The organism is Methylobacterium sp. PvP105 (assembly GCF_017876975.1).
GTDB classification, from domain to species: domain Bacteria; phylum Pseudomonadota; class Alphaproteobacteria; order Rhizobiales; family Beijerinckiaceae; genus Methylobacterium; species Methylobacterium radiotolerans.
This window is the reverse complement of sequence record NZ_JAGIPA010000001.1, coordinates 3370589-3420577: the sequence shown is the minus strand read 5'-3', so window position 1 is coordinate 3420577 and position 49989 is coordinate 3370589. Positions and strand designations below refer to the sequence as shown.

At 70.5% G+C, this 49989-nt stretch carries 80 protein-coding genes (2 of these 80 only partly in view); 32 read left to right on the top strand and 48 right to left on the bottom strand.

The window, feature by feature from the left end; all coding sequences use genetic code 11:
- The 3 genes in view from J3A75_RS16740 to J3A75_RS16730 are tightly spaced (each overlapping or abutting the next) and all read right to left on the bottom strand, a layout consistent with a single transcriptional unit that may run on beyond the window.
- Nucleotides 1–811, bottom strand: partial view of an ABC transporter ATP-binding protein gene (locus J3A75_RS16740; protein WP_024830082.1) — the 5' portion only. The gene continues 80 nt to the left of window position 1, outside the view; the window shows 811 of its 891 coding nt (coding positions 1–811); its start codon is at nt 809–811; its stop codon lies off the left edge, out of view.
- Nucleotides 811–2205 (bottom strand): high-affinity branched-chain amino acid ABC transporter permease LivM, encoded by a 1395-nt coding sequence (livM, locus tag J3A75_RS16735; RefSeq protein ID WP_070999485.1) that lies wholly within the window; start codon nt 2203–2205, stop codon nt 811–813. Before livM ends, J3A75_RS16740 begins: the two co-directional genes overlap by 1 nt.
- Entirely contained in the window at nt 2205–3122 is a 918-nt protein-coding gene (locus J3A75_RS16730) for a branched-chain amino acid ABC transporter permease (RefSeq protein WP_012319217.1), read from the bottom strand. Before J3A75_RS16730 ends, livM begins: the two co-directional genes overlap by 1 nt.
- A 242-nt stretch (nt 3123–3364) precedes the next feature.
- Here J3A75_RS16730 and J3A75_RS16725 point away from each other — a divergent pair, with 242 nt between their 5' ends.
- The 5 genes from J3A75_RS16725 (at nt 3365) to J3A75_RS16705 (ending at nt 8205) form a co-directional block, all read left to right on the top strand.
- Entirely contained in the window at nt 3365–4645 is a 1281-nt protein-coding gene (locus tag J3A75_RS16725) for a dicarboxylate/amino acid:cation symporter (RefSeq protein WP_012319216.1), read from the top strand.
- A gap of 124 nt (nt 4646–4769) precedes the next feature.
- Nucleotides 4770–5675 carry an amino acid ABC transporter substrate-binding protein gene (locus J3A75_RS16720; RefSeq protein WP_024830083.1) on the top strand — a complete coding sequence of 302 codons (906 nt, stop codon included), beginning with the start codon at nt 4770–4772 and terminating at the stop codon, nt 5673–5675.
- 94 nt (nt 5676–5769) lie between these two features.
- Nucleotides 5770–6444 (top strand): DUF1007 family protein, encoded by a 675-nt coding sequence (locus J3A75_RS16715; RefSeq protein WP_012319214.1) that lies wholly within the window; start codon nt 5770–5772, stop codon nt 6442–6444.
- The gene (locus J3A75_RS16710; protein WP_012319213.1) at nt 6435–7427 is read left to right on the top strand and encodes a nickel/cobalt transporter; all 993 of its coding nucleotides are present in this window, start codon (nt 6435–6437) and stop codon (nt 7425–7427) included. Before J3A75_RS16715 ends, J3A75_RS16710 begins: the two co-directional genes overlap by 10 nt.
- A gap of 61 nt (nt 7428–7488) precedes the next feature.
- Nucleotides 7489–8205, top strand: coding sequence for a hypothetical protein (locus J3A75_RS16705; protein WP_024830085.1), 717 nt, complete (start codon nt 7489–7491; stop codon nt 8203–8205).
- Here J3A75_RS16705 and J3A75_RS16700 read toward each other — a convergent pair whose 3' ends face one another.
- A complete protein-coding gene (locus tag J3A75_RS16700) occupies nt 8206–8793 on the bottom strand; it encodes a histidine phosphatase family protein (RefSeq protein WP_012319211.1) in 588 nt (195 codons plus the stop codon).
- A gap of 44 nt (nt 8794–8837) precedes the next feature.
- On the bottom strand, nt 8838–9233 hold the full coding sequence (locus J3A75_RS16695) for a VOC family protein (protein ID WP_012319210.1): 396 nt from the start codon (nt 9231–9233) through the stop codon (nt 8838–8840).
- A 415-nt stretch (nt 9234–9648) separates the two neighbouring features.
- Here J3A75_RS16695 and J3A75_RS16690 point away from each other — a divergent pair, with 415 nt between their 5' ends.
- Nucleotides 9649–11349, top strand: a complete 1701-nt coding sequence (locus tag J3A75_RS16690) for a methyl-accepting chemotaxis protein (protein WP_012319209.1) — start codon at nt 9649–9651, stop codon at nt 11347–11349.
- Nucleotides 11350–11351: 2 nt separating this feature from the next.
- Here J3A75_RS16690 and recF read toward each other — a convergent pair whose 3' ends face one another.
- Both recF and dnaN read right to left on the bottom strand, forming a co-directional pair.
- Nucleotides 11352–12506 carry a DNA replication/repair protein RecF gene (recF, locus tag J3A75_RS16685; protein WP_209650520.1) on the bottom strand — a complete coding sequence of 385 codons (1155 nt, stop codon included), beginning with the start codon at nt 12504–12506 and terminating at the stop codon, nt 11352–11354.
- A gap of 220 nt (nt 12507–12726) precedes the next feature.
- Nucleotides 12727–13848 (bottom strand): DNA polymerase III subunit beta, encoded by a 1122-nt coding sequence (gene dnaN, locus J3A75_RS16680; protein WP_012319207.1) that lies wholly within the window; start codon nt 13846–13848, stop codon nt 12727–12729.
- Nucleotides 13849–14072: 224 nt separating this feature from the next.
- Between dnaN and J3A75_RS16675 the strand changes: the two genes are divergently transcribed.
- Nucleotides 14073–15401: an MFS transporter gene (locus tag J3A75_RS16675; protein WP_012319206.1), complete on the top strand. Its 1329-nt coding sequence runs from the start codon at nt 14073–14075 to the stop codon at nt 15399–15401.
- A 22-nt stretch (nt 15402–15423) separates the two neighbouring features.
- Here the strand turns inward: J3A75_RS16675 and J3A75_RS16670 are convergent, their stop codons facing one another.
- From J3A75_RS16670 to J3A75_RS16485, 38 genes are all read right to left on the bottom strand, one after another.
- Nucleotides 15424–15660: a hypothetical protein gene (locus J3A75_RS16670; RefSeq protein ID WP_012319205.1), complete on the bottom strand. Its 237-nt coding sequence runs from the start codon at nt 15658–15660 to the stop codon at nt 15424–15426.
- 116 nt (nt 15661–15776) lie between these two features.
- Nucleotides 15777–17003 (bottom strand): hypothetical protein, encoded by a 1227-nt coding sequence (locus J3A75_RS16665; protein WP_312892571.1) that lies wholly within the window; start codon nt 17001–17003, stop codon nt 15777–15779.
- 185 nt (nt 17004–17188) lie between these two features.
- A complete protein-coding gene (locus J3A75_RS16660) occupies nt 17189–17698 on the bottom strand; it encodes a hypothetical protein (protein WP_209650518.1) in 510 nt (169 codons plus the stop codon).
- Between the two features lie 12 nt (nt 17699–17710).
- Nucleotides 17711–18913: an integrase gene (locus J3A75_RS16655; protein ID WP_209650517.1), complete on the bottom strand. Its 1203-nt coding sequence runs from the start codon at nt 18911–18913 to the stop codon at nt 17711–17713.
- Nucleotides 18880–19212, bottom strand: a complete 333-nt coding sequence (locus J3A75_RS16650) for a hypothetical protein (protein ID WP_209650516.1) — start codon at nt 19210–19212, stop codon at nt 18880–18882. Before J3A75_RS16650 ends, J3A75_RS16655 begins: the two co-directional genes overlap by 34 nt.
- Nucleotides 19200–19589 carry a hypothetical protein gene (locus J3A75_RS16645; protein WP_209650515.1) on the bottom strand — a complete coding sequence of 130 codons (390 nt, stop codon included), beginning with the start codon at nt 19587–19589 and terminating at the stop codon, nt 19200–19202. Before J3A75_RS16645 ends, J3A75_RS16650 begins: the two co-directional genes overlap by 13 nt.
- Complete coding sequence (locus tag J3A75_RS16640) at nt 19586–19858, bottom strand: hypothetical protein (protein WP_209650514.1); 273 nt, start codon at nt 19856–19858, stop codon at nt 19586–19588. Before J3A75_RS16640 ends, J3A75_RS16645 begins: the two co-directional genes overlap by 4 nt.
- A gap of 3 nt (nt 19859–19861) precedes the next feature.
- A complete protein-coding gene (locus J3A75_RS16635; RefSeq protein WP_209650513.1) occupies nt 19862–20092 on the bottom strand; it encodes a hypothetical protein in 231 nt (76 codons plus the stop codon).
- Complete coding sequence (locus J3A75_RS16630; RefSeq protein ID WP_209650512.1) at nt 20089–20463, bottom strand: hypothetical protein; 375 nt, start codon at nt 20461–20463, stop codon at nt 20089–20091. The genes J3A75_RS16635 and J3A75_RS16630 overlap by 4 nt, the downstream gene beginning before the upstream one ends.
- Nucleotides 20460–20912, bottom strand: a complete 453-nt coding sequence (locus J3A75_RS16625; RefSeq protein WP_209650511.1) for a hypothetical protein — start codon at nt 20910–20912, stop codon at nt 20460–20462. The genes J3A75_RS16630 and J3A75_RS16625 overlap by 4 nt, the downstream gene beginning before the upstream one ends.
- A complete protein-coding gene (locus J3A75_RS16620; RefSeq protein ID WP_209650510.1) occupies nt 20912–21187 on the bottom strand; it encodes a DUF2312 domain-containing protein in 276 nt (91 codons plus the stop codon). The genes J3A75_RS16625 and J3A75_RS16620 overlap by 1 nt, the downstream gene beginning before the upstream one ends.
- Nucleotides 21184–21573: a hypothetical protein gene (locus J3A75_RS16615; RefSeq protein ID WP_209650509.1), complete on the bottom strand. Its 390-nt coding sequence runs from the start codon at nt 21571–21573 to the stop codon at nt 21184–21186. Before J3A75_RS16615 ends, J3A75_RS16620 begins: the two co-directional genes overlap by 4 nt.
- A 7-nt stretch (nt 21574–21580) precedes the next feature.
- Entirely contained in the window at nt 21581–21910 is a 330-nt protein-coding gene (locus tag J3A75_RS16610) for a hypothetical protein (RefSeq protein ID WP_209650508.1), read from the bottom strand.
- Nucleotides 21907–22272, bottom strand: coding sequence for a hypothetical protein (locus J3A75_RS16605; RefSeq protein WP_209650507.1), 366 nt, complete (start codon nt 22270–22272; stop codon nt 21907–21909). Before J3A75_RS16605 ends, J3A75_RS16610 begins: the two co-directional genes overlap by 4 nt.
- Nucleotides 22269–22928 (bottom strand): hypothetical protein, encoded by a 660-nt coding sequence (locus J3A75_RS16600; RefSeq protein ID WP_209650506.1) that lies wholly within the window; start codon nt 22926–22928, stop codon nt 22269–22271. The genes J3A75_RS16605 and J3A75_RS16600 overlap by 4 nt, the downstream gene beginning before the upstream one ends.
- Nucleotides 22925–24070, bottom strand: a complete 1146-nt coding sequence (locus J3A75_RS16595) for a DUF5131 family protein (protein ID WP_209650505.1) — start codon at nt 24068–24070, stop codon at nt 22925–22927. The genes J3A75_RS16600 and J3A75_RS16595 overlap by 4 nt, the downstream gene beginning before the upstream one ends.
- Nucleotides 24067–24336, bottom strand: coding sequence for a hypothetical protein (locus J3A75_RS16590; RefSeq protein WP_209650504.1), 270 nt, complete (start codon nt 24334–24336; stop codon nt 24067–24069). Before J3A75_RS16590 ends, J3A75_RS16595 begins: the two co-directional genes overlap by 4 nt.
- Entirely contained in the window at nt 24329–24748 is a 420-nt protein-coding gene (locus J3A75_RS16585; RefSeq protein WP_209650503.1) for a hypothetical protein, read from the bottom strand. Before J3A75_RS16585 ends, J3A75_RS16590 begins: the two co-directional genes overlap by 8 nt.
- Complete coding sequence (locus tag J3A75_RS16580; protein WP_209650502.1) at nt 24748–25068, bottom strand: hypothetical protein; 321 nt, start codon at nt 25066–25068, stop codon at nt 24748–24750. Before J3A75_RS16580 ends, J3A75_RS16585 begins: the two co-directional genes overlap by 1 nt.
- Nucleotides 25065–25433 carry a hypothetical protein gene (locus J3A75_RS16575; RefSeq protein ID WP_209650501.1) on the bottom strand — a complete coding sequence of 123 codons (369 nt, stop codon included), beginning with the start codon at nt 25431–25433 and terminating at the stop codon, nt 25065–25067. Before J3A75_RS16575 ends, J3A75_RS16580 begins: the two co-directional genes overlap by 4 nt.
- Nucleotides 25430–25789, bottom strand: a complete 360-nt coding sequence (locus J3A75_RS16570) for a hypothetical protein (RefSeq protein ID WP_209650500.1) — start codon at nt 25787–25789, stop codon at nt 25430–25432. Before J3A75_RS16570 ends, J3A75_RS16575 begins: the two co-directional genes overlap by 4 nt.
- Nucleotides 25786–26007 carry a hypothetical protein gene (locus tag J3A75_RS16565; RefSeq protein WP_209650499.1) on the bottom strand — a complete coding sequence of 74 codons (222 nt, stop codon included), beginning with the start codon at nt 26005–26007 and terminating at the stop codon, nt 25786–25788. The genes J3A75_RS16570 and J3A75_RS16565 overlap by 4 nt, the downstream gene beginning before the upstream one ends.
- A complete protein-coding gene (locus tag J3A75_RS16560) occupies nt 26004–26849 on the bottom strand; it encodes a hypothetical protein (protein WP_209650498.1) in 846 nt (281 codons plus the stop codon). The genes J3A75_RS16565 and J3A75_RS16560 overlap by 4 nt, the downstream gene beginning before the upstream one ends.
- Entirely contained in the window at nt 26846–28150 is a 1305-nt protein-coding gene (locus J3A75_RS16555) for an ATP-binding protein (RefSeq protein WP_209650497.1), read from the bottom strand. Before J3A75_RS16555 ends, J3A75_RS16560 begins: the two co-directional genes overlap by 4 nt.
- The gene (locus J3A75_RS16550; RefSeq protein ID WP_209650496.1) at nt 28147–28338 is read right to left on the bottom strand and encodes a hypothetical protein; all 192 of its coding nucleotides are present in this window, start codon (nt 28336–28338) and stop codon (nt 28147–28149) included. Before J3A75_RS16550 ends, J3A75_RS16555 begins: the two co-directional genes overlap by 4 nt.
- Nucleotides 28335–28841 carry a CerR family C-terminal domain-containing protein gene (locus J3A75_RS16545; protein ID WP_209650495.1) on the bottom strand — a complete coding sequence of 169 codons (507 nt, stop codon included), beginning with the start codon at nt 28839–28841 and terminating at the stop codon, nt 28335–28337. The genes J3A75_RS16550 and J3A75_RS16545 overlap by 4 nt, the downstream gene beginning before the upstream one ends.
- On the bottom strand, nt 28838–29161 hold the full coding sequence (locus tag J3A75_RS16540) for a helix-turn-helix domain-containing protein (protein ID WP_209650494.1): 324 nt from the start codon (nt 29159–29161) through the stop codon (nt 28838–28840). The genes J3A75_RS16545 and J3A75_RS16540 overlap by 4 nt, the downstream gene beginning before the upstream one ends.
- A complete protein-coding gene (locus J3A75_RS16535) occupies nt 29161–29445 on the bottom strand; it encodes a hypothetical protein (protein WP_209650493.1) in 285 nt (94 codons plus the stop codon). Before J3A75_RS16535 ends, J3A75_RS16540 begins: the two co-directional genes overlap by 1 nt.
- A complete protein-coding gene (locus tag J3A75_RS16530) occupies nt 29445–29837 on the bottom strand; it encodes a hypothetical protein (RefSeq protein ID WP_209650492.1) in 393 nt (130 codons plus the stop codon). Before J3A75_RS16530 ends, J3A75_RS16535 begins: the two co-directional genes overlap by 1 nt.
- Nucleotides 29834–30070 (bottom strand): hypothetical protein, encoded by a 237-nt coding sequence (locus J3A75_RS16525; protein ID WP_209650491.1) that lies wholly within the window; start codon nt 30068–30070, stop codon nt 29834–29836. The genes J3A75_RS16530 and J3A75_RS16525 overlap by 4 nt, the downstream gene beginning before the upstream one ends.
- A complete protein-coding gene (locus J3A75_RS16520; protein WP_209650490.1) occupies nt 30070–30447 on the bottom strand; it encodes a hypothetical protein in 378 nt (125 codons plus the stop codon). The genes J3A75_RS16525 and J3A75_RS16520 overlap by 1 nt, the downstream gene beginning before the upstream one ends.
- The gene (locus J3A75_RS16515; protein ID WP_209650489.1) at nt 30444–30734 is read right to left on the bottom strand and encodes a hypothetical protein; all 291 of its coding nucleotides are present in this window, start codon (nt 30732–30734) and stop codon (nt 30444–30446) included. The genes J3A75_RS16520 and J3A75_RS16515 overlap by 4 nt, the downstream gene beginning before the upstream one ends.
- Nucleotides 30731–31264, bottom strand: coding sequence for a hypothetical protein (locus J3A75_RS16510; RefSeq protein WP_209650488.1), 534 nt, complete (start codon nt 31262–31264; stop codon nt 30731–30733). Before J3A75_RS16510 ends, J3A75_RS16515 begins: the two co-directional genes overlap by 4 nt.
- A complete protein-coding gene (locus J3A75_RS16505; RefSeq protein WP_209650487.1) occupies nt 31261–31467 on the bottom strand; it encodes a hypothetical protein in 207 nt (68 codons plus the stop codon). The genes J3A75_RS16510 and J3A75_RS16505 overlap by 4 nt, the downstream gene beginning before the upstream one ends.
- Nucleotides 31468–31549: 82 nt before the next feature.
- Nucleotides 31550–32032, bottom strand: a complete 483-nt coding sequence (locus J3A75_RS16500; protein ID WP_209650486.1) for a hypothetical protein — start codon at nt 32030–32032, stop codon at nt 31550–31552.
- A 1-nt stretch (nt 32033) separates the two neighbouring features.
- The gene (locus J3A75_RS16495; RefSeq protein ID WP_209650485.1) at nt 32034–32306 is read right to left on the bottom strand and encodes a hypothetical protein; all 273 of its coding nucleotides are present in this window, start codon (nt 32304–32306) and stop codon (nt 32034–32036) included.
- A 1-nt stretch (nt 32307) separates the two neighbouring features.
- Nucleotides 32308–32649, bottom strand: a complete 342-nt coding sequence (locus J3A75_RS16490; RefSeq protein WP_209650484.1) for a hypothetical protein — start codon at nt 32647–32649, stop codon at nt 32308–32310.
- Complete coding sequence (locus J3A75_RS16485) at nt 32649–33065, bottom strand: HNH endonuclease (protein ID WP_209650483.1); 417 nt, start codon at nt 33063–33065, stop codon at nt 32649–32651. Before J3A75_RS16485 ends, J3A75_RS16490 begins: the two co-directional genes overlap by 1 nt.
- Nucleotides 33066–33257: 192 nt before the next feature.
- On the opposite strand from J3A75_RS16485, the gene J3A75_RS16480 reads away from it, so the two are divergent.
- Nucleotides 33258–33524, top strand: a complete 267-nt coding sequence (locus J3A75_RS16480) for a hypothetical protein (RefSeq protein ID WP_209650482.1) — start codon at nt 33258–33260, stop codon at nt 33522–33524.
- 15 nt (nt 33525–33539) lie between these two features.
- On the opposite strand, the gene J3A75_RS16475 is transcribed toward J3A75_RS16480, so the two are convergent.
- Nucleotides 33540–34070 carry a hypothetical protein gene (locus tag J3A75_RS16475; protein ID WP_209650481.1) on the bottom strand — a complete coding sequence of 177 codons (531 nt, stop codon included), beginning with the start codon at nt 34068–34070 and terminating at the stop codon, nt 33540–33542.
- Nucleotides 34067–34846: an XRE family transcriptional regulator gene (locus J3A75_RS16470; protein WP_281068187.1), complete on the bottom strand. Its 780-nt coding sequence runs from the start codon at nt 34844–34846 to the stop codon at nt 34067–34069. The genes J3A75_RS16475 and J3A75_RS16470 overlap by 4 nt, the downstream gene beginning before the upstream one ends.
- A 97-nt stretch (nt 34847–34943) precedes the next feature.
- Between J3A75_RS16470 and J3A75_RS16465 the strand changes: the two genes are divergently transcribed.
- Nucleotides 34944–35189 carry a helix-turn-helix domain-containing protein gene (locus J3A75_RS16465; RefSeq protein ID WP_209650479.1) on the top strand — a complete coding sequence of 82 codons (246 nt, stop codon included), beginning with the start codon at nt 34944–34946 and terminating at the stop codon, nt 35187–35189.
- Nucleotides 35189–35659, top strand: a complete 471-nt coding sequence (locus J3A75_RS16460; RefSeq protein WP_209650478.1) for a hypothetical protein — start codon at nt 35189–35191, stop codon at nt 35657–35659. Before J3A75_RS16465 ends, J3A75_RS16460 begins: the two co-directional genes overlap by 1 nt.
- Here the strand turns inward: J3A75_RS16460 and J3A75_RS16455 are convergent.
- Complete coding sequence (locus J3A75_RS16455; RefSeq protein ID WP_209650477.1) at nt 35656–35889, bottom strand: hypothetical protein; 234 nt, start codon at nt 35887–35889, stop codon at nt 35656–35658. The two genes, J3A75_RS16460 and J3A75_RS16455, sit on opposite strands and share 4 nt — an antisense overlap.
- 114 nt (nt 35890–36003) lie before the next feature.
- Here J3A75_RS16455 and J3A75_RS16450 point away from each other — a divergent pair, with 114 nt between their 5' ends.
- The 22 genes from J3A75_RS16450 to J3A75_RS16345 all read left to right on the top strand — a co-directional run.
- Nucleotides 36004–36717 (top strand): hypothetical protein, encoded by a 714-nt coding sequence (locus tag J3A75_RS16450; protein WP_209650339.1) that lies wholly within the window; start codon nt 36004–36006, stop codon nt 36715–36717.
- Nucleotides 36718–37194: a hypothetical protein gene (locus J3A75_RS16445; RefSeq protein ID WP_209650340.1), complete on the top strand. Its 477-nt coding sequence runs from the start codon at nt 36718–36720 to the stop codon at nt 37192–37194. It abuts the gene before it with no gap.
- Nucleotides 37195–37827 (top strand): hypothetical protein, encoded by a 633-nt coding sequence (locus J3A75_RS16440; protein ID WP_209650341.1) that lies wholly within the window; start codon nt 37195–37197, stop codon nt 37825–37827.
- 1 nt (nt 37828) lies between these two features.
- Entirely contained in the window at nt 37829–38086 is a 258-nt protein-coding gene (locus J3A75_RS16435; protein WP_209650342.1) for a hypothetical protein, read from the top strand.
- 75 nt (nt 38087–38161) lie between these two features.
- A complete protein-coding gene (locus tag J3A75_RS16430) occupies nt 38162–38353 on the top strand; it encodes a hypothetical protein (protein WP_209650476.1) in 192 nt (63 codons plus the stop codon).
- Between the two features lie 453 nt (nt 38354–38806).
- On the top strand, nt 38807–39250 hold the full coding sequence (locus J3A75_RS16425) for a hypothetical protein (protein WP_209650475.1): 444 nt from the start codon (nt 38807–38809) through the stop codon (nt 39248–39250).
- On the top strand, nt 39247–39456 hold the full coding sequence (locus tag J3A75_RS16420) for a hypothetical protein (RefSeq protein ID WP_209650474.1): 210 nt from the start codon (nt 39247–39249) through the stop codon (nt 39454–39456). Before J3A75_RS16425 ends, J3A75_RS16420 begins: the two co-directional genes overlap by 4 nt.
- Nucleotides 39457–39465: 9 nt before the next feature.
- Complete coding sequence (locus J3A75_RS16415; protein ID WP_209650473.1) at nt 39466–40353, top strand: TAXI family TRAP transporter solute-binding subunit; 888 nt, start codon at nt 39466–39468, stop codon at nt 40351–40353.
- A 4-nt stretch (nt 40354–40357) separates the two neighbouring features.
- Entirely contained in the window at nt 40358–40558 is a 201-nt protein-coding gene (locus J3A75_RS16410) for a hypothetical protein (RefSeq protein ID WP_209650348.1), read from the top strand.
- Entirely contained in the window at nt 40558–40785 is a 228-nt protein-coding gene (locus J3A75_RS16405) for a hypothetical protein (RefSeq protein WP_209650349.1), read from the top strand. Before J3A75_RS16410 ends, J3A75_RS16405 begins: the two co-directional genes overlap by 1 nt.
- Before the next feature lie 95 nt (nt 40786–40880).
- A complete protein-coding gene (locus J3A75_RS36575; protein ID WP_312892925.1) occupies nt 40881–42086 on the top strand; it encodes an MT-A70 family methyltransferase in 1206 nt (401 codons plus the stop codon).
- On the top strand, nt 42083–42247 hold the full coding sequence (locus tag J3A75_RS16395) for a hypothetical protein (RefSeq protein ID WP_209650472.1): 165 nt from the start codon (nt 42083–42085) through the stop codon (nt 42245–42247). The genes J3A75_RS36575 and J3A75_RS16395 overlap by 4 nt, the downstream gene beginning before the upstream one ends.
- Nucleotides 42244–42738 carry a hypothetical protein gene (locus J3A75_RS16390; RefSeq protein WP_209650471.1) on the top strand — a complete coding sequence of 165 codons (495 nt, stop codon included), beginning with the start codon at nt 42244–42246 and terminating at the stop codon, nt 42736–42738. Before J3A75_RS16395 ends, J3A75_RS16390 begins: the two co-directional genes overlap by 4 nt.
- A gap of 123 nt (nt 42739–42861) precedes the next feature.
- A complete protein-coding gene (locus J3A75_RS16385; RefSeq protein WP_209650470.1) occupies nt 42862–43254 on the top strand; it encodes a hypothetical protein in 393 nt (130 codons plus the stop codon).
- Nucleotides 43255–43603: 349 nt separating this feature from the next.
- Nucleotides 43604–44683 carry a helix-turn-helix domain-containing protein gene (locus tag J3A75_RS16380; protein WP_209650469.1) on the top strand — a complete coding sequence of 360 codons (1080 nt, stop codon included), beginning with the start codon at nt 43604–43606 and terminating at the stop codon, nt 44681–44683.
- Nucleotides 44625–45338 (top strand): hypothetical protein, encoded by a 714-nt coding sequence (locus J3A75_RS16375; protein WP_209650468.1) that lies wholly within the window; start codon nt 44625–44627, stop codon nt 45336–45338. The genes J3A75_RS16380 and J3A75_RS16375 overlap by 59 nt, the downstream gene beginning before the upstream one ends.
- 56 nt (nt 45339–45394) lie before the next feature.
- Nucleotides 45395–45829 carry a MucR family transcriptional regulator gene (locus J3A75_RS16370; protein WP_209650467.1) on the top strand — a complete coding sequence of 145 codons (435 nt, stop codon included), beginning with the start codon at nt 45395–45397 and terminating at the stop codon, nt 45827–45829.
- 4 nt (nt 45830–45833) lie between these two features.
- Nucleotides 45834–47315 carry an AAA family ATPase gene (locus tag J3A75_RS36570; RefSeq protein ID WP_209650466.1) on the top strand — a complete coding sequence of 494 codons (1482 nt, stop codon included), beginning with the start codon at nt 45834–45836 and terminating at the stop codon, nt 47313–47315.
- Nucleotides 47316–47483: 168 nt separating this feature from the next.
- Nucleotides 47484–47906 (top strand): hypothetical protein, encoded by a 423-nt coding sequence (locus J3A75_RS16360; RefSeq protein WP_209650465.1) that lies wholly within the window; start codon nt 47484–47486, stop codon nt 47904–47906.
- A gap of 351 nt (nt 47907–48257) precedes the next feature.
- Nucleotides 48258–48449, top strand: coding sequence for a Lar family restriction alleviation protein (locus J3A75_RS37375; RefSeq protein WP_209650464.1), 192 nt, complete (start codon nt 48258–48260; stop codon nt 48447–48449).
- A gap of 240 nt (nt 48450–48689) precedes the next feature.
- A complete protein-coding gene (locus tag J3A75_RS16350; protein WP_209650463.1) occupies nt 48690–49010 on the top strand; it encodes a hypothetical protein in 321 nt (106 codons plus the stop codon).
- Between the two features lie 83 nt (nt 49011–49093).
- Nucleotides 49094–49989 carry the 5' portion of a hypothetical protein gene (locus J3A75_RS16345; RefSeq protein ID WP_209650462.1) on the top strand. Its footprint extends 88 nt past the window's final position, so 896 of the gene's 984 nt are visible here — the first part of the coding sequence; its start codon is at nt 49094–49096; the stop codon falls past the right edge of the window.

The window sequence follows — 49989 nt, the reverse complement described above, 5'->3', positions numbered from 1 at the left end:
CGTCCTCGACGCCGAGATAGGCGGCGATCACCTTCGGGTCGGCCCGCACCTCGGCCGGGGAGCCGTCGGCGATCTTCACGCCGTAATCGAGCACGACCACGTGGTCGGAGATCTCCATCACCACCGACATGTCGTGCTCGATCAGCAGCACCGAGGTGTCGTGCGCGTCGCGGATGTGGCGCAGGAGGCCGTTCAGCTCGGCCGATTCCCGGGGGTTGAGGCCGGCTGCCGGCTCGTCGAGGCAGAGCAGGACCGGGTCGGTGCACATCGCCCGGGCGATCTCCAGGCGCCGCTGGGCGCCGTAGGGCAGGGCGCCCGCAGGATCGTCCGCCCGCGCCATCAGGTCGATGCGCTCGAGCCAGGCCTTCGCCCGCTCGATCGCGGCGTCCTGCGCGTCCCGGTAGGTCCTGAGACCGAGAAGCCCCAGGATCGTGTAGCCCGACGCGCGCATCAGCGGCGCGTGCTGGGCGACCAGCAGGTTCTCCAGGACGGTCATGCCCTGGAACAGGCGGATGTTCTGGAAGGTCCGGGCGACCCGCGCGGTGCGGTTGACCTTGTGGTTGGGAAGCCGCTCCAGCAGATGCGACGTGCCGTCGGCGTGCGCCAGCGTCAGCATGCCCTCGGTCGGCTTGTAGAAGCCGGTGATGCAGTTGAACACCGTGGTCTTGCCGGCCCCGTTCGGGCCGATCAGCGCGGTGATGTCGCCGCGGCGTGCCTCGAAGGACAGGTCGGAGACGGCGGTGAGGCCGCCGAACCGCATGGTCAGGTGCTCGACCGTGAGCACCGGCGGGGGGAGAGGTGACGTCGCCATCAGCCGTGCCCCTCGCTGACGTGGGCGCCCGAGACCGCGCGCCGCTGGCCCAGCGACACCGACGGCATGCGCTCGGAGATCAGGCCGCGGGGTCGCCAGACCATCATGGCGACCATGGCCAGCCCGAACAGGAGCAGGCGGTACTCGCTGGGGTCGAAGCCCTCGCCGAACACGGCCTTCAGGAAGCCGAGGTTGCGCAGCATCTCCGGGCCGCCGACCATCGCCACCGCGGCTATGGCGACGCCGACCTGGCTGCCCATGCCGCCCAGCACCACGATCGCCAGGATGATGGCGCTCTCGAGGAAGTTGAAGCTCTCCGGGCTGATGAAGCCCTGGCGCACGGCGAAGAACGAGCCCGCGAAGCCCCCGAAGGCCGCGCCCAGCGCGAAGGCCGTGAGCTTCGTGGCCGTCGTGTCGATGCCCAGCGACCGGCAGGCGATCTCGTCCTCGCGCAGGGCCTCCCAGGCCCGCCCGATCGGCAGGCGGCGCAGGCGCAGGGTGACGAAGTTGGTGATCAGGGCCAGCGCCAGAATCAGGTAGTACAGGAAGACGAGGCGGTGCATCGAGTCGTACGGGATGCCGAAGGTCGCCGCGAACCCGCCCTCGCCCGCCGTGAACGGGATGCCGAAGAAGGTCGCCCGCGGGATCGACGAGATGCCCGCGCCGCCGCCGGTGACGTCGGTCCAGTTGATCAGGACGAGGCGGATGATCTCGCCGAAGGCCAGGGTGACGATGGCGAGGTAGTCGCCGCGCAGGCGCAGCACCGGGAAGCCGAGGATCATCCCCCACAGGCCCGCGAACAGGCCCGCCAGCGGCAGGCAGACCCAGAACGACAGGCCGAAGGTGGTCGAGAGCAGCGCGTAGGAGTAGGCCCCCACCGCGTAGAAGGCGACGTAGCCGAGGTCGAGGAGGCCCGCGAGGCCGACCACGATGTTCAGGCCCCAGCCGAGCATCACGTAGGTGAGGATCAGGATGCCGAGGTCGATCCAGTAGCGGGCCGAGGACAGGCCGCCGGTCGCCAGCGCGGAGATCATCGGCAGGGTCAGCGCGACGAAGATGAACAGCCAGAGACCGACCTTCGAGGTCTTCTGCCCGACGTCGGGCTCGCCGTGCACCGCCTCGGTGGCTTGGGCCGGGGCGGGGGTCAGCGCCCGCCGCGCGTCGCGGCGGAGCAGCACGAGGCGCTGGACGAGGCGCAGCACGAAGATCGCCGCGCAGAGCGCCGCCACCAGCCCCCAGCGCGGCACCAGCACCAGCTCGGTCCCGGGCCCGGGATCGGTGCGGAAGGCGATGATCGGGACGCAGAGGCCGAAGGTGACGAGGGCGTAGAGGGCGGCGTCGCGCAGGATGCCGGCCATCGCGGAGCCGGGGAGAGCGTTCTGCGAGGCGGCCATCAGACTTTCTCGACCTCGGGCCGGCCCAGGATGCCCGACGGCATGAAGATCAGGACGATCGCCAGGATCGAGAAGGCGGCGACGTCCTTGTACTCGATGGAGAAATAGGCCGACCAGAAGGTCTCGATCAGGCCGATGATCAGGCCGCCGAGCACCGCCCCGGGCAGGGAGCCGATGCCGCCGAGCACCGCCGCCGTGAAGGCCTTCACGCCGGGCACGAACCCGTCCGAGAAGGACACGACGCCGTAGTACATGAGGTAGAGGACGCCCGCGACGGCCGCGAGCGCCGCGCCGAGCACGAAGGTCAGCGAGATCGTGCGGTCGACGTCGATGCCGAGCAGCGCCGCCATCTTGCGGTCCTGCTCGCAGGCGCGCTGCGCCCGGCCGAAGGGCGTGCGCTGCACGAGGTACCAGAAGCCGGTGAGCAGCACGGCGGTCACCGCCATGATCAGCACCTGCTTCCAGGCCAGGAACACCGCGTAGCCGTCGCGCTCGAACAGGGTGATGCCGCCCGACAGCATCGGCGGGGTCGGCTTGTTGCGCGCGCCCTGCACGACCTGCACGAAGTTCGACAGGAAGATCGAGACGCCGATCGCCGAGATCAGGGGCGCCAGCCGGAACGAGCCGCGCAGCGGCCGGTAGGCCACCCGCTCGATCGCCCAGCCCCACAGGGCGGTGAGCGCCATGGCGACCACCAGCACCACCAGGAAGGCCAGCGCGATGGAGCTGACCCCGAGCCAGACCGTCAGCAGCAGGAAGGTGATGAGCGCGATGAAGCAGGAGACCATGAAGACGTCGCCGTGGGCGAAGTTCACCATGCCGATGATGCCGAACACCATCGTGTAGCCGATCGCGATCAGGCCGTAGATCGAGCCGAGCGTCAGCCCGTTGATGAGCTGCTGTACGAAGACGTCCATGAACTCTCGCGCGCAGGTTGCTTGGGCCGCCTACGGAGAGCGCAGGCAGCTTGGCGGGGCAAGTCTCGTACCGCAGCCGTAGCACACCGGCCACAGGTTTCATCGCCGCCCGAGCGTCGCGTGAAAACAGTCGACCACGCCAGTAACGCCCCCTGGCCGGGCTTGCGTGTGGCGCAGTTCCTGCGACACGTTAACGAATTGAAATGCTCGATCATCCCGGGCCCGTGCGAGGAGCAGTACCGATGGCAGGGTCGCGACTCACGACGATGATCTTCGTCGGCATGCTCCTCGGAATCGCCGTCGGCTACGCCTGCAGCATCACCTGGCCCGACCCGCAGACCGCCAAGGAGATCGCCGGCTACATCGCGCTGGTCTCCGACGTGTTCCTGCGGCTGATCAAGATGATCATCGCGCCGCTGGTCTTCTCCACGCTGGTGGTCGGCATCGCGCATCTCGGGGACACGGCGTCGGTCGGCCGGGTCGGCGGCAAGGCGCTGCTCTGGTTCGTCGGCGCCTCGTTCTGCTCGCTGATGCTCGGCCTCATCATGGTCAACCTGATGCAGCCCGGCCACAACCTGAACCTGCCGCTGCCAGATGCCGGGGCCGGCACCGGGCTCAAGGCGGCCTCGCTCTCGCTCAAGGAGTTCGTGACGCACCTCGTGCCGAAGAGCGCCGTCGAGGCGATGGCCAACAACGAGATCCTGCAGATCGTGGTCTTCTCGATCTTCTTCGGCGTGGGCCTCGCCGCCCTCGGCGAGAAGGGGCGCCTGCTCGCGCAGGGTATCGAGGGCGTCGCCGACGTGATGCTCAAGGTGACGGGCTACGTGATGATGTTCGCCCCCGTGGCGGTGTTCGCCGCCATCGCGGCGACCATCACCACGCAGGGCATCGGCGTGCTGATCACCTACGGCAAGTTCCTCGTGGAGTTCTACATCGGCCTCGGCGTGCTCTGGGTGCTGCTGATGGGGGTCGGCTTCCTGATGCTCGGGGCCGGCGGCATCGCGCGGCTGTTCAACCTGATCAAGGAGCCCTTCGTCCTGGCCTTCTCGACCGCGTCGAGCGAGGCGGCCTACCCGAAGATGCTGACGAACCTGGAGAAGTTCGGGGTGCCGAACCGCATCACGTCGTTCGTTCTGCCGATGGGCTACTCGTTCAACCTCGACGGCTCGATGATGTACTGCACCTTCGCGGTGATGTTCATCGCGCAGGCCTACAACATCCCGCTGAGCTGGGGCCAGCAGCTCACGATGCTGCTCCTGCTGATGGTGACCTCGAAGGGCATGGCCGGCGTGCCGCGCGCCTCGCTGGTGGTGATCTCGGCGACGCTGTCGCACTTCAACATCCCGGAGGCCGGGCTGCTGCTGATCATCGGGATCGACCAGTTCCTCGACATGGGCCGGTCGGCCACCAACGTGCTGGGCAACAGCGTCGCCACCGTGGCGGTCGCCAAGTGGGAGGGCCAGCTCAGCACCACCGACCAGCGCCTCGACCATGTCGGCACGGTGGCCTCGCCCGCGGAGTAGGGGCCGGTCCCGGGAAATCTGCGCGCGCCGGGATGGCGGGCGCAAGAAGGCCGCTCTCATGAGCGCTCTCACGGGTGCCCGGAATCGCGGCGTGGCTTGTGCGGTGCCCTTCGGAGGCCGAGTGATGACGATGCGACTCGTCGCGGTTGTGGTGCTGGCGCTGGCGGCGACGCCTGCCTCCGCCGTCGAGGTGCTCACCGGGACACTCAGGAGCGTCGCCGAGCGCGGGGAGATCGTCCTCGGCTACCGGGAGAGCTCGGTGCCGTTCTCCTTCGTGGAGGGCAAGCAGCCGGACGGCAGCCCCCGCCCGATCGGCTACGCCATCGACCTCTGCGGCGAGATCGCCGACGACGTCCAGGCGGCGATCGGCCGGCCCGTGAAGATCCGCTACGCGCCGGTCACCGCCGAGACGCGCATCGAGGCGGTGACCTCCGGCAAGATCGACCTCGAGTGCGGCTCGACCACCGCCAATGCCGAGCGCCGCAAGCAGGTCGCCTTCTCGCCCGTGGACTACATCAGCGCGACGCAACTGCTGGTGAGGCGCGGATCGGGCATCGCCTCCTACCGGGATCTCGGCGGGAGGACCGTCGTGGTGACGGCCGGCACCACCAACGAGAAGGCCGTGCGCGACCAGCTCGCCCGCCTGAAGATCAACGCGCAGGTGGTGACCGCCCCAGACCATGCCGCCTCCTACGCGATGGTGAAGGCCGGCAAGGCCGACGCCTTCGCCACCGACGACGTGCTGCTCTACGGGCTGATCGCGACGGACGCGAAGGACGGGGCGGACTACACGGTCCTGCCCGACAAGCTCTCCTACGAGCCCTACGGCATCATGTTCCGCAAGGACGACCCGGAACTCGCCGGCCTCGTGCAGCAGACCTTCACCCGGCTCGCCGAAACCCGGGCGCTGCGCTGGACCTACGAGCGCTGGTTCCTCAAGCGGCTGCCCAACGGCGAGCGCCTCGACATCCCGATGTCGAACGACCTGCGGGTGAGCTTCCAGCTGATGGGCCTCGACGGGGGCGAGTGACCGGCGCGGGGTCGGTACGGCGCCTCGCTTTCGCCCAACCGGCGCGCGAGGAGATCCGGCCTGACCGCCTCCCTCCGCGAGCGTGCCTCCGCCCATGCCGATCGCCGCGCACTGTCCGAAACCGCCCGCCCTTCTGCTGGCCGCCGCCCTCGGCTGCGCCGCCTCGGCCGCCGCCGCCCACCCGCATGTCTGGGTGACCGCCAAGGCCCAGCTCGTCTACGAGGGCGGCAAGCTCGTCGGCGTCCGCGACACGTGGAGCTTCGACCCCGAGTACACGGCCTTCGTCACGCAGGGCCTCGACACCGACAAAGACGGCAAGCTCAGCCCGGAGGAACTCGCCGGGCTCGCCGCCGAGAACACCGCCAACCTCGCCGAGTTCGGCTACTTCACGAAGCTGAAGGTCGGCGGCAAGGACCAGGCCTTCGGCGATCCGAAGGAGCCGGCGGCGCATATGGACGACCGGGCGCTGGTCATGACCTTCCTGCTGCCCCTCAAGACTCCGGTCCAGCAGGGGCGGGGGGTCGCCGCGCTGGAGGTCTACGACCCGACCTACTTCGTCGCCTTCTCGTTCGCCGAGGGCGCCGACGCCGCGACCCTCGCGGGGGCGCCCCAGGGCTGCGCCGCCACGGTCACCCGGCCGAAGACCGAGCAGCCGAAGACGGCCGATGCCGGGTCGCCGGGCATGACCGAGGCCTTCTTCGAGGCGCTCACCGCCGCCTCGACCTACGGGGTGCAGTTCGCCAGCCGGGTCCTCGTGGCATGTCCGTAGGCGTCGGGATCGTCGCCCCCGCCGGGGCGGGGCGGCTGGGGCTGAGGCTCGGCCTCATGGCCGCGGCCATCGCGCTGGCCGCGTTGCTGGCGGCCGCGATCGCGTGGCTCGTCGCGCCCGGCCTCGCCGCGCCGCCGCCGCGCTCGCCCTTCGGCATCGGCTTCCGGGAGGCCGCCCCGGCCGCCACGGGGCTCGGCGGCGTGATCCTGGCGCTCCAGGCGAGCTTCTCCCGCAGCCTCAACGCCGCGGTGAGCGCGCTGCGGGGCGGCGGCAGCTGGACCCCGCTCATCGGTCTCGCCTTCGCGTACGGCGTGTTCCACGCCGCCGGCCCGGGCCACGGCAAGGCGGTGATCGCGGGCTACATCCTGGCGGGGGAGCGGGCGCTCCGGCGCGGCGCCGCGCTGAGCGTCCTCGCCGCGCTGCTCCAGGCCTGCGTGGCCGGGGCGATCGTCGGGCTCGGCACGCTGGCCCTCAACGCCACGGCGGCGAGCATCACCCGGGCCGGCACCCTGATCGAGACCGTGAGCTTCGCCCTCGTCGCGCTGATCGGGCTGGTCCTGACGTGGCGCAAGGCCGGCCGCCTCGCCAATCTCGGCGCGGGCTGCGGACCGGGCTGCAACCACCTGCCCGGTCCGCAGGCCCTCGACACCCTCGACACGTGGCGCGAGCGCGCCGGGGTGGTGCTGGCGGCGGGCACGCGCCCCTGCGCGGGGGCGGTGCTGGTCCTGGTCTTCGCGGTGTCGCAGGGCGTGCCCGGGGCGGGCGTGCTGGCGGTCCTGGCGATGGCCCTCGGCACGGCGGTGACCACGACCGCGCTGGCCTGCCTCGCGGTCTTCGCCAAGCGGATGGCGCTGCGCCTCGCGGGCGGACGGGGGCAGGCCGGGCTGCTGGCGCTCGGCGGCCTCGAGCTCGTCGCCGCCGCCTTCGTGCTGGTCCTGGGCACCGCGATGCTCTCCGGCCTCGCGCCGGGCCTCGGCGGATGAAGGGCCTCGCCTTCCGGGGCGCGGCGTGCCACGCTGCGCGACCGAGACGGAGAGCGCGCCGATGCATCCCGACTTCGCGACGATCCTGAACTGGCGTCTGCTCGCCGGATCGCATCCCTTCCCCGGCCCCGACGGCGGGACCTGCATCAACGAGGCGGCGATCGTGGCCGCGGGGCTGCCCTACCGGGCGATACGCTCCAGCGCCGACTGCCCGCCCTGCTTCTCGCGGCCGGCCGCGGCCTACGCCCTCGGGCTCAACGACGCCATGCCGGACGAGGCGCGGCCCCAGCTGATGGCCTTCGTCCTGCGCCTGTCGGGCAGCGCCGACACCCCGGAGATCGAGGCCGCCCGCACCCGGCGGCTGGCGCTGGAGAGCGTCCGCCGCATCCTGGCGCCGCTCTGCGCCGTCGCCGGCCTGGCGGCGGACGCGGAAGCCTGCGCGGGCGCGCCGGACTGGCCCGCGGCCCTGGCGGCGGCGAACGCGGCCGCGTGGCGGGCCGGCGCCCGCGCGCAGGCGGCCGCCCAGGCGCGGCGCTGGCGCGAGGGCGCCCTCACCGCCGCGGCGTCCCGCACCGCGACGGCCGCGCAACGGGCGGGCGAGGACGCGCGCTGCGCCGCGGAGGTGGCCGAGGGCGCGGCGCCCTTCGTGGCCGGGACCTGGGGCGAGGCCTGCGCGATCCTCGCGGACGTCCTCGCCATCGGCCGGCAGGCGCCCGAGATCGCCCTCGCCGGCGCCCGTCAGCGCTTGGACGCGGCGCGCGCCGGGGTGCCGGCCTGATCAGGCCGCCGCGGGCGCGGCGTCGAGATCCAGCTCGATCGACCCGCAATTCTCCAGGAACGTGCCGGTCAGGTGGTAGAAGAACGTGCCGTGGCCGACCACCGCGATGGTGGTCTCCGGCCGGGCCCGCAGCCAGTCGCGGAACGCCGCGACCCGGGCGTCGAACAGGGGGCGCGGCTCCACCGGGTAGCCGCCGACCTCGCAGCCCGGCTCCGCGTGCCACCAGACCTCGGGCAGGTGCCCGACATCGAGGTGCGGGAACTCCGCGGCGATCTCCGAGGCGGCCCGGCCGACGTCGCAGCTGCTCTCCTGGCACTCGCGGTGCAGCACCTCGACGAGCACGTGCGGCCGGCTCGGATGCTCGCCGAACAGGATCGCGGCGGTCTCGATGGCGCGGGTCAGGGGCGAGACCACCACGAGATCGAAGGGGATCGCCCGGAGGCGCTCCCGCGCGGCCCGGGCCTGGGCTTGGCCGAGCTCGGTCAGGCGCGCGTCGGGCAGGCCGGGATCGCCGCGCCCGAGCTTGTGCGCGGCGTTGAAGGTCGACTGCCCGTGGCGGATGCAGACGATGCGGGTCGTATCGGGCATGGCTCGCGGCGATGTGTCGGGATGGAGGGCGCGCGTCGGATCGGTCACGCGAAGCGGCCGCCGCGCTGGATGACCTCGATCTTGTAACCGTCCGGGTCGGTGGCGAAGAAGAACCGCGCGAGCACGTCGTCCCCGTGCTTGAGGGTCTTGACGTCGGTGGCGGTGAAGCCCTCGCGCCGGTGCCGGGCGTGCTCGGCCTCCACGTCGTCGACCACGAAGGCGATGTGCCCGTAGCCGTCGCCGAGATCGTAGGGCTTGTCGCGGCCCTTGTTCACCGTGAGCTCCAGCTCGAACGGCGAGGCCGGGTCCCGCATGTAGACGAGGGTGAAGTCCGGGAAGTCGAACCGGTCGGAGACCTCGAGGCCGAAGGCCCGGGCGTAGTAGTCGCGCGCGCGCTCCTCCTCGAGGACGCGGATCATGGCGTGGACGGGCTTGGACATGCGCTCGGGATTCCGTGGGCACGCGGGCGGCGTGCAGGGCCTTCTATGTGGAGCCCGACGCATCCGCCGGAAAGGTGGGCCGCGACCACGGGCCTCGCAGCCCCCCGCAGCCCAGCCCCTGCACCCGCAATCGTCCCGGTGCATATCCGAGGAGGGCAACCGCGCGAATGGCGCCGGTATTTTCGATGACAAGTATCCTGAGTTGGCGTGCAATCTTAGTTGTTTTAATGGTTCTAATGTCGGTATTCGAACTAAATCATTGCTTTAAGGTGAAATCAATATCACATTCGGCCACAATAAAATGTACATTGCGCACGTCTCTTGACACGAAAAGTCGATTAGCATCTTCTTTACACGTGTTGATCAGGGTCATGCATCAACTAATCTACGCGAGTCAGCTTTCCTGATCTGGGGCATGAACGCCGTGCTACGCCTATCCAATATCAATGTGCTGCCCAAGCTGTTGGGCGTCATCGCTTTAATCGGTGCGATCGTCGGCGGCTGCGTCTGGTACGCCCAGTCACGAATGACCACGATCGACGACGGCTACAGCCGCTTCATCAATAACGAGGCGGCCGCCGTCGGAGAGGCGCGCCGGCTCAATCGCCTGGTCATCGAACTCAACTACTTCGTCTACCGGATCATCGCGGAGACCGAGGCGGGACAGATGCAGGCGGCCGACAGGGGCTTCGAAGCGGCCGTCCCGCAGGTGAACGCGCTGCTTCCCGTCCTTCGCGCGCACGCACCGGCCTTCGTGGCGAAGATCGACGAGCAGAGCGCCCGCATCGAACGCTATCTCCGTGACGTGAGCGAGGTGCGCCGGCTGGGCATCGCCAACCAGAACGACCAGGCGATCGCGCTCGTCCACTCGGCGATCGACCCGATCTTCTCGAGCCTCCTCGCCGACGGCAACGCCCTGGCCGAAGACATCAGGCTCTACATGGAGAAGGGTTCGGACGACCTGACCGAACAGACCGACGCGACCCGTCGGACCCTGCTGGTCGTGAGCGGCCTCGGGATGCTGGCGGGCCTGATCGCGGCGACCTTCATCGCGACGATCGGGATCGCGCGCCCGCTCGACCGCTTGGTCAAGGTCCTGCAGCGCATGGCGCAGGGCGAGATCGACGCCCAGATCAAGGAAGCCGCGCGCCGGGACGAGATCGGCGCCGTCGGCAAGGCGGTCGAGGGCATCAAGGCCATGGTCGCCCGCAAGGCCGCCGAGGAGGCCGAGGTCAAGCGCCTGGCCGACGCGGCCGCGGCCGCCGAGCGGAAACGCACCATGATCGAGCTCGCCGACGGCTTCGAGCGCGCCGTCGGAAGCATCGTCGGGATGGTGTCCTCCTCGGCGACGGAGCTGCAGACGACCGCCCAGGCCATGACGTCGAGCGCCACCGAGACCGCCAGCCAGTCCACCACCGTGGCGGCCGCCGCCGAGCAGGCCTCCGCCAACGTCCAGACAGTCGCGGCCGCCGCCGAGGAGCTGGGCTCCTCCGTGCAGGAGATCGGCCGGCAGGTGCTCGGCTCGGCCAACCTCGCCCAGACGGCGGTCGGCGAGGCCGACGAGACCCACCACCTGGTCCAGGCGCTGACCCAGGCGGCCGCCCGCATCGGCGAGGTGATCGGGCTGATCTCCAACATCGCCGCTCAGACCAACCTCCTGGCGCTGAACGCCACCATCGAGGCGGCGCGCGCCGGCGAGGCGGGCCGCGGCTTCGCGGTGGTGGCCACCGAGGTCAAGGAGCTGGCGGGGCAGACCGCGCGCGCCACCGAGGAGATCAGCCAGCAGATCGCCCAGATCCAGGGCGTGACCGGCCAGGCGGTCTCCGCCATCGACGCAATCGCCGGGCGGATCCGGGAGATCAACGGTGTGGCCACCACCATCGCGGCAGCGGTGGAGCAGCAGGGGGCTGCGACCCAGGAGATCGTCCGCAACGTCGCCCAGGCGGCCACCGGAACGGATCAGGTGACGAGCAACATCGTGGGCGTGGCCCAGGCCTCCGAGGCGACGGGTGCCGCCGCCACGCAGGTGCTCGGCGCAGCCAGCGCGCTATCGCGCCAGTCGGAGCAGCTCGGCACCGAGGTGTCCCGCTTCCTCGCGACCGTTCGGGCCGCCTGAGGTCAGGCGCCGATCCGCAGGACCTCCGTCCGGGTGCCGGCCTGCGCGAAGGCGCCGGGGTCGGCGCCCGTCATCCAGACCTGCCCGGGGAGCGCCTCCAGGGCCTCGAACAGGCCGGCCCGGCGGCGGGGATCGAGGTGGGCCGCCACCTCGTCGAGGAGAATCAGCGGGGCGATGCCGCTCATGGCGCGAACCAGCCGCGCGTGGGCGAGGACGAGCCCGATCAGCAGCGCCTTCTGCTCACCCGTGGACGCCGTGCCGGCGGGCACGTCCTTGGGGCCGTGGCGGACCACGAGGTCGCTGCTCTGCGGGCCGATCAGGGTGCGCCCGGCGGCCCGGTCCCGGTTTCGGCCGTTGCGGAGCGCCATGCGGTAGCGGTCCTCGGCCTCGATGGCGGGCCAGACCGCCACGAGATCGTCGAGGTCGCCCTCCAGGCGGATGGCGGCCCAGGGAAAGGGCTGCGCGTCGTCCCGGGTCTCGGCGATCAGCCGGTCGAGGCGCTCGGCGGTCTCGCGCCGGGCAAGCGCCACGGCGACGCCCAGCTCGGCGACCTCCCGCTCCACGGCGTCGAGCCAGCGTTCGTCGTCGGGCCGCTCCTCCAGGAGGCGGTTGCGCGAGCGCAGGGCCCGCTCCATCGCGGAGACCCGGGCGCCGTGGGCGGCGTCGACCGCCAGCACGAGCCGGTCGAGGAACCGCCGCCGGTCGCCGGCCGCGCCGCGGAACAGCCCGTCGAGGTCGGGGGTCAGCCAGACGACCCGCAGGAACTCGCTGAACGCCACCGGCGAGGCGGCGGTGGCGCCGTCGATCCGGCAGAGCCGGCTCGCCCGCCCGTCGGGTCCCGGTGGCTCCAGCCCGGTTCCGAGGCGGTGCTCGGCGCCCTCGCGGTCGAGGGTGAGCGAGACCGCGAAGCCCCCCGGGCCGCCGCTGCGCGCCATGGCGGCGAACTCCGCCCGGCGCAGGCCGCGGCCCGGCACGAACAGCGACAGCGCCTCGAGCAGGTTGGTCTTGCCCGCGCCGTTCTCCCCGACCAGCGCGACGAAGCGGGCCCGGGGCGTCAGTTCGAGGTCCGCGTGGTTGCGGAAGTCGCGGGCGATCAGTCGGGTGACGCGCAGAGAGGACCCGTCGGGCTCGCCCCGCGGATCGGAGACGTCGCTCATCGGTGGACCGAGGGGTCAACCGAGGGGCCGAGACGCGCCGCGCTCAACCGTCCTTTGCTGTCTGACATCCCATCCAACCACCGCATCCTGAAAGCCCGCCTCAGCGGGCCCCGCAGGAGGGCTCCAGAAACCACATCACCACGTGGAGGCCTCCTGCGAGGCCTCCGCTACGCCCCCGGTCCCCGAGGATGAGGGCGGGGCAGGGATCCGCGCGGCCGCCTCACACCCGCATCGGCATCAGCACGTACAGCGCCGGCGCGCCCTCGCGGTCCTGGATCAGGGTCGGCGAGCCGGGATCCGCGAGCTTGAACAGGGCGGTGTCGCCCTCGAGCTGCGCGGTGATGTCGAGGAGGTAGCGAGCGTTGAAGCCGATATCGAGGCCGGCCGCCTCGTAGTCGACGTCGAGCTCCTCGGTGGCACTGCCCGAATCCGGGTTGTTCACCGAGAGCGCGAGGCGCCCCTCGGCCAGCCCGAGCTTCACCGCGCGCCCGCGCTCCGACGAGATCGTCGAGACCCGGTCCACCGCCTTCGCGAAGGCGTCGCGCTCGACGGTCAGCCGCTTGTCGTTGTTGGCCGGGATCACCCGCTGGTAATCCGGGAAGGTGCCGTCGATCAGCTTGGAGATCAGCGTCAGGCCGCCGGCGAAGCGCAGGCGGATCTTGGCGGGCGACAGGTCGACCGCGACGGTCTCGCCGCCGTCGTCGAGGAGCTTCTGGATCTCGGCGACCGCCTTGCGGGGCACGATCACGCCCGGCATGCCGACGCTGCCCTGCGGGGCGGGGATCTCAACGCGGGCGAGCCGGTGGCCGTCCGTGGCCACCGCCCGCATCGCCGGACCGTTCTCGGTCTCCAGCGTGTGCAGGTAGATGCCGTTGAGATAGTACCGGGTCTCCTCGGTGGAGATCGCGAACTGCGTCTTCTCGATCAGCCGCTTCAGGTCGGCGGCGGCGATCTCGAACCCGTGCGGCATCTCGCCGGCGGCGAGGTCCGGGAAGTCGCCCTCCGGCAGGGCGCCCAGGGCGAAGCGCGAGCGGCCGGACCGGATCGTCATCTGGCCGGACTCGCCGCCGGTCTCCAGGGAGACCTGCGCGCCGTCGGGGAGCTTGCGCACGATGTCGTAGATCACGTGCGCCGGCACCGTGGTGGCGCCCGCGTCGGCCACGTCGGCCGGCACGCTCTCGGTCACCTCGATGTCGAGATCCGTCGCCCGCAGCTGGAGCCCCGATCCCTCCGCGCGCAGGAGCACGTTCGACAGGATCGGGATCGTGTTGCGGCGCTCGACGACCCGGTGCACGTGGCCGAGCGACCTGAGCAGGGCCGCGCGCTCGACAGTGACTCTCATCGCAATACTCAAGTGCTAGGGACGGCGCCGCGGCCGGCGACCGTCACGGAATATGGCCGTTCAGCTTGGCGAAGGGGACAGGGGAACGCAAGGCCGCCGTCGGTGCACCGCACAGCGACCTCCGCGTCCAGGTCGGAGGCCCATGTCCGAACCGGGGTATCGGCACGGGGCGGCCCGTGCGAAAGCGCCGCAACCGACCCGGATCCCGCCTCACCGTCCCGATCATGTTGCAGACCATCGACAGCGCGGGCAAGACCGCACACCCCTCGCAGGCCGCCCCGAGCGCGACCCCGAGCGCCCGCCGGATCCTCGCGGCGAGCTTCGTCGGGACGGCGATCGAGTTCTTCGACTTCTACATCTACGCCACCGCCACCGCCCTGGTGATCGGCCCGGTCTTCTTCCCCGCCGGCGCGCCCGGCGTGCAGCAGCTCAGCGCCTTCGCGACCTTCGCCATCGCGTTCATCGCGCGACCCGTCGGCGCGGCCCTGTTCGGGCATTTCGGCGACCGGGTCGGCCGCAAGGCGACCCTGGTGGCGTCCCTGCTGATCATGGGCATCTCCACGGTGCTGATCGGCTGCCTGCCGACCTACGCGTCGGTCGGCTGGTGGGCGCCGGCGGCGCTGTGCCTCCTGCGCTGCGGGCAGGGGATCGGGTTCGGAGGCGAGTGGGGCGGCGCGGCCCTGCTGGCGGTCGAGAACGCGCCGCCGGGCCGGCGCGCGTGGTACGGCATCTTCCCGCAGCTCGGGGCGCCGGTCGGCTTCGTCCTGGCCAATCTCGGCTTCCTCGCCCTCAGCTTCGGCCTGACCCCGGAGAGCTTCCAGGCCTGGGGCTGGCGCCTGCCGTTCCTGGCCTCGGCGGCGCTCGTCGGCGTCGGGCTCTACGTGCGCCTGAAGCTCACCGAGACGCCGGCCTTCAAGGCGGCGCTCAGCCAGGCGCGGCCGGAGCGCGTGCCCTTCGCCACCATGCTGACCCAGCACGGCCACGCCGTCCTGGTCGGCACGTTCGCGATGGTGGCGGTCTACGCGGTGTTCTACCTCTCCACCGTCTTCGCCCTGGGCTACGGCACCGGCACCCTCGGCTACAGCCGGCCGACCTTCCTGCTGTTCGAGTGCATCGCGGTCTGCTTCATGGCGCTCGGCACCGTCGTATCGGGAGCCGCGGCCGACCGCTTCGGCCGCCGGCCGGTGCTGCTCTCCGGCATGGCCGTGACGTTCCTGCTGGGCTTCCTGATGGGGCCGATGCTGGGCCACGCCGCCGGCACCGGCACCTGGCCGCCGGTCCTGGGCTTCCTCTGCCTCAGCCTCCTGACGATGGGCTGGGTGTTCGGGCCGATGGGCGCCGTCCTGCCCGAGCTGTTCCCGACGCGGGTGCGCTACACGGGCGCCTCGGTCACCTACAATCTCGCGGGCATCCTGGGGGCCTCGGGCGCGCCCTACATCGCGCAGCAGCTCGCGGCCTACGGCGGCATCGGCTTCGTCGGGTTCTACCTGGCGGGGGCCGCGATCCTCAGCTTCCTCGCCGTGCTGGCCATGCCGGAGACCGCTGGCCGCTGACGGGACGGTCCGCGCGCCGGCCTCAGCGGGCGGGGCGCGCCTGACCTGCCGTGCCGGCGGGCTCGAAGCGCCCGAGGAAGCGGGTCCGCTCCCACAGCTCGATCGCGTCGCGCCCGACCATCGCCCGGGCGCGGCGGCGCGCCTGCGTGTCGTCCTCGGCCGACAGGATCTCGGCCGCGCGGACGCGACCGGCCCGGTCCAGCCTGAAGGCCCTGTAAGCGCGGCTCCGATGAGCCGTTCCAGCATCCAGCGCGAGCATTGCCAAATCCTCCGGGACGGAGCGTCCCGGAAGACGGTTAACCATCGGTCAAACGCGGTTCTCGCGATCGGTGCGGCCCCGGCGCGCGCCCGCTCGGCGGCGGGCGACCGGTCTCCTCAGCTCCGCTTGTCGAGCGGGCGACCGAGCAGGCGGGCGAACTCGGCCTCGATCTCCTCCACCGAGAACGGGTTGCCGGATCCCTTCGCGTCGGGCGGCGGCGGAGCAGGCGGGGCCGGCGGCGGGGCCGGCACGGGGTCGGCCTTCGGCATCGCCGGCGGCGGCACGGGTCTGGCCGGGGGCGGAGGCGGCGGCGCGGCCACCGGCTCGTCCAGCGGGGCGGGGGCGGGCACCGGCTCGAGCGGGACGCTCGCCATCGCGGCCGCCAGCGGATCGACCCCCTCGGGCACCGGCGGGGCGGGCGGGGATTGCGGCGGCGGCGTCACGGCCGAGGACGAGCGCGACAGGGCGGCCTGGAGCTGCCGGGCCATGTCGGACAGGACCACCGGGTCGACCGACTTGCGCTCGGAGGGCACCGCGAGGCTCGGGGCCTGACGGGCGGGCTCCGGCTCGGCCGGCGCCGGCTCGGGCCTGCGCTCGGAGGCGGGGTTGGGCCGCGGCTCGATCAGCGGCGGCGCCGTCCGGCTCAGGATCCGCCGCGGCGCGACCGCCTCGCGCGGCGGGGGCGCGGACGGTTCCACCGCCGGCGGCGGCGCGGGCTCGGGCGGGGCCGGGGGCTGGGGCGCGGGCGGCGGGGTCGGCGCGGCACTCAGGGGCGCGGGGACGTCCTGACCGGGCTCGTCGCCGCCGAACAACCCGGGGTCGAGGGGCAGCGTCACGGGCGGGGCGGAGGCCGAGCGCGGCACCGGCGACGGCACCACCACCGGCATCGCGAAGCCCGGATCGAACAGCGGCTCCGCGCGCCGCCCGCCGGATTCCGGGAGACCGCGGGGCGGCTCGGGCAGGCGGCCGCCCTGGACGAGCGGGTCCGGGAGCGGTTCGTCCAGCGGCTCGGGCGCCAGCTCCGGCCGGATCGCCGCCTCCGGCAGGGGCCGCTGACCGCGCTGGATGTTGCGCTCGACCACCACGTCGTTGGGGCCGCCCACCAGGAGCAGGTGCTCGACATTGTCCCGACGCAGCAGGATCAGCTGCCGGGCCCGGTCGAGCTCGTACACGTCGACGATCCCGAGCCGCGGCTGGCGCCCCCGGCTTCCGGACCGCCCCGGCAGGGCGAGGCTCCGGCCGGTGAGCCGGCGCACCGTGAACACGATCGCCGCGAGCGCCGTGAAGATGACGGCGAAGATCACGATATACTGGACGATGGGGGAGCCGTCAGAGCCGAACACGGATTGCAGCCATCGCAAGATTACGCACTCGCACGTTCCGACCGCCGCGGGTGCGCGCCGGCACGGACTTGATCCATACCACGCCGGACGGGCCTCAAGGCAAACGACGTTAAGAGTTCGTTAACAGAAAGTTTCGCAAGCAGTTGCAGCGGCTTGCGAATTTTTTGGCGTTCCGAGGGCGTTCCTCACCAAGTCGGCTTTCGTTCTGCACGCTTGTGTTTGGCCGGCGGCGGTAGCGTCGCATGCGCCTCGATGAACGCGAGCAGCTCGGGCGTAGGGTGAAACCAGTCCCCGCGGAAATGCGAGGCTCGGAACAGCCATCGCACGAACCGGTCGATCTCTCTCGTGCCCTTCAAAATGCCCACCAGCTGCCCAAGGACGGGCGAGCCGGTCTTGAGGGAGAAGATGCGCTTCTCCAGATCGAGGGTGAACCCGATTTTGACGTGATCTCCGAGCCGCATGAAGTAGATCACGCCCTGCGTCGGGCGCACCGGGCCCTCCGGACGCCAAGCGCGCATAGTCATGGTCAGCGCCTCTGCCTTTTTGCGGCAGTCCGCGATCACAGCCTCGTCAGGGTCGGGCCCGCTGTAGAGCAGGACGGATTTTGGCCTATAGCCCTGGCGCCTCTTGACCGGGGTAGGGAGCCAGTAGGCAACCATCCCGTATTGCCGCTTGCGCCACTTCACGCCGCTCATGGCCGTTGTCCGTCAAGGATCTCTCGAGCGTCGGCCGAGCCTCGCGGCGGCGAACCGGCGGTGCGCCTCGAGGCGCTCGCGATCATAGACCTCGGCCGTGATACGGCTGTTGGTGTGGCCGGCGACCTTCGCGGCATCGTCGTTCACGGCGCCGCCCCTGCGGCCCTCGGTGATCGCTGAGGCGCGTAGATCTCGGCTCCAGAGCTCCGGCGGCAGTCCGGCCAGCTCGCGCACCCGCCGCCAGGACCTCCGGAAATCGTGATCGAGCCACGGGAGCTTCGAGCGCTCGCTCACGATCATCGGACCGGTCCGCGCCGCGTCAGGCACTCGCGCGATTTCCTCCAGGACCATCGGACACAGACTGAGGTCGATCAGGACCTCGGCCCCGCTCGATCCGCGCGTCTTCGAGGGCGTGTAGCGCAGTAGGCCGTCGTCGCCGATATGCCGCCATTCGAGGCCGGCCCACTTCCGGTCCCCGTTGACCACGGAGCAGAGCGTCGGGTCCTGGAGCGGGTACCACTGGCCGGTGACGTCCCACTGGCGGAGCGCCGTCTCGAACTGGATCGCGTAGGCGAGGGCGAGCGACGGGCGCCTGATCGCGTGCGCGGCCTTCATCGCGCGGCGCACCTGGTCGGCGGTGGCCACCAGCGTGCGGGCGCGCGGCCCGGGCAAGCGCAGCTCGCGGATGTCGTCGCGCAGAGCCCGGCACTCGCTGTGCCCGGCGACGATGCAGAAGGTGAGGGCGGCTTTCAGGATAGCAAGCCGCATGTGCCCAGCCGCCGGCCGCGCGCCGCCGGCGCTCCAGCCGGCGTGCCACCGCTTCACGTGCAGCGCGGTCAGCGTGTCGATCCGGAGATCCCCGATCTCGGCATCGAGGAGGCGCAGGTACGTGATGTAGGGGTGCCGCGTCCCCGGCTTGAGGCCGTGAAACGGCGACTCCTCATGGACCTGGTAGAGGCGCAGGACGCTGCCGATTGTGCCGTCGAAGGCGTTCCGATTGCGGCGCAGCCCGTCGAGCCACGCGAGCATGTCGTTCTGGAGGCGCTGGCAGGCGTCGACGAGTAGCTCGGGCGACGCGATCAGATGCGAGAGCGGGACCGTGCCGGAAGGATAGCCGCGGCGCAGAGCCTCCGGGGAGGGGAGCCAGTATGCCGCCCAGCCTTCGCTGCGCGGTCGGAACTTCAGACCCGGGGCCTTAATCTGCGGCCTGTCCATGTCACCTCTTCCTCGCGCCGCCCTGAGTCGGTAGGCGCACGCCCCGCAGGACCATACTGCCGATCGTAGAAGGCCCGAACGGCCGGGACGTAGCGCTTGCCGTAGAGCTTTGCCGGGGCCGGGAAGCCGCAGGCCTCCAGGCTCGCGACGCTCGCGCACCACGCGCGCTTGTCCGCCTCGTCCGGTCCGACGACGGCCTCGGCGATGTCCTTATCGGCCGCGAAAAGCGGCAGATCATCGAAGGTGAGGGCAGGGCGACCGGGCTTGGTGCGAGGCTTGGTCACGATCAGGCCCTCCACGCTCGACCGGCAGCGCGGCGCATTGCTTCCTCCTGGGGTAGATCCCGCGTCGCCGGCGGCTCCGGGTCGCCGAGGGTGAGCGTCGGCGCGGATGCCTCCACGGACTGCCCGTTCCGCGCATCAGCGACCCGCGCGCGCACGTCCGGCCAGTTGCGCCGATCGGCCCACTGCGCCCAGACGTTCTGCGCGGCGTCGTGGAAGGCCTCCGCCTCATCCCGCAGCTGCTCGGATCTGCGGAGCAGCGACTTCGCCTCGCGGGTCAGCATGCTGGCGCGTGTGTGCAGGTCGACCGCGCGCTTGGCGCTACGGGCGGCCGCGTCGCGCATGGCGTCGGCGTAGCCGGCCGCGTAGTCGTCGCTCTCCGGCTGGCGGGTCACGATCCGGGCCTCCCGAAGCGGAAGCCCTCGATCCGGGCGATCTCGTCTCGCAGCTGGGCAAGCCTCGCGGCCTGGAGCTGGCGCGCGTAGTTCTCCGCCGCCCAGCGCTGGCGGTGCCACTGGCGCCCCTCGCCGGTAAGGCAGTAGCCGAACGCGCCATAGTGGACGGTATCGCCCACGACCTTGCCCCACACCTCCAGGATCTCGCCGGCGAACAGCGGGTCGGGGGTAAGGTAGACGTGCACGAGGGGCGCGGGATCTTCGGACACTGCTTACGCCTCCGGGATCTGCGGGTGCGGGAAGGTGCGCATAGTGCCGTCGCCGGCGGCCGCGCGGAGACCGTCCGAGAGCTTGCGCGCGTCCGGGCGGTCCATGACGTACCGCACGGTCACCGGCTTGGCCTGGAGCGTGAAGGCGATCGCGAGCTCGACGCCGTCGGGCAGCGGGACCGCGTCGATCGTCCAGTCGGCGCCATCGGGCGGGACGAGGCGGATTGCGGTCATGCGGGCTCTCTCCGGTGATCGTAGCTGGCCATCAGCGCATCGAAGGCACGATCGCGGGCGCCGGCGGCGCGGCGGTACGCGCGCTCGGCAGCCTCGTGAGCCTTTCGCGCGGCCTCACGGTCAGCCTGGAGCTTCGACCACGCGCGTTTGCTCATCGTGCTCGGGTCGACCCCGCGCATGAAGGGATAGTAGGCGTCGCCGGTGGCCTCCCGGCGCTCGGCGGCGACTTTCGCGCGCCGCTCCAAGACGTCGTACCGGGCGCTCCAGAGGTCGGAGGGGCGCAGGCCGTAAACCGGTCGATCCTGGAGGAGCTGCAGCAGCTCGTCGCGGTCGAGATCAGCAAGGGCGATCGGCGGCGGAGCGGTCTTCATGCGCTCGCCCGCGAGTGACGCGTCGGATAATCGAAGACAGGCCCGTGCGAGATCACGAGCGGCATGATACGCGCCGGTTGCCCATCCGGACGCAGGACCTGGCGCCGCGCGCGGAGACGTCGGTTTCCGGCTACGTCAAACGCATCGAAGAGGATCACCTCGACGCGCTCCGGATCGTCCTGAGGGTCGCCTCGGCGCGGCTGGCCGTTGGCTTCCACCATCCAGCCTTCGGAGAAGAACACCCACCGCCGGAAGCCATCACGCTCGAACTTGAGCGCCATGGCCTTGCGCATCAGGTCCAGGTCAGCGCCGCCCATGCCGAGCGCCGCGATCGTAACGGCTCCGCCGGCCTCCTGGGCGACGAAGTGGGGCATCATCGCATCGTCAGGATCGAAGAGGACCTCCGCGTAGCCGGAGGCCTGGTCGACGAGGGACCGAAGCGTTCCCATCACGCCATCCCCAGGGCTTGGCAGTACAGCTCCAGGATCGCCTCCTGCTCCTGGCGCTCGCTGTGGTCCTGCTTGCGGATGCGCAGGATCGTCCGGACGGCCTTTGCGTCGAAGCCCCGGCCCTTCAGCTCGGCGAACACCTCCTTGATGTTGCCCATGATGCCGGCCTTCTCCTCCTCGAGGCGCTCCAGGCGCTCGATGAAGGCCTTCAGCTCGTCGGCCGCGACGCCTTCGGCGGCGGTGACGTCGCCGGCGGTGGACAGGCCCGCGGTCATGCCGGCGCCCCAGCGCTCGAACAGTCCACCTCTCCGGTCGTCCGAAGCGCGGGGTCGGCGCCGATCCGCTCCCGTGCGATCCGCGTCATCTCGGCGAAAACGACCGGCAAGAGTTCGAGAGCCTTTGCATCGTCGCCGTTGGCCAGGGTGAGCGTGAGGCTCGCCACGGCGCCGGCATTGGCGCGCAAGGTCACGGCGCTGCTGAAGGCAACATCGTCGGTCAAGTCGAGCAGCTCGCTGAAGCCGATCGTCGTCGTCTCCGTGATGTCGATCAGCATCCGCCGGCCGATGGCAGAGGTCGCATCTCGGGGCGGACGGTCGGCGCTCTTGCGCCTTGCGGCCGCAGCAGTGCTGATCGCGAGATCTTTGTACTTGGTCGAGGCCATGGCGCCCTCAGCTCCACACGATGCGGTCGAAGATCACCGCCGGGCCGGCGATGCAGGGAAGCGTTTCCGGGTCGTCGGCCGGATGGTTGCGCAGCCACGCGGCGCGATAGATCGCGGTGGCCGCCTCGTTGCGGGGCAGGCCTTCGCCATGGCCGTCCTCGTGGACGAACATTTCGGTGCGGCGCCCTTCGTGGAGTACGGCCACGTGCTCGGGCCGGCCGGTCAGGATCGGCTCCAGGACGTCGCGCAGCTCGGCGAGTCCGGGATCCCCAGCCATGTCGACGGACCGGTCCTCGCGGGTGCCGTCGGCGCGCAGGATGATGAGGGCGGTCTTCACGACGCGGCCTCGGCCGGAGCGCGCTCTGCGACCTGCGGGGGCGACCAGGTGGGCCGCTCCGCCGCCTGGCGCCGAGCGAAGGCGGCCCGGATCTCGGGGACGCGGCCGAGGGCGAGCTTCGCGGCGAGGCGTCCCGGCGGGTTGTAGCGCAGGCCGGTCGGCAGTCCCTGCATCAGCGCGCGTGCCGGATCCCGGTAGGCGTGGACCTGCGCCTCCGTGAAGCCCGCCTGGAACAGGTGGGCCATCGTGCAGGCCTCCTCGGGCCCGGTCGTCCGGTCCTGCATCACCCGCACCATGCGGATGACATGTTCGAGCGCGTCAGGCGCGCGGCGGGCGGCATGGATCATGGACGGCGACGTCATGGGCGGGCCTCCTGAGGCTGCGGGGTGGATCGACGGGGCCGGGACGACCGGGCGGACTTCGGTTTGCGGGCCTTCTTCGGTTTGGCGGCCGCGGCTTCCTGCGGGGTGGGACCGCGCCAGGTCTGCGACCACTCAGGCCCGAACAGACCGTCGTTGCCCGGCACGATCAGGCGGAGCGCGATCGCACGATCGGCGACGGCCACGCGTACCCGCCGGCCAGATGGCGCCAGCCGGAAACCGCGCGCGCCATCAGCGCTGACGGTCACCACCAGGACGGCGCCAGCGCTGAGCTCCGCGAGCAGATGCAACACGGGCTTCGCGGTGCGCTTCTTCGGCAGGACGACGATCGCCGGCTCGGTCGCGACCGGTCGGGGCGCCTCCGGCTCGCCCGCGCCGTTCCATTCGGCATCCGTGGCGGTCCACGCGCGGCGGCGGGCCTCCGCACGGACCTGCAGCTCGACCTCGGCGATCCACGCCTCGATCCGAGCAGCGACGTCGCGCCCAGTCGGGACGAGGTACGTCCAGGGCTCGACCGCAGCCTGCAGGCGCGGGAACGACTTGCGCAGCCCGACGACGAGCCAGAACTGGCGCGGCAGGCTCACGAGGAAGCCGCCGGAGATCTCCGCGACGCCGATCGGGACCGGGACGGGCTTCACGGCGAGATCTCCGGGAAGCCGTCGTACTGGCGACCGTCGAGCAGCCGACCGGCGATGCGCTTGCCGTGCCGCTCCAGCGTCAGGGCTGGCCCGAGGAGATCGTCGTCGCGCGTCGGGATGGCGAGCTTCACCAGCGGCGCGTGCGGCCGCTCCAGCGTCAGGACCTCGCCGCGGTAGGTGCGACGCGCCGACGGCTCGGCGTTGAACTCCGCGCCCGGGCCCCACTCCCCCCATTGCTTGAACAGGAACGGCACGCCGGCGCCGAGGCACTGATCCCGGACCACACGAAACCAGTCGGGATGCGCGGCAGCTGCATCGCAGCCGGACATACCGCCGGCGATCACCTGCGCGCGGCGGCCGAGCGCTAGGAAGTCCCGCGGCAGGTCGAGCGGCCCGATCGCGGGCTCGTAGGACAGGAAGATCGTGTAGCCGAGCGCGGCGAGCTCCCGCATCGCGGGCCAGCGCGTGTCGAACTCCGCTTGGCGTTCGGCTGAGAAGCCGAGCCACACGTTGATCGGACGATCGGGCCACCAGCGCGGCCCTTCCATCCAGTCGTAGGTCGGGAAGGCGGCGCCCGCCGGCGGCGCGCCCATCGTGTCGAGGAAGTCCGCGAAAAGCCGGGCCCGGCCGCTCGTGTGTGCCGCCCGCACCGCATCCGGTCCGCGCGCCATGGTGGGCCCGAGGTCCTCAGGCTCGACGTCGTGCCAGCGCCGGACGAAGTCCAGCATCACGTCCGGCCGCTTCGTGAGCAGCTGCAGGATGTGTCGGCCCTGGATGCGGTAGGCCATCATCCAGATCCGCATCGCGTAGCCGAGCGGGCGCGCCTCGTGGAACAGGTCGCTCATGTCGCCCACGAAGATCAGCGACGGCCGGCCGACGCCGAGCCGAGGGCTGGACGCGCCGCGCCATTTCAGCGGCCATGTCCAGGTCGGGTGATCGAACGGCAGGGCCGTCAGGTGCCCGTTGAAGACAGGCTTGCCCTTCACGGGCGTCGTCGTGCCGGCGTAGAGCGGGTGCCGGGCGAGGCGTGTGCCGGCGAGCTGCTGGGCGTAGCACGGCGCACAGCCGGCGCTCCGGATCGAGCAGCCGCCGATCGGGTTCCAAGTGGCATCCGTCCACTCGATAGGGCTCGGCCCACTCACGACGCCACCTCGTACAGATCCTCGGCGATCACCGGGCCGTTGAGGAAGCGGATCGCCTCGTCGAGGTCGGCGCAGCGGTGGCCATCGACCGACCAGGTCACCTGCGCCGGCGAGGTCCGGGTGCCGCGGTAGTAGTGCTTCACCAGCCGCGGGTGCCGGTCGCAGCGCCACTCGAACATGGCGCCGCCGCGAGCGAGCGTCGCGTGAGAGATCATGGTCGACGGCGAGCCGCGCAGGCTGTCCCGGCTGATGGGTTGATCAGCCATGATCGTGCCCTCCACCGTCGACGCCGGCCGTGCACAGGTCGTCGGCCGCCCAGCTGCAACCTTCCTCGCAGGCATCGTTCTGCGAGCATCCGCAGCACCGGCAGACGCCGCCGAGGCTCGCGGGAATGCGGGGTCGATCGTCCGAGGCGTCGAGCGCATCGTCCGGCAGGACCTCGTCCACCGCATGGCTGAGGGCCGCCTCCATCTCGTTGCAGGCCGTGAAGCCGACGCGCTCGTAGAGCTCGGGCAGATCTTCCGAGTCGGCCCGTTCGGCGAGCCGAAGGGCGCAGACCATCTCCAGGGCGGCGATGCCGACCTGCGCACGCGCATCCTCGCCGAGTTTCGACCACGCTTCAGCGCCGTCGAAGCGCTCGGGAGCTGGGCGCGCCAAGAGTTCGGAGATCTCCGGCATCAGCGCGGCTCCTCGGTCGGCTTCACGGTCAGGACCACGTCACAGCCGACGGCTGTCTTCAGCTGCTCGGCGAACTGTTCGATGCGGGCAGCGATCGCGCCCGGCTGACCGGGATCCGGGACCGTGATCTCGGCCGAGAGCTGCGGGATGTTCCACAGCGCCTTCGGCAGCCGGACCTCGACGCGCATGGCGCGCTCGTCGGGCGAGAGCCGCGGGGACTCGCGATTGAGGCGCACGTTGCCCGCCTGGTCGAACGTGAGCCAGAGCCCGAAGATGATCTCCGTCGGCGTGGACCGGTGGTGCTTGCCGGACGCGCTCATGCCAGGACTCCGAACAGATCCCCGGTGATCGGCTTGCCGTTCGTCGCTACAGCCGGCCGCACGCCGTGCTCGGCCAGCGCACGCAGGTCCGGGATCATCTCCAGCTCGACCTCGGCCCGGGTGTATTCCCAGCCGGGCAGGCAGGCGTGCTGGAAGCGGTCGTTGACCTGGAGGAAGCCAGGCAGGTTCGCCCAGGTGACGTGGCATTCGCCGCGGCGGGGGCTGCTGAGGGTGAGAAACACGACATCGCGCGCGCCGCGGGTCGAGGGATCGGCGATGGCGGCGGCCAGGGCGCGAGCGGCGATCGCCGCATCGGCGCGCTCCTGCATGGTCGGCGGTGGGAGCTTTGGGGCGCGGCGGGTCATGCTGCGACCTCGGCTGCCGAGGGCCGCGCGTCGGCGCGGAGCACGATGACGGGCTTGAACCGGAGGATACTGATCCGCGTCGGCACCGGCTCGCCGCGGGCCTTCATGGCCTCGATTTCGGCGTCGGAGGGCGCCGCCGGGTCGTACTGCATCACCATCCAGTACGGCTTGCCGCCAGCTCGGATGAAGGCGTGATCGAACGCGCCGTCGAGGCGCCGCCACATCTTCCCGGGGGTCGTGCCCGTCGGGTAGCTGGCGCTGTAGTCCCGCAGGTCCTCGAACTGCTGAGGGGTGAGGCGCAGGCGGGGAAGCGTCGCGACGAAGTCGCGCGGCTGGGGTACGACGCGCTCGCTCACAGCTCGTACCCCTTCAGGTCGTGGTAGGCCCGGATCATCCGGGTGAGATCGCCGGACTCGATCGCCTGCTGGCCGCGCTCGACCGCGGCCTCCATCAAGTCGGCGGCGATGAAGCCCATCTCGACCTGGCGGTACTGGCCAGCGATCTTGGTGACGCGGACCATCTCGCGGGGGAGCGCGGCGGCGAGGGTGTCGGACTGGGGGCGGTCGGTCGTCATACCGCCGCCTCCGCAGAGGCTTCGCGGTCGCCGACCAGCAGCTCCACGAAGGCGAACTTGTCGACCTTGCGGATGTCGATGTGGCCGAGATGGTCGAGAATGAACCGGCGCAGCTCGGCCGGCTCGATCGTCCAGACGTCACCGCCCTGCTGGATCCGCCGCTCCGTGCCGCGCCGGCCGGCCTTAAGGCGCCCATCGATGCAACGGGTCGTGACGAACTTCTCATCGACCCCCAGGATCCTCGCGGCGGCGTGCGCCGAGAGCGTCTCATGCGTGCGGCGGGACAGGTTCAGTCGCTTGGCCTTGACCGTGATCGAGGTCGCCGATCGGCTGAAGCCGTGCTCGCGGAAGATCCGCGATGCTTTCTTGGGGTCATGCAGCGGTACACGCCGCATGAGCGCGACCTCGGCATCCGTCCAGTTCGGCTCCTTGAGGCGCGGCATCGTCAAACCGAGCTCCGCCATCCGCCGCGAGAGCTGGTGACGGCGCACGTCCAGCTCGACCGCGAGCGCCGCCACCGCGCCGCGCCGCGTCAGCGTTGGAAAGGCGTCGCGGATCCGCGCGTCCATCTCCGGGGTGAACTCGGCCGGCTTCCGCTCGAGCGGCGCCGCCGGCGCCCTGAGGCCGAGCGCGTTCGCCTTCGCGTAGATCTTCGCCAGGGAATGCCGCGGCAGGAACGGCACACAGCCGGAAGGTCCCACGGCGCCGTAGCGCGAGCGCAAGATCGCGATCTCTTCTTCGGTCCAGTACCGCTCGTGACGCTTGCCTGGGACGTACGGTGCCGAGATCCGCGGCTCGTGGGCGCGTTCCTTCTGGAAGCTGACGGGCTTGAGGGCGTTCATCGGCCGAGCTCCCGGGCCAGCTTGCGCTCGACGCGCACCGCGCGATCGGCGCCGTCCCCGTCGAATTCCAGCGCGCCCTGCGCATCGAGTAGCGCCAAGCCGCCAGCGAGCTCCGGTTCCCCTATTTCGAGGAACGCCGCGAGCTCCGCGACGCGAGCGCCTTCCGGAGCGAGTGGCAGGAGCGCGCCCCACGCCCGGCCGGCGGCGGCGAAGCCGGGGTCCCGGATGAAGGCGCGCACGGCGCGATACCCGGGTGAGCTCGTGCCACGCGTCTCCGCGTCCATGGCGCTCGCCTCCTCAAGCGCGTCGACGTCGAGGAGGCGCGCGGCCGTCTCCGCGTCGAGGCGCGCCGGGCCGGTCAGGCGCGGCGAGGCACCTCGATGGTATGTCCGCACCGGTCCGACCCGCAGGACGCACGGCGCCCGGGAGAAGGCTGCGCCGACGGCCACGAAGTCCCCCGGCTTGAGGAGCGGCAACCGGTCCGAGGCGCGTCGGAAATCCCATCCGATCGTCTCCGCTGCCCGGCGGATGTCGAGGTCGAGCGTGCTCAGGCCGATCAGGAAGTTCTGCGCCTCGGAGACTACCGATTTGGCCAGCCGGCGGATCTGCTGTGTGGCCAAGACGCCAGCGAGCCCGCGCTTGCGGCCGCGGCTCATCAGGTCGGCGATCGCGCCGATCGAAGCGTTGCGCACGGAGGGCGGCACGTCGGAATGACCGCCGTGCGGCGCGAGCAGGTGCGCCTCGTCGATGACGACGAGCGTCGTGTGCCAGTGCTCCGGTGCGACCTCGACCAGGCCGAAGATGAGGCCGGTCGCCATCGCCATCTGTGCCTCGCGCGGCAGATCGGAGAGATCCACGACGACGGAGAGGCGATGCTCGCGCAGGCGGCGCGCCAGCCGGGTCATCGCCGCGGCGTCGAAGCGATGCGCCTCGATCTTGAGGTGACCGAACGCGGCCGGGACGCCGGCGAACTCACCCTCAACGTCGATGATGACCTGCTGCACCCGCTCGGCGGTCTGCTCGACAAGGCGCCGCAGCGTCCACGACTTGCCGGCCCCGGACATGCCCTGGACCAGGAGCCGCCCCTCGAGGAGCTTCTGCAGGTCGACGCCGACGGCGCCGCCCGCGTCCGCCTCGCCGATGACGACGTCGTTGAGGCGCGGCGGAAGGGGAGCCGGGCGGCTCGGCATTGTCCTAGCAGCCGCCGGCGGAGCGGCAGCAACGGCGCCGGTGTGGGCGGCCTCTTCGGCCAAAAGCGCCAGGACCTCGTCGTTGACACGATCGTCGATGCGCAGGCTCATCCGATGCGCCTCCCCGTATCGCGGGCCTCGGCCCGGGCGTTGTCGTTGGCGGCTGCTTCCGCCGCGGCTTTCCGCGCCGCGCGCCTCCGCAGGCGCTCGTCCAGCACCGGGATCAGGATGATCGCGACGACGATCGACAGGACGAGGAGGCCCATAGCGATGGCGAGCGGGGCGGAGCGGCCGGTCATCGTCCGGCCTCCTCCAGCAACACGGCCGCACGCTCAGACAGGTCCGGGCGGAAGTGCGCGAGGCGCAGCTGCAGCGGATCGCGACCGCCGTCGGGCCCGGGGCCGGACAGCGTGTGCAGCGGCTCGTCGAGGATCGCGGCCAGAAGGTCAGCGAGGCGTTCCAGGAGCGGGGCGGTCGCGTTGGCGACGATGCGCGGGGTCGCGTCAGCAGGATCCGCGCTCTCTCTGAGGCTGGCGAGCAGCTCGGGCGGAACGGGCGCGGATACGCCGGCGTCGAGTGCCGCGATCCGGCAGACCTCGGCCAGCCGTACATCGAGGCCGATCTGCCGATCACCGGCCGTCGCGCCCCACCAGGCGAGCTCGCCCGTCTTGTTGTCGGTCCAAGGGGCAATCGTGCAGACGACGGCACCCCCGACCACAAGCTCGATCACCGACTCGTCGGCGGCGATCCGCCAGGAGCCGGTGCGGGCGGCTGAGGCGACGAGCTGCAGGCCCGGCTTCATCGCGCTGCGTCCTGGGCGAGCCGGATCCGCGCCGGCAGCGGGATCTCGGCGCGACGCAGCTTCGCGGCGTAGGCGGCGGTGCCCTGCGGGTAGAGGCGGCGCTGCTGGGCGCCAGCGTACTGGTTCGCGCGGGCCACGGCCTTGTGGCAGGGCAGATCGCGCACCCACCTCCAGACCGTGGGCTTGCTCACGTCGAGTGCGGCCACGATCGCCGCTTCGGTGGCGCCGGCCGTGCGCATTGCCCGCGCCTTGTCGCGCAGGGCCGCGTAGCTCTCGCCGGAAACCGGGTGGTGCAGGCGCTCGCGCGAAGGCCAGGCCATCAGCGTGGCTCACCCGTCGCGGTCGCTGCGGGCGCCGACGACAGATCGACGATCGCCTCTGCGGTGTTCGCCAGGGCGACGCGCTGGCTGCGCGGCATGCGGAAGAAGGCGGCGGCGACGCGGGCGCCCTCGGGATCGAGGAGCAGCGCAGCGACATGCAGGCTGGGGCTCTGCTCGGCAGCCGTCGGCTCGCGACGCGGGGCGCTGAAGTGCTCGACGGGCACGTGGAGCATCGCGGCGATCTGGGTGAGATACGCGGCGGAGCGGGGTGCAGCGGCGCTCATCAGGCATGTCCCCGGGTCTGCGGCTGGACATCGCCCTGTTCTTCGATCGCGGGGTTGCGGTTTTCGATCCCCCGTCGAACACGTTCCGCCAACTTGAACAGCATGGCGCGGGCGAATTTCTTTGCCTCTTCTTGCTCGCCGGCCGTCAGCGAAAGGCTGTGACTGACGATGACGTTCGCGATCGCGTTCTCCAGGCGCGACTGGATGTCTTCGAAGGACACTTCCAAGTCCATCAGGTCTGCGCACGGCAGCAGCGCAGCTTCCATGAGGTCGAGGCAGAGGCGCCGCTCGATTTCGTCGACGGCCCCGTTCGTGGGAATGCGCTCGGACGCCGCCCGAGCCGCGGCCAGGGTACGCGTCAGGCAGTCGCGCTGCGGCGTGAGGCTCGTCATCGGATGCACCATGGCTGAGAGGAGACAGCGGTCGGAGCCGGCTCGGCGTAGACGAGCCCGTCAGGCGAGCAGTCCTGGATCGGGAGCTGCCCCTCGAACTTCACGCGCACGCCCCGGCAACCGGGAACGGGCTGCTGGATGCGGCCGCGGCGGCCGGTGGCGAGCTCGACGACCCACAGGCCGATGGCGCAGGGCGCGCCGGGGTGGGTCTGTTTGACCAGGTCGTAAGCCATCACAGACGCTCCGAAGCCGTGGCGGCCGGCGGGGCGGTGATGTCGAGGCGGCGCTTCCGTCCGGACATGCGGGCCAGCAGGTAGCTGATCTCCTGCAGCGTCTCCGGGCCGAGCCCAGCCTTGCCGGAGTCGAGCAGCCGGTTGGCCTCGCGCAGGAGCGCCAACAGCATCACGTCGGCCTCGCCGAAAGGGTGATGCGGGCTCCGGCACGGGATGACCGCCACGGAGGGGCCGATCTCCGGATCCGGAGCTCCGAAGGCCTTCACGACGGCGTCGCACTCGCCGCGCGGGAGGGCGACGGTGGCCAGCATCGTCTGACCAGGCGCGCGCGGGTCGAGATGGGCCAGCACGCCGAGGAAGGCGGTCGGGCGGCTCACGACAGGATCGCCCAGGCGTAGGCGCCGAAGGCGGCGAGCACGGCGATCGCCACGACGTCGCGGGCGTGGCCGAGCGCCTGGATCCAGGGTCGGTCGGAGGCCGCCAGCTCGACGTAGGTCGGGACGAGGGCCATCGCCTCGGAGAGGTGCGCCTCGACGTCTTCGGCCAGGAACTCGGCCTTGAGCGCCGCGGCGGCCAGCGCCGGGCTGATGCGGGTGACGGGGTCGAGGCGGGCGAGCCGGCGCGCCATCGGGATCGTGGTCGGGATAAGGGTACGCTGGATCACTGGCCGGGCTCCTCTGTGTGGCGGTCCGCGTAGGCGCGGCCGGTGGCTCCGAGAGAGGCGCGCTCCTCGGGGGTGAGCGGTGTCGGCACCCCGTTGCGGCCCCAGCCGAACACGGTGCGGAACGGGACGACGGAGAGCGCGTGACGCTCCAGGCCGTTGGCCCAGTCGGCGATCGCCGTGGCCGGCGTGCCGGGGAGGCGCGCGTAGGTGCTGGTGGTAACCGTGCCGTCGCGGGCGACGTCGATCAGCACGACCGCCTGCGCGTCGAGGTCGAGGCCGACGGCGGCCGCGCAGTTGATCCGGAGCTTGCTGCGGTCAGTGGGACGCTCGGTCAGGTCGGGCACGGCCGCCGCGGCCGCATCGAGCGCCGCCCGGGCATCCTCCACCACCTCGTCGAAGAGCTTGGTGGGCAGGATGTCGAGGACGTTGACGATGGCGGTCGCGCCATGGCCGCGGGCGGCGCGGTTGTTGGCGATCGCGGCAGCGGCCTCGCGTAGGCGGGCCGGGAGCAGATGCGCGGCGTTGCTCACGAGATCACTCCCACGGGCACGGGGTCGTAGGCGGGCAACTCTGCGTGGTGGACGAGCGTGAGGCCGGAGGCGGTGCGGGCGAGGACGGCGCCGGAGGCGTGGAGGTCGAGGGCCGTGACACGGCGCCGGAAGGCGCGGGCGGCGGGATGATCCGGGTGCAACAGGCTCAGGCCGCCCGGCAGGCGATCGAGCCAGTCGATCACTCGGACCGTCTCTCCTGTCCGCGACTGTTGGTGAGGAACGACGCGGCGGCCGGCGAGCGGGTGCTCTTTGGCGTGGGGCATGTCAGGCGGCCTCCCCGTAGCGACGATGAGCCCGGGCTCCGTCCTCCAGGACGGCGTCGATCAGGCCGTCCCGGGCGACGGTCTCAACGATGCGGCGGGCGAGCTCGCCGGCGCGGATCCCGCGCGCGGCCGCAGCCAGGCGCAGGCCCTCGGCGATCGCCGGCGCGACCCGCAGCTCGGCGCTCTCGACGTCGATCCGCCGGGCGTCGAGGAACAGCTCGCGCTGCTCGGCCGGATCGGCGCGGTGAAACACGTGGGTCAGGGCGATCCAGCCGTGATTGCGGACCAGCACCATCGGGCCCGTCTTGCCGGCACAGCGCGCAGGCGCCTCGACTTCGGTCGCCACCGGCTGACCGTCCCGGTACTGGCCGACCCACACCAGGATCGGCGCGCCGACCGGATAGGCGGCGTTGAAGGCGGCCACGCGGGCCTGACGGAGCGTCGGGTTCGGGCCGGGCGTGAGGGTCGGGCGCGGGCGAGCCATGTCAGACCCTCCCCGCGCGGCGCAGGACCTGGCCGCCCGGGCGCCAGGCCTCGAAGACGACGGCCAGATGCGCCGCGCACCAGCTGCTGGGCTTGCCGCTGACGCGGGGCGCGATGGGGCGCCCGCAGAAGCGGTGCGCGCCGCCGTGGCTCGAGCACGGGAAGCGGCACTGTCCGTCCTTCAGCTCCAGGCAGGCGAAGGTGCCGAAGGCGGGCAGCGGCGGCGCGGCAGGAGCCGGTTCGGGCGCGGGCTGCTGGCGGGCGCGGGCGGCCATGTCAGCGGCCCTCCGCCTTGGCGACGGCGGCTTTGCTGTGCACCAAGACGACAGCGATCGGCACTTCGGCGACCGCCTCGCCGTTCATGCGGAGCACGACCTTGGTCCGGTCCGTGTCCACGTCGACAGCGTTGATGAGGAACTCGGCGAGACCGAGCATGCCCTTGAGCCGGACGAGCATCTCGGGCGCCGCCGCGACCAGCGCTCCGTGAGCTTGGGCCCGCTCTCGCGAGAACAGCCCATGATGATCGCAGTCGACCACGAGGCGGCCGTCGGCGTCGAACACCATCTCGGGACGCGCGCTGTCCTGGTGCCAGGGCGTGCGGGAGTGCTCGGCCGCCATCACAGGTCCCTCACGTCGATCGAGCTGAGGCGGGAGCGGACGGCGCCGGTGTCCCGGTCACGGGTGAGGCCGTCGAGGCCCCTGCTCACCCGGTCGAAGCGGCCGCCGGCCATCGGCTTGCGGGGCGCGCGCAGGCGATGGTGCGCGTCGTAGGCGCGGCGGGTGTCGGCGATCGCGGTCTGATCGGCCGCCGTCTTGGCGCGATCACAGTCCTTGCAGAGGACCTGGCAGTTATCGAGCGTGGCCCGGCCGCCGTGAAAGTCCGTGACGACGTGGTCGAAAACGTACTGGCTGGCCTGGAGCACCGCCTCGCAGCGGAGACCGGTCGGAAGCACGCCCTCGCACCGGCCGGCAGCACGCGCGAGAGCGGCCTTGCGGACGTCTGTCGGGAAGTTGGTACGGCGGCGGGCGGCCATGGGCGACTCCATCGCGAAGGGCGATGACACATCCTCCCCAAAACGGGGAACATCGTCAACCCCGTTATGGGGAATTTCGGCGCGATGGCTTTTCAACAGCTATCCACAGCCTGGGGAGAACATGGAATTTCGTTCTTGCTTTGTTCCCATAACGGCGGTCGGATGGGCCCAACGCAGAGTTGAGGAGCGTCTATGCCCCTGAAGCCAATCGTCGCCTACGGAGTGCAGTTGTTCGTCCTGCTGAAGGGCAGGCTTGCCCAGGGACGCTACATCGAATGCAACGGTGTCTCAGACGCCTGTAAAATTGCCGAGGAGAAGGTAAGAACTGGGCGTGCTGTCGGCGCGGCAGCCTTCACACGAACGGTTGTAGATCCGGACTTCGACGACGGCTCCGACCCGATCACGCTGGCGATCTTCGGAAAGGTCCCGCCTGGACTGGCAGACCAGCTTCCGTTCTAGCTCCGCAACACCCGATCAGAAGGGGCGCTTCGGCTTGGCCGGCTGGCAGAAATTCTGCTGGATGAAGGCCGTTGCGCGAAGCACCTTTCGCGTCTCGTTGATGCCGCTGACGGGTGTTTCAATCGCGTTCCAACACCGCAGGCCGGCGTTGTCTTTCATGCACCACGCCGCTTCTCCTTCTAAAAGGAGGCTTGGCGTCAGGTTGTATCGGGGCGTCGAGGTCCGATACTCGCCTGTCAGCTGCGAAAAATTGTACTGCTGGACAACAGGATTGCTGTCGTTGAGCTTTCTGGACTGGAAAGAGCAGTCCCGGCCCGGCATCCGCTGAAGCTGAAGGATGAAGTTGCCGGGCATCTCGACGAGCACGGTACTGTCGTCGACCCGCGTGAACGTTTCCTGCCCTTGGTACGGGTAGAGGACGCTCGCAACCGCATCGATCAGGCCGGGGCTGTCGAGGTTGAGTCCGTGTCCGTCCTTGGCAGAGGCACGTGCCGTCCAGCCGAACGCCATCAAGGCGATGATCGCCGCTGCGGCGTATCGCGTCACGGGCGCCTCCACCGTTGGACCTGCCGAACCGCGCTGGCAACGAAGGCAACAATCTCCGCTTCGATCCCGCCGCCCTCTTCCTCCAGGAAGAACTCCAGTGGTGTCAGCCCTTTCGGGATGATGATCGGCTTCTGCCAGCGCTCATGATCCGAGTCGGGCCAGAGTTCGACGTGTGTGTCCGTTCGCAGGTAGCGCTTGGCCGTGCGCTGTCGCAGCAGGCCGGCGTTCCGGCGCAGTTCGACGATGACGAGATCGCCGTCCTTCGGCCGATAGCGGGTCGGGATAGCGGAGATGCAGACGAGCACGTCGCCATCGGCCGCGAAGCGGTTGATCGACTCACCCCGCACGACCAGGCCGTACTGGTGCTCCGACGGCCAGCGGGGATCTGAGCGAACGGGAACAGGATCGAACGCAGGCTCGTCCACAAAATCGTCGATCTCGATCCAGCGCCCAGCCGCAACCTCGCCAACCACCGAAAGAAGGTCTTCGTCCCTCTCTGCGGTAGCGGCTCGCGCGCGCTCCAGCAGCACATCCTCAAATTTCGGCGTGGTTGCAGAGGTGATGTCAGCCAGGACGTCGCTGATCTCCGAGGGCTGCACTTTGAAAATTTCGGCAGCTTTGGCGATCCGCTCGGCTTTGAGCCCTCGATCGCCGTCCTCAATCTTGATGTAGCCGCCCTTTGACATGCCGAAGGCCGCCGCAGCCTGCTCCTGCGTCATGCCGGACGCCTCGCGCAGACGTTTCAGATTGTTCCGTGGGCGGCCTATTTTCCCCATAGCGGGGACAATCGCCGAACCGCGTTCGCGCGTCGCTCCCCATGTTGGGACAGAGTCCTCTTGACGTAGATCCCCGAATTGGGGAATCGTCTGGCCCATGCGGTTGCTCGACTACATGCGAGAGGAAGGACTCGACGACGAGGCGTTCGCCGAACGCCTCGGCGAGTGCGGTCCGTACGCCGTGAAAAAGTGGAAGTACGGCGAGCGCGAGCCCGACGCCTCGACGATCGTCCGTATCGAGAGGGCGACCGGAGGCCGTGTCGGTCTGTCCGATTGGGCGGCCCAGTCCGATGCCCGAAGGGCCAAGCGCTTGGCCGTTCCCACCGAGGGAGCTGCCGCCTGATGTCCAACGAGAAGATGAAGCTCCCGTCCGGCGAGCAATCGTGGTCCAAAACCGAGACGACGATCGCGCAAGCGGCCATCGAGGAGCCGGCAGACGACACGCTCTTGCGTCCGGCCCGACGCGGCGTCGGCCGCGTAGTCCGCGCCGAGATGGTTCACCACTATCGGCGGGCGCTGGTGGTCCATATCCGACCGTCCCGGCTCGACGTAGCGCTGACGCAATCCTTTCATCGGTTCGACCGCCGCGCTCCCTTCCAGGAGGCGACGACCATCGGCATGTCGCCGGGCGAGGCACGCCGGATCGGCGAGTTGCTGATCGCGGCGGCCGACGAGGCTGACGCGGTCAATGAGACGAGCGAAGCGCCCACACCAGCCGCCCGAGCCGAGGGGTGCGCTCAGATCGTCGGGCCGGACGAGCGCGTCGCCGGAGTGGAGATCGCCAACGCCGTCCTCCGTCAGGTGGAGGGCTAGGCCTTGGGCGCCTGGACGATCGCATCGATGGCGGCATGCGCTTCCCGAAAGAAGTCGCCGCCGATGGAGATGGCCTTCTCGGCATCGGACAGGCGTGCGTGCGCGCGCTCGAAGACTTTGGTGCGGGCGCCGGGAAGGATGTCGTCCAGCACGTCGAGGATCGCCCGTCTGACCATGTCCTCGGCAGTCAATCGCGCTGGCGATCCGATCGGGGCAAAGTCGTCGCTCATTCTCAGCTCCATGGTGACTAGACACCTCCATGGTAGCCGGCCGGGTGAGGCTGTCGAGCTTCGCGCTCATGGCCTCACCCGCGCTTGGCCGATCTCGTCGACCGGGAGCGCGGCATGATGCGCAAGCTCTCGGCCTCCGAGCTCGTCTCCCAGCACCTGCCGGGGCTCTCGACCAACGGCGCCGCCATCACGGTGACGTTCGCCGATCGGGCTGTGTCGCAGGCGTTCTTCGACGCACTGCTGATGGACCGCCATGCCGGATACGTGCGGCGCGCCAACGAAACGGCCCCAAAGTCCGGGGAAGGCATCCCGCACGGCGCGACGCGGCTGATCCGCTCGATCGACCTCAAGGTCGGGCCGGAGCCGAGCCGCGCCGTGCTCGAACTGGTGGACGGCGAGCAACGCGCGCATCGCTTCTTCGTCACCGTCAGCGACCTGCAAGAGCTCGCGACGATCTCTCTCGTCGCGCGTCGACAGGGCGGCTTCGTTGCCCAGTTCAGCCCGTGCGAGGGGGAGTCCTCGATCGTCTATCGTGGCCCGCAGAACCAGGGCCGGACCGACCACCCACGTGCCGAGCCCCTTGATCAGTTCTTCAAGGGCGGCGCGATCGAGCGGCGTCTCTTCGACGTCGAGAGCAGCGTCAGGATCCAGCGTCGGCGCGTCAACGCGCTGATGGCCACCTACGTCGAGCGGGCACGGCTGCCAAATGGCCGTGTCCCCGCCAGCTGCTGCCAGCGCTGCGGCGCGCCGATCGGCTACCTCGGCCGCGCCTTCGAGGCGGTCGGCGTGGCGCACCATGTCTGCCGTGCCGAGCGGGAGAAGGCGTAGATGGCGACCGATCCCGTCCTCACCGCCGCGATCGGCGAGCTGGCCGACGCCGTCCTCTACGCCGCCGCCGGCCTCGCGGCGGTGATCCTGGTCATGGGCGCGGTGATCACCGTCGTGGCCTCCGGCGTCCTGCATCAGCTCCAGGACCTGAACGACCACGTCGCCAAGGTTCGGGACGAGGGCGTCGACATCAACGTCGACGCCGGAGCGATCGGCCGCTCGCCCTTCGACGCCGAGCAGCTCGTCCGGCTCTACGGCTTCATCCTCGGCCTCTGGCACAAGCGCACCAAGCTGAAGGGCGAGCAGATCCCGTCCACCGAGCGGGTGACGCTCGACCTCGCCGAGGCCGTGGGCATCGAACTGCCGACCCGCCAGGACGTCGTCGGCATCCGGCCGAACGGCACCACCGTCCAGACGTCGCTGCTGCCCTACGGCGCGGAGCCGATCCCCGCCGCCCTCGATCCGGAGACCGCGTAGATGCGCTCGCGCCCTATCAGAACCCTCGCCGATCGCGTGGCCGCGCTGGAAGACCAGATCGACGGTCTGGCCTCGTCGACGGAGGATAGATCGGACGGCAGCGATTGCCGCGACGAAGACATCCCCGAGCGCGATCCCGCCGATCAATCGGCGAAGATCTCGGCGAGGCCGGTCCGGGGTATGGGGGTGAGCGTGCGGTCTGATCTCACGAGCTTCGTCGGGCTTGAGATCATCGACTACGCGGGCAAGCCGCACCGCTTCCTCGTCGAGCCGGGTGATTTGGCGTTGCTCCTGCCGCCCCGGACGCAAGCGCTCGCGCCGTCCGCACCCACTGTGCCCGCCGTGGACCCGGACGAAGAGCTGACCCGGGCCCGAGCCCGGCTGACCAATGCCGAGGCCGAGCTGAAGGAGCGGGAGCTGCAGGCAAGGGCCCTCGTCCCGCCGCGCGAGGGTTACCTCCGCGCTGATAAGCTGACCGTCGGGTTTGACGAGAAGCGCGGCGTCACGACGCTCGCCGTCACGGCCCTGGGCTTTCACTCCGAGCTCGCGATCGGCATCGACCCGAGCCGGGTCCCCTGGCTGATCGAGAAGCTGGCCTGGGCCATGGGCCAAGCCAAATCGGACGAGGGCTGACATGCCCTCCCGCCGCAGCATCCTCGCCTTCTTCGGGCTCGGCCCAGTCGCCGCTCCGGTCGCGATCGCCGCGATCTCCGCGCCTGCGCCGGAGATCTTCGGCGCCGACGTCACGGCGGACGGTGTCGCGGTCGTGCGGGCCGGGGCGATCCGCGCGCACGGCTCGTGGGAGGATGTCCTTCGCGAGCAGGACGCCTTCTTCGCGCGCTGCGACGCCTGCAAGCTCGTGCTGCCCTGTGACCCGGTCGGAGACGCCTGATGCGCTCTCGACAGCTGGTCCCCGCCCGCGCATCTGTGTCCGTCCCTCGCGCTCAAGCCCAAGGCGCCGCCTCCCGTGTTCCTGCGTATCGCCGCGCTCCTGTTGGCCGTGCTCCTGCTGCTGGGCGCGCTGCCGGCGTTTCGGCGAGCGGACAGGGCCAGGGCAGAGGGGCGACCGCCCCTGACGCGGCTCTACGAGTCCTCCCGGCCTTGGCTGGCGATCCTCGCCGCGGCCGCGATCGGCCTCTGGCTCCTGTCGAGCCGGTAGCCACAAAGATCCGGCCGCTCCCGGCCGCCCGAGGTTCGACCGGTGCTTGGGCAAGCGCCGGCCGGGCATGCCCCTTCGTGGGCGTTTCCTCCCTAGACTCCGCCGGGGCCTGCGGGCTCCGGCGCCTTTTGGGAGACGACAGAGCTACGCGCGATGGCGCGGACAGAGCGGCCCGAGGCGACCAGGGCGACGGTGGGATGGCGGCGACGGCCCCATCGAGCCAGTCCGTTGAGAAGGTCGTGCCGGGGGCGACGGGTGATGGCGACGGCCTGACCTCGGCCACCGGTCCCGGCGTCATGCCGGGCAGTGATTCGCCCGAACGGGCACCCGACAGCAGAAGGGCGGCCGCGTGATGCGAACCGCCCCTGCTCACCTCCACGCGCCTTCCAGCCTGCCAGCCCTGGCGCGTGTTCTCGACCATCGTTGCGGCGACCTCCTCGCGAGGGCTGATCAATGACCGCCTCGCTCTTCCCAACCGGGCCGCTGACCCAGCTCACCTCGATGCCCACAGCATCGAGGAAGTCCATGCGAAGGTCAGAGGTGGCCGTGCGAAGGACTGGGGTAATAGCACCTCAGATTTTCGCCGAGCGGATCGCAGCGTTCCTGCGGTTGATCCATCCGCAGAAGACGGCGGCGTGCGTCGAAGCCGACACGCGCATCCCGGCCAAGACGGTGTCGAAGTGGTTGGAAGGCGCCTCGTCTCCGTCCGGCAAAGCCTACCACCAGCTGCTCGCCGTCTACGGGATGGAGCTGTTCTACTACGTCGACCCCGACGCCTCGACGGCCGAAGTGCGAGAGGCCGCGCGCATCTGCCAGCAGGCTCGGCTGGAGCGACAGAACGCGGAGCTGCAACGCCGGCTCGCCGGCCAGATGGCAGAGATCTGGGGCCCACGATGACCCTGATCCCAACCCTGCTCCGCGCCCTGGCGGTCTGCCTCCAGGGTCTGGCCTTCCCATTCACCTCGCTCGGGCTCGCCTGCGCGTGGGTGGCCGCCCCGATCCTAGTCACCGCCGGCTGGCTCCAGGAGCGCGCCCGTGAATGGGAGCGCCGCCTGTCGTCACGCGGTGGCCACACCGACCTTCATCCCCCTCCTGGAGCCTGAGACCCGTCCATGCGCGCCCCGCTCGCAGCCCTCGCCCTTGTCCTCGCCAGCAGTTCGGCCGCGCTCGCGGCCGAGCCCCCGACCTTCCGTCTGTGCACCGGCTCCGAATCCGGCAACTACTTCCGGGCCGGCCACATGCTGAAGAGCAAGGCCGGAGGCCTGAAGATCGAGGTCGTGCCGACGCAGGGTTCGCTCGACAACCTGGACAAGCTCTCGGCCGGGCAGTGCGACGGCGCCTTCGTCCAGTCGGACGCGCTCCTGGTCTACTCGTCGAAGAACGCGGCCGCGCTCTCGACGATCGAGCGCGCCGGCGTGCTCTACCAGGAGCAGGTGCACCTCATCTGCAACCGCGGCGCGGGGATCTCCCGCATCACGGACCTGGGCAAGGCCAACACCGTCGCGGTGGGCCCGGACGGCTCAGGCGGCCGCACCACCTGGGACGCCTTCGCGCTCGCCGACAAGAAGCGCTTCGGGCCGGTGAACGTCGACACCCGCTCGGGCGTGCGCGCCCTGTCCGCCGTGGCCGACGGCAGTCAGGTGCAGTGCGCGCTCTGGGTCGGGGCGCTCAACGCGTCCTTCATCAAGAACGATGCGCAGGCGCAGGGCGACCGCGTCGTGCTGGTCCGCTCCGACGATCAGGAGATGGTGGGAGCGGCGAAGGATGCCCGGGGCCAGCCGGTCTACAGCTACGGCTCGATACCGGCTGGCACGTACCCGCGGGTCCAGCCGGGCGGCCTCGTGTTCGGCACCAAGGCCCTCGACACGATCGCGGTCGACGCGCTGTTCGTCACGGCGATCCCGTGGGTGAACGCCAACGAGCGCGCCTACGACGGTCTGCTGCGCGCCTTCACGGCCGCCAAGCCGCAGATCCAGGCGATCGCGCAGCCGCAGGACTGACGCCGTGGCTGCCCGCTCTCCCTCCCTCTGGGTCCTGATCGCCGCCGCCATCGCGACGGCGATCATGGTGCACCCGAGCTTCGCGGCGCTGCTCACCCTGCCGATACAGCTCGGGTTGCTCGTCGTCCTGCGCTGGACGGCGCGGCGGGAGGGGCGGCTCGAGGAGCGGTCACTGCATCCTTCAACGAAGCGGGGATTCGTCTGATGGCTGCCCTCGATCGGAATAGGCTCACCGAGCTGACGCCCTCGCTGTTGAGCATGTTCGGCAGCCGCGAGGCCGCGCTGGTCGAATACATCGGCCTCATGGGTGAGCTGAGCGGGCTCGCCGCCTCTGTCGATCTCGACGAAGGTGAGCGGCTGATCGCGCAGGGCTGCGAGCTCGTGCGGCAGGCGATCACACGCGCCGCCGCGCAGGGCTCTTCCGCGTCGTGACAACCTGGTGCGCCATACCGCGCGCCCTCCCCAGTCCAAGTCTGAGTTCGCAAGGGCGCGTGATGCGTGGTCCGAGGCCGTGGCTGTTGAGCGAGGTGGCGACCGCTGCCCGTCCGATTCTGGCCGTCGAGCGCGACGATGCGAGGGCGAGAGAATTGGGCGGAACCCTTGTCAAAATTAGACAAGGGTCGAGGGCAACGGGTGCAACGGCAGCGCGATGGGGTAAGAGCCATCAGTGGCTCGACTGGCTGCTGAAGGTCAGCGACGCAGCCGTTGCAGATCCCATCCGGCTCGGCGCGGCGCTGAACTTCCTCGATGCCGGCGGCGCTCCGAACGTCGCATGGTCCTGCATCTCGTCGGCGCGCGATTCAGAGGCTACGATCACGCTGCCGGCGCTGAAGCGTCAGGGCCGGCAGCTGCTCACGGATGCTTGGAAGGGCCGTTGGAGCCTCGTCGACATCAACCTGGCGGCGCGCGCGCTCCTTGAGGCCCGGCTCGGCCACGCGCCTGTCATCGGCGGCACCTTCGACGCCGCTCAGCGGCGCGCGCTCGCCGACCTCGGCAAGCTCTGGGACGAGAGCGCCGACTTTCTGCTGCGCACCTTCGAGGTCTGCGAGGCCGCCGCGGTCGATCCGGACCGTTTCGGCTTCCTCGTCCCGGTCATGTGCAAGGCCGACAACCCGACAGCCGCCTGGAATCGCATGCGGGCGGTGGGCGACGAGCAACGCTGCCTGGAGCTGATCCCGTACGATGGATCCGTCCAGACTGCGGTGCTCGACCCGCCCTGGAAGGAAGTGAACGTGTCTGCGGCGGCCGGACACGCCTACGCGAAGATGTCGCTCGACGAGATCCGCGCACTGCCGTTGCAGCGGTGGACCTGGGAGGATTCCCACCTCTACCTGTGGTTCATCAACGGCGTCTGGGGCGACATCCCATCGATTGTTCAGGAGTGGGGCTTCGAGGTCAAAACAGTCCACACTTGGGTCAAAGAGGTCAGCGACCTCAGCCGCAACGATCCGAAGTTCAGCCTCGGACACGAGATGCGGAATACCACTGAGCATTTCGTCTTTGCTCGTCGTGGATCCAAGCTTCGCATGCCTCGGCGCTCCGCGACGTATTCAACGGCGACCCATCACCGTTGGCCGCTGGGCGCCAACAGTGAAAAGCCGGACGCCTTCTACGATCTCGTGAGGCAGTGCTCCTACGGACCGTTCGGGGAAGCGTTTCAGCGCAAGCCGCGCGAGGACTTCATCAACCTCTACCGGCAGGCCGAGCCGCCTCGGCTGGAGGCCGCCGAATGACGGCCGCCACGCTCCTCATGGCGATCGCCGCCCTCGAATCCGAAGCGCTGCATCGGCGCGCGCGACGCGGAGGCTTCGTCCCGCAGCTGGCGGCGCTCCATGCGTCCCGCTTTGCGGTGGCCGGCCTGCTGCTCGCCTTCATCTGGGCGGTCGGACGATGAGCGCGAATCCGAACCGCCGCGGGCTTCTGGGCCTGTTCGCCGCCGCGCCGATCGCGGCCGCCGCCAGCGTCCAGCCGGCCTCGGTGCTGGGCCGCGTCCGCATGATGGCGGCGGCCGGTCGCTTCGACGCGCTAGCGCCGGCGGCGCTGGGCCGGCTCGCCGATGGCACGCGAGGCGCAGGCCTGCCCGGGATTGGCGCCGCGCTCGAGCGCGCGCACCCGCTGGACGCGTCGACGCCGCCCGATCTCCTGGAGCTCGTCGCCGGCATCGGATCCGAGCCCGCGCGGATCGAGGCGCAGCTCACGGCCGAGGCCCGCGCGATCGCCGCGGTGGCGCTGGTCTATCCGCCCGAGATCGCGGCCTTCCGCTCGTTCGGAGCTCCGATGCGCCGCCGGCTCTACGCCGAGCTGCTGACGCGAGAATACGCGCGCTTGGCCGCCGCGAGCGAACCACCGCCGATGCCGGCGGCATCGTCCGGACCGGACGCCTAGCGTGGCGACCGGGAGCAGGCCGCGTAGCGGCCCCGACTCCCACCAGACTCGGACTCTGAATCCGCTCCCGGCCCACCCGGGCCGCCCCACCGCGCACGCGCGGCAACCCTCCCGAGGTCAGTGATGAGCACGCCCACCACCAAGGTGTTGATGTCGGCCGGCAACCCGGCCGGCCGGAAGCTCGAGGAGCTGCTGGTCGAGATCGCCGAGGACCTGCGCATCAAGAACGATGCCCTCGAGGCGGATCCCTCGCCGACTTCGCGCGCGGTCCGGATCAACAACCTCGGCATCCTCGACTGCCTGGCGCTCGCCGGGGTTCGCCAGCTCGACACGCTCCGGCGGCTCGACCTGATCGGCCCCGACCGGGGCCCGGGCGGCGCGCCGCGCATCGGCGCCGGCGCGGCCGACGTGCCTGCGTCCACTGCCGGCATCGCCCCCGAGCCCGTCGCTGCACCGACCGTGACGTCCGGCCCCGACCAGGTCGTGCCGGCCCCGACTGTCCTGCCCGCCACCTGAAGCGCGGAGCCGCCCAGCCATGAACCCGCAGCTCTGGCCTCTCCCTCGCGGTCCCCCGTGCCCGGCCTCCCAGATCCTCGCGCGCCCTGCATCGGGACTACAGCGCCGGCTTGAGGACTGATGCCGCCCGGTCCGGCCGCGCCATCCCGCCCGACCCGCAGGCCCGTTCCCACGATCCCAGACGCCTCTTCTTGGCGGGGTCGTGCAGACGGCCCGCGCCGCGAGCTTCCCACCCGCCACACCGACCCGACCGGCATTCGCGACCAGCGATTCAGCCGACGGGTTTCTGCGTGCCCGGAGCCGGACTGGCTTCGCGGTCGGACGATGAAGCCTTGCCCGGACCACGACCATGAGCGTCGAAGCCATCAGCCACATCATGCGGACGCACATCCCCGATGGCGTCGCCAAGCTCGTCGCCATGGTGCTCGCCGACTATGCCGACCCGGTGAGCGGCCGCTGTTGGCCGAAGATCCCGACCCTCGCGATCCAGTGCTCGCAGTCCGAACGCACCGTGCAGCGCAAGCTCAAGCTGCTCGAGGAACTCGACGTTCTCCACGTCGAGCCGAACACGTCGGGCGACCGCAAAGGCAACGTCTACGTCCTGCACCTGCGCGGCGTGCCCCGGGCGGGTCCCGGCCCCGGCGAGCGCCGGCCCAAGACGAGCGACCGGTCGACGGATCGCAGGGTCGGCGCCAGCCACGACGCCGGCGCGGATACGGGTGACACACAGTCACCCGTTCGAGGCGCGGACGAAGCCGCGTCTGTCACCCCAACGGGTGACACCGCTGACACCCGACGGGTGACACTGCTGTCACCCCCAAAGGAATCCCCCAGAGAATCCACCAGGGAATCCATCAAGGGGGAATCCCCCGAGAGAGATTCACCTGGCACCGGACGCCCCCCCGCGTCCGCTGACGCGGCCACGGCCCCCAAGGGGGCTCCCTCTCCCCGAGCGGTTTTGTGTCCCGATGGATTCGCGCCGGAGGGGCGCCACTACGCGGCTGCCGAAGCCATCGGCTTCGACGCCGCCTTCGTCCGGCAGATCGCCGCCAGCATGCACCGCTGGTCACACGCCAACGCCCATCGCCCGATCGCCCGGAAGTCCGACTGGGCGCTGGCCTTCGACAGCTTCCTCGACACCGCCCTCCGCGAGGCCGCCGAGCGTGCCGCCCGCGAGACCCGCCGATCCGCCCCCGCATCCGCTTCGCCCCGCCGCTCCACGAACGGCGGACTCGCCCTCGTCGCCGAGATGATTGGATTGCCCCATGACCCTGCCGACCTCCTCGATGTCCTCGGCCTACAGTCGGGCCGTGCTCCCGCTGCTCCCGACGCGGGAGTCGGATCGCTTCATCGCGCAGTTCACGAACCGGTTGGAGGACACGCCGGGCTCCTTCCGGCGCAAGCGCCTGCCCGTCGCTTCGGCGCCTAACCGGGCGCAGCAGGACTGGCTGGAGCAACGGCGGGACGAGCTGCGGCGCGCGCTCGTGCCGACGCCGGGCCCGGAGGCGAACCGCGAGATCATGCTCCTGATCGCCAGCAAGGCGAACTTCGGTGCCGACGCACAGGAGCTCACCACCAAGGTCGGGTTCTACGCGCAAGCGCTCGCCGGCGAGCCGACATGGGCGATCGAGCGCGCTCGGCTCCGGTTCCGCCAGCCCGGCTGGCGCTGCCTCTGGGACGGCAAGGGTTGCCCGTCCGACACCGACGTCGTCGCCGAGTGCCGGTACGAGACCCTGCCAATCGAGACGGAGCTGGCGCGGATCGAGGCGATCCTTGGCGCCGAGCTCTACGACACCGGCGCCACCGACGACGATCGCGCCAACGCGGTCGCTCACTGGGAGACGGTGAAGGCGGAGATGCGCGGCGAGTCCGTGATCACCGAGCAGACGGAGGACGAGATCTCCGCCGAGCGCGCCTCCATGGCGCGCGCCAACGACCGCTTCCGCGAGCGAGCCCGGGCCGAGGCCGAAGCGCAGTGCCGCGGCCAGGCCATGTGGGGTCGCCTGCCGATCAGCGACGAGCTCGCCCGCCAGATCGGCCTGCGCGTGCCGATCCCCGCCGACCACGAAGAGGAGGTCCACTGAGCCGACGGCCCCGGCCGGCGCGCGAACCCACCAGCATCACCAGCACAGGATCATCCATGTCCAACACCCAATACGACGTCATCGCCCTCACCGCCGGCATCGTGGCGGCCTACGTCGGCCGGCAGGCCGTGTCCGCGACCGATCTGCCCGGCCTGATGCGCACGGTTCGCGACGGCCTGGTCGCGCTCCAGGAGCCGGCGCCGGCGGCGGCGGCGGCCAAGCCCGAGGGCTTCCGCCTGACGGCCACCGAGATCCGCAAGTCGATGAAGCCCGACGCGCTGATCAGCTTCATCGACGGCAAGCCGTACAAGACGCTGAAGCGGCACCTGACGTCCCACGGCCTGACGCCGGACAGCTACCGCACCCGCTTCGGCCTGCCTGGCGACTATCCCATGGTCGCAGCAGGCTACGCCGCGCAGCGCTCTGCGCTGGCGAAGGCGATCGGGCTGGGCGTGCCCGGCGCCCAGGCCGCACGGCAGGCAGCGGAGTAGCGCGGTGAGCAGGGATCGCAGGCCGCCGGGCTCCCGCAGCCCCTTCGAGAACATCGGTCGCAGCCTCGGAAAGCGCGAGCGCGAGATCTTCGACATCAAGTTCGACAGCGCGACGGTCACGAACGCCGTCGCGCCGCCCGACAGCAGCTGGCGGGACAAGACTGCCACGGAGGTGATGCGCGATATGGAAAAGGTGATCCGGGAGATGACGGAGAAGGCGATCTTCGGTGACTTCACCGTAACGCTCAACGGCGAGGACATCGGCCGTTCGAAGGTCCGCTTCGTCACCCCCAACCTCGACGGCTCACGGCGCCACTCCGATCCGGAGCGTGAACGCCTTGAGGCGGAGGAACGCCGCCTGCGCGAACCGATTGCCAAGTACCTGCTGAAGGCCGCGCCAGGCGTCGCCTGGAATGATGTCATCGGCAACGACACGGCGCGCACCCACCTGGTGGAGGCGATCGAGCATCCGGTCCGCCACGCCGAGCTCTACCGCCACTACGGCAAAAAGCCGACGAAGGGCGTGCTGCTGTACGGGCCGCCCGGCTGCGGCAAGACGATGTTCGGCAAGGCGGCCGCCTCGACGCTGGCAGCGCTGCACGGCGCGAAATCCGCGTCGTTCATGTCGATCAAGGCGCCCGAGCTGCAGAGCGGCTGGGTCGGCGAAACCGAGCGCACGATCCGGGACATCTTCGCCTATGCCCGGGCCTACAAGGCGCTGCACGCTCACCCGCTGGTCGTGTTCATCGACGAGGCCGACGCGATCCTGCCGAGCCGTGACGGCGGCGCCACGTGGTTTCAGGCGTCGAATGTCGCGACCTTCCTGACCGAGATGGATGGGATCGAGGACTCGGGCGCGCTCGTGATCCTGGCGACCAACCGCCCGGACGCCATCGACGCTGCGATCCTGCGCGACGGCCGCTGCGATCGGAAGATCCGGGTCGAGCGGCCGACCCGGGGCGCTGCCGGGATGATCCTGCAGCGCGCGCTCCTCAAGGTGCCGCTCGCGCCCGAGACGCTGACGGCTTTCGGCGAGCCGACCCTGGGCGAGATGAGCGGGAGCGGCGAGCCGTACATGCCGACGCTGCAGGAGCATGCTCTCGGCGAGCTCGCGCACCACGTGGCCCAGGCCGTTTTTGCCTCCGAGCAGATCATCGTCCAACTCGCCACCGATCAGGGCCCGCGCTTCATCCGCCTGTCGGACATCGTCAACGGCGCCATGCTGATCGGCATCGTTGAGCAGGCCAAGGGCAACGCCTTCCGTCGGGATCTCACCGCCGGCGGGAAGCCGACGGGGCTGACGCGCCAAGACCTCGACCAGGCCGTGCTCGCCGTCGTCGCGCAGAACCGCGGGCTCAACCACACGGGCGTGCTGCAGGAGATCGCGACGCGCGAGGGCTTCAGCGTGGCGAAGGTCATCCCCGAGGGCGCGGGGCCGCCCCGCTACACGGTGGATGCGGACGACAACGTCGTGCGGCTCCAGTGAGCGACTGCCCGCCTCACCTCATCCGCCTCGGCCTCCACCGGCCGGGCGTCCCCGGTCTACCGATCATGCCGCCCAAGCACGTTTGGATGGTGCGGTGGACCCGGGACATGCCGCGGCAGATGCGACTGTCGCGGGCGAAGATCTACCAGCGCAACCGGAGGAAATACCGTGCAGAACAAACCTCACCTCACGACGACCGAAGGTAAGCCCTTCGGCGCCACCTGGCTCATCACCGCGCCCTGGGCGCATCCCGTCTGGAGCCAGTACGCGCTCGCGCTTTACGACCTGACGACGCCGACCGATCAGCCGGCAGTCATCCACCTCGACGGCGCCACGCACGAGTTGCTCCTCGTCGCCCTTGATCCGGCCCACCCGGCCACGAGCGCCCAGTCCCTGGTCGAGGGCGGGCAAGTCCAGGCGCTCAGTCCGCCGAACCACGGGTACCAGTTCAAAGCCGAGAGCCACGCCGCGGCGATGTCGCGCCTTCAGCAGATCGTCGACGAGATCGAAGCGCGGCGCCTGTCCCCCGACACTGACTTCCGGGCGGAGTGGGACGCGATGTTCCGAGACGCGCATTCCTTGCGAAGATAGCCAAGATAGTAGGCAGCGGGCGGGCGCCGCCGAGGGGCGATGCCTCGCGCTGAGATTGGCGGAGAGGGCAAGGACCAAGATGACGACGCAACAGATCCGATTTCACGTACCGCTTATACCAAGCATCACATACTTGGGCGGGACCGTTCGGGAGAACATGCCGGTCAACATGGGGCTCGTTGAAGCGATCAGTAAATCGCGGATGCGCTGGTACCCTGACAACGAGGGTAAACCATCAATTCTGTTTCACGGCACGAAGGTCGAATGGGCGTTCGATACTGAGGAGGACCGCGACTGCGAGTATGCACGGATCATGCATAAATTCGCATAATCGGCGGAAGGGCAGCGGCCATGGACCGAATGATCAAGGAGAAGCGCCCGTGCCCATTCTGCGGGAGCACCAAGTTAGAGGTGAGCGAGCGTTACGGCGCGCCCGGCTGCTACCTCACTGTGAACTGCCTCAATCTAACCTGTGAGGCGATCGGCCCGAGGGGTGAAGACGATGCCGCAGCCGTCGCGGCATGGAACCGAGCGATCCGCTAGCGAGTAGCGCCGGACCTTGACCGCGAGGGCCGTTACGGCCTTGCGAGCGGACTATTCGCTGCGGCGATCACGCCGGAGCTTCGGGCGGAGACTGAAAAGCCGCAGCGCGATTGCAGGCCGGCCACGGTTTCGTGAGCGCGCACATGCTAGAAACAACGGGCGGCAGTTTCGGCCGCGTTTCCACGTTCGATGCTGCCCACCAGGACGAGTCCGGCAACTCCTCGCTCAGCAGACAGTCCGGTGTGGAACCGCCGTCGGGTCGCGCTCTGGATGATCGGCGCATGGCGGGAAGGTCGGCGTCCGGCCTACCAGGGGGCACTGTCTACCGTGCGCAGCGCGCTCGACTGGCCGGCGCTGTTTCTGCCGCGCGTAGATCCGGGGCACGAAGAAGCGCACGATCTTCTGATGCTGTTTCTATGGTCTCAGGCCGAAGGCGCAAGCTTCCGTGACCTGTGTGTGCGGCGCGGGAAGTCGCGCTCCACGGCGATGCGAAGGGTCAACTGGGCCCTCGACAGGATCGTCGCTGGCCTGAATGCGGATCACGCTCAGGCCGCAGAATAACCACTTGACAGTGGTTCCAAGCGCGCCCGACCCAGGCGCCGTTGCCGCTTTGTTTCGAAACGGCACAGCATTGGGGACCAACCGTGCCGGCAACGACGCAGAGCACCACCCAGAGCGCACCCAAGCGCCGCAGGATGACGATCGAGGAGGCGCTGCGGTGGGCGATCCGCGACGAACTGCCGAAGCGCCGCGCCGACGCCCCGATCCGCGGTCCGATGCCGCCGGCGATGCACGCCATGTGGCGCGCGGGCGCGTTCGGGGGCCCGATCGACAACTGGTCCCGTGAGCCCGGCATGCCGCCGGCGATGGGCGACCCTCATCCCGACGCGATCACGATCGAGGCGCACCTCCAGGTCCTCAGCGAGACGCTGCAGCGCGCCGCCGCCGGATCGGCCGTGTGCCCGCTCGACCTGTCGCCCTATCCGATGCAGGTCGAGTTGCGCGGCCGGGCGAGCCTCGATGTGCTGATCTCGACCGCGATGCACGCCACGCCGGCGTGGCTCGTGACCAGCGCGATCCGCGGCACGCGCCCCGACGTAGGGGGGCGGCCCGAGTGCGAGCCCTCGAAGTCGGAGAACGGCAAGATCACCCTCTGGCACAAGGTCAGCAAGGTCGCCGGCTTCGGCCCTGATGGCGAGCCGTGGCACGTGACGCACGAGGAGCGCACGGCCCCCCTGCGTGCCGGCCAGTATCCGACGGGCACATACTGCAAGCTCGCCTGGACGCGGGAGGGCGTGGAGGTGCTCGAAGAGCAGCTGCGCTACGCCTACTGGCGCGCGGCGCTCGTCTACCTCGTCCCGTCGCTTCAGTTCCTCACCAGCATCGAGGTCCTGCCGCCGCGGGCGCCGATCGCGCCTTGGTTGGGTGATGTGGTTGAGGAGATCGCGCCGCTGCCGAACACGCGGGCTGCGCGTCGCGAGCGCCTCGAGGATCGGCTCCGGCCGGGTGTCCGGAGCGCCCTGGCGGAGCGCCGACCGGC

Excerpts from the sequence above, each read along its gene's own strand:
- J3A75_RS16575 (WP_209650501.1), bottom strand. The coding sequence starts at position 25,433 with ATGACCCGCCGCGCCCCAAAGCTCCCACCGCCGACCATGCAGGAGCGC.
- J3A75_RS16435 (WP_209650342.1), top strand. The coding sequence starts at position 37,829 with ATGCCCTCCCGCCGCAGCATCCTCGCCTTCTTCGGGCTCGGCCCAGTC.
- J3A75_RS16580 (WP_209650502.1), bottom strand. The coding sequence starts at position 25,068 with ATGAGCGCGTCCGGCAAGCACCACCGGTCCACGCCGACGGAGATCATC.
- J3A75_RS16660 (WP_209650518.1), bottom strand. The coding sequence starts at position 17,698 with ATGAGCGGCGTGAAGTGGCGCAAGCGGCAATACGGGATGGTTGCCTAC.
- J3A75_RS16415 (WP_209650473.1), top strand. The coding sequence starts at position 39,466 with ATGCGCGCCCCGCTCGCAGCCCTCGCCCTTGTCCTCGCCAGCAGTTCG.
- livM (WP_070999485.1), bottom strand. The coding sequence starts at position 2,205 with ATGGCCGCCTCGCAGAACGCTCTCCCCGGCTCCGCGATGGCCGGCATC.
- J3A75_RS37375 (WP_209650464.1), top strand. The coding sequence starts at position 48,258 with ATGGACCGAATGATCAAGGAGAAGCGCCCGTGCCCATTCTGCGGGAGC.
- J3A75_RS16395 (WP_209650472.1), top strand. The coding sequence starts at position 42,083 with ATGACGGCCGCCACGCTCCTCATGGCGATCGCCGCCCTCGAATCCGAA.
- J3A75_RS16615 (WP_209650509.1), bottom strand. The coding sequence starts at position 21,573 with ATGGCCTCGACCAAGTACAAAGATCTCGCGATCAGCACTGCTGCGGCC.
- J3A75_RS16560 (WP_209650498.1), bottom strand. The coding sequence starts at position 26,849 with ATGAACGCCCTCAAGCCCGTCAGCTTCCAGAAGGAACGCGCCCACGAG.
- J3A75_RS16555 (WP_209650497.1), bottom strand. The coding sequence starts at position 28,150 with ATGAGCCTGCGCATCGACGATCGTGTCAACGACGAGGTCCTGGCGCTT.
- J3A75_RS16495 (WP_209650485.1), bottom strand. The coding sequence starts at position 32,306 with ATGGCCGCCCGCGCCCGCCAGCAGCCCGCGCCCGAACCGGCTCCTGCC.
- J3A75_RS16490 (WP_209650484.1), bottom strand. The coding sequence starts at position 32,649 with ATGGCGGCCGAGCACTCCCGCACGCCCTGGCACCAGGACAGCGCGCGT.
- J3A75_RS16715 (WP_012319214.1), top strand. The coding sequence starts at position 5,770 with ATGCCGATCGCCGCGCACTGTCCGAAACCGCCCGCCCTTCTGCTGGCC.
- J3A75_RS16620 (WP_209650510.1), bottom strand. The coding sequence starts at position 21,187 with ATGACCGCGGGCCTGTCCACCGCCGGCGACGTCACCGCCGCCGAAGGC.
- J3A75_RS16695 (WP_012319210.1), bottom strand. The coding sequence starts at position 9,233 with ATGTCCAAGCCCGTCCACGCCATGATCCGCGTCCTCGAGGAGGAGCGC.
- J3A75_RS16390 (WP_209650471.1), top strand. The coding sequence starts at position 42,244 with ATGAGCGCGAATCCGAACCGCCGCGGGCTTCTGGGCCTGTTCGCCGCC.
- J3A75_RS16420 (WP_209650474.1), top strand. The coding sequence starts at position 39,247 with ATGACCCTGATCCCAACCCTGCTCCGCGCCCTGGCGGTCTGCCTCCAG.
- J3A75_RS16655 (WP_209650517.1), bottom strand. The coding sequence starts at position 18,913 with ATGGACAGGCCGCAGATTAAGGCCCCGGGTCTGAAGTTCCGACCGCGC.
- J3A75_RS16705 (WP_024830085.1), top strand. The coding sequence starts at position 7,489 with ATGCATCCCGACTTCGCGACGATCCTGAACTGGCGTCTGCTCGCCGGA.
- recF (WP_209650520.1), bottom strand. The coding sequence starts at position 12,506 with ATGAGCGACGTCTCCGATCCGCGGGGCGAGCCCGACGGGTCCTCTCTG.
- J3A75_RS16635 (WP_209650513.1), bottom strand. The coding sequence starts at position 20,092 with ATGACCGCAATCCGCCTCGTCCCGCCCGATGGCGCCGACTGGACGATC.
- J3A75_RS16670 (WP_012319205.1), bottom strand. The coding sequence starts at position 15,660 with ATGCTCGCGCTGGATGCTGGAACGGCTCATCGGAGCCGCGCTTACAGG.
- J3A75_RS16690 (WP_012319209.1), top strand. The coding sequence starts at position 9,649 with ATGAACGCCGTGCTACGCCTATCCAATATCAATGTGCTGCCCAAGCTG.
- J3A75_RS16500 (WP_209650486.1), bottom strand. The coding sequence starts at position 32,032 with ATGGCTCGCCCGCGCCCGACCCTCACGCCCGGCCCGAACCCGACGCTC.
- J3A75_RS16480 (WP_209650482.1), top strand. The coding sequence starts at position 33,258 with ATGCCCCTGAAGCCAATCGTCGCCTACGGAGTGCAGTTGTTCGTCCTG.
- J3A75_RS16720 (WP_024830083.1), top strand. The coding sequence starts at position 4,770 with ATGACGATGCGACTCGTCGCGGTTGTGGTGCTGGCGCTGGCGGCGACG.
- J3A75_RS16380 (WP_209650469.1), top strand. The coding sequence starts at position 43,604 with ATGAGCGTCGAAGCCATCAGCCACATCATGCGGACGCACATCCCCGAT.
- J3A75_RS16605 (WP_209650507.1), bottom strand. The coding sequence starts at position 22,272 with ATGACGTCGCCGTCCATGATCCATGCCGCCCGCCGCGCGCCTGACGCG.
- J3A75_RS16710 (WP_012319213.1), top strand. The coding sequence starts at position 6,435 with ATGTCCGTAGGCGTCGGGATCGTCGCCCCCGCCGGGGCGGGGCGGCTG.
- J3A75_RS16630 (WP_209650512.1), bottom strand. The coding sequence starts at position 20,463 with ATGAAGACCGCTCCGCCGCCGATCGCCCTTGCTGATCTCGACCGCGAC.
- J3A75_RS16625 (WP_209650511.1), bottom strand. The coding sequence starts at position 20,912 with ATGGGAACGCTTCGGTCCCTCGTCGACCAGGCCTCCGGCTACGCGGAG.
- J3A75_RS16455 (WP_209650477.1), bottom strand. The coding sequence starts at position 35,889 with ATGAGCGACGACTTTGCCCCGATCGGATCGCCAGCGCGATTGACTGCC.
- J3A75_RS16460 (WP_209650478.1), top strand. The coding sequence starts at position 35,189 with ATGTCCAACGAGAAGATGAAGCTCCCGTCCGGCGAGCAATCGTGGTCC.
- J3A75_RS16530 (WP_209650492.1), bottom strand. The coding sequence starts at position 29,837 with ATGACGAGCCTCACGCCGCAGCGCGACTGCCTGACGCGTACCCTGGCC.
- J3A75_RS16730 (WP_012319217.1), bottom strand. The coding sequence starts at position 3,122 with ATGGACGTCTTCGTACAGCAGCTCATCAACGGGCTGACGCTCGGCTCG.
- J3A75_RS16485 (WP_209650483.1), bottom strand. The coding sequence starts at position 33,065 with ATGGCCGCCCGCCGCCGTACCAACTTCCCGACAGACGTCCGCAAGGCC.
- J3A75_RS16590 (WP_209650504.1), bottom strand. The coding sequence starts at position 24,336 with ATGGCTGATCAACCCATCAGCCGGGACAGCCTGCGCGGCTCGCCGTCG.
- dnaN (WP_012319207.1), bottom strand. The coding sequence starts at position 13,848 with ATGAGAGTCACTGTCGAGCGCGCGGCCCTGCTCAGGTCGCTCGGCCAC.
- J3A75_RS16440 (WP_209650341.1), top strand. The coding sequence starts at position 37,195 with ATGCGCTCGCGCCCTATCAGAACCCTCGCCGATCGCGTGGCCGCGCTG.
- J3A75_RS16545 (WP_209650495.1), bottom strand. The coding sequence starts at position 28,841 with ATGAAGCCGGGCCTGCAGCTCGTCGCCTCAGCCGCCCGCACCGGCTCC.
- J3A75_RS16465 (WP_209650479.1), top strand. The coding sequence starts at position 34,944 with ATGCGGTTGCTCGACTACATGCGAGAGGAAGGACTCGACGACGAGGCG.
- J3A75_RS16725 (WP_012319216.1), top strand. The coding sequence starts at position 3,365 with ATGGCAGGGTCGCGACTCACGACGATGATCTTCGTCGGCATGCTCCTC.
- J3A75_RS16540 (WP_209650494.1), bottom strand. The coding sequence starts at position 29,161 with ATGGCCTGGCCTTCGCGCGAGCGCCTGCACCACCCGGTTTCCGGCGAG.
- J3A75_RS16565 (WP_209650499.1), bottom strand. The coding sequence starts at position 26,007 with ATGACGACCGACCGCCCCCAGTCCGACACCCTCGCCGCCGCGCTCCCC.
- J3A75_RS16525 (WP_209650491.1), bottom strand. The coding sequence starts at position 30,070 with ATGGCTTACGACCTGGTCAAACAGACCCACCCCGGCGCGCCCTGCGCC.
- J3A75_RS16425 (WP_209650475.1), top strand. The coding sequence starts at position 38,807 with ATGACCGCCTCGCTCTTCCCAACCGGGCCGCTGACCCAGCTCACCTCG.
- J3A75_RS16450 (WP_209650339.1), top strand. The coding sequence starts at position 36,004 with ATGATGCGCAAGCTCTCGGCCTCCGAGCTCGTCTCCCAGCACCTGCCG.
- J3A75_RS16405 (WP_209650349.1), top strand. The coding sequence starts at position 40,558 with ATGGCTGCCCTCGATCGGAATAGGCTCACCGAGCTGACGCCCTCGCTG.
- J3A75_RS16700 (WP_012319211.1), bottom strand. The coding sequence starts at position 8,793 with ATGCCCGATACGACCCGCATCGTCTGCATCCGCCACGGGCAGTCGACC.
- J3A75_RS16550 (WP_209650496.1), bottom strand. The coding sequence starts at position 28,338 with ATGACCGGCCGCTCCGCCCCGCTCGCCATCGCTATGGGCCTCCTCGTC.
- J3A75_RS16445 (WP_209650340.1), top strand. The coding sequence starts at position 36,718 with ATGGCGACCGATCCCGTCCTCACCGCCGCGATCGGCGAGCTGGCCGAC.
- J3A75_RS16585 (WP_209650503.1), bottom strand. The coding sequence starts at position 24,748 with ATGCCGGAGATCTCCGAACTCTTGGCGCGCCCAGCTCCCGAGCGCTTC.
- J3A75_RS16470 (WP_281068187.1), bottom strand. The coding sequence starts at position 34,846 with ATGGGGAAAATAGGCCGCCCACGGAACAATCTGAAACGTCTGCGCGAG.
- J3A75_RS16675 (WP_012319206.1), top strand. The coding sequence starts at position 14,073 with ATGTTGCAGACCATCGACAGCGCGGGCAAGACCGCACACCCCTCGCAG.
- J3A75_RS16385 (WP_209650470.1), top strand. The coding sequence starts at position 42,862 with ATGAGCACGCCCACCACCAAGGTGTTGATGTCGGCCGGCAACCCGGCC.
- J3A75_RS16370 (WP_209650467.1), top strand. The coding sequence starts at position 45,395 with ATGTCCAACACCCAATACGACGTCATCGCCCTCACCGCCGGCATCGTG.
- J3A75_RS16535 (WP_209650493.1), bottom strand. The coding sequence starts at position 29,445 with ATGAGCGCCGCTGCACCCCGCTCCGCCGCGTATCTCACCCAGATCGCC.